The organism is Arthrobacter humicola, from assembly GCF_039531445.1.
GTDB lineage: Bacteria > Actinomycetota > Actinomycetes > Actinomycetales > Micrococcaceae > Arthrobacter > Arthrobacter humicola.
The window spans coordinates 1-57,671 of record NZ_BAAAQB010000030.1 but is presented as its reverse complement, the minus strand read 5'-3'; the positions used below and the strand labels follow the sequence as shown (position 1 = coordinate 57,671).

47 protein-coding genes and 2 tRNA genes are annotated in these 57,671 nt (G+C 65.6%); 22 read left to right on the top strand and 27 right to left on the bottom strand.

Going from position 1 to position 57,671, the window contains the following annotated elements:
• Positions 1-245 precede the first annotated feature (245 nt).
• On the bottom strand, positions 246-1,142 hold the full coding sequence (locus ABD243_RS11110; RefSeq protein WP_344365438.1) for a glycosyltransferase family 2 protein: 897 nt from the start codon (positions 1,140-1,142) through the stop codon (positions 246-248).
• Between the two features lie 113 nt (positions 1,143-1,255).
• A complete protein-coding gene (locus tag ABD243_RS11105) occupies positions 1,256-1,816 on the bottom strand; it encodes an acyltransferase (protein WP_344365435.1) in 561 nt (186 codons plus the stop codon).
• Positions 1,817-2,036: 220 nt separating this feature from the next.
• Between ABD243_RS11105 and ABD243_RS11100 the strand changes: the two genes are divergently transcribed.
• Both ABD243_RS11100 and ABD243_RS11095 read left to right on the top strand, forming a co-directional pair.
• Complete coding sequence (locus tag ABD243_RS11100) at positions 2,037-2,231, top strand: hypothetical protein (protein ID WP_344365433.1); 195 nt, start codon at positions 2,037-2,039, stop codon at positions 2,229-2,231.
• 22 nt (positions 2,232-2,253) lie between these two features.
• Positions 2,254-2,391, top strand: coding sequence for a hypothetical protein (locus ABD243_RS11095; RefSeq protein WP_344365431.1), 138 nt, complete (start codon positions 2,254-2,256; stop codon positions 2,389-2,391).
• Between the two features lie 833 nt (positions 2,392-3,224).
• On the opposite strand, the gene gltX is transcribed toward ABD243_RS11095, so the two are convergent.
• Together gltX and ABD243_RS11085 are read right to left on the bottom strand one after the other, a co-directional pair.
• Positions 3,225-4,763, bottom strand: coding sequence for a glutamate--tRNA ligase (gene gltX, locus ABD243_RS11090; RefSeq protein WP_344365429.1), 1,539 nt, complete (start codon positions 4,761-4,763; stop codon positions 3,225-3,227).
• Between the two features lie 117 nt (positions 4,764-4,880).
• Positions 4,881-5,657, bottom strand: coding sequence for a fumarylacetoacetate hydrolase family protein (locus tag ABD243_RS11085; protein WP_116766554.1), 777 nt, complete (start codon positions 5,655-5,657; stop codon positions 4,881-4,883).
• Between the two features lie 164 nt (positions 5,658-5,821).
• On the opposite strand from ABD243_RS11085, the gene ABD243_RS11080 reads away from it, so the two are divergent.
• Positions 5,822-7,114, top strand: a complete 1,293-nt coding sequence (locus ABD243_RS11080; RefSeq protein ID WP_344365427.1) for a hypothetical protein — start codon at positions 5,822-5,824, stop codon at positions 7,112-7,114.
• 187 nt (positions 7,115-7,301) lie between these two features.
• Positions 7,302-7,829, top strand: a complete 528-nt coding sequence (locus tag ABD243_RS11075) for a class F sortase (protein WP_344365424.1) — start codon at positions 7,302-7,304, stop codon at positions 7,827-7,829.
• On the opposite strand, the gene ABD243_RS11070 is transcribed toward ABD243_RS11075, so the two are convergent.
• From ABD243_RS11070 to ABD243_RS11005, 14 genes are all read right to left on the bottom strand, one after another.
• Positions 7,807-8,628: an MBL fold metallo-hydrolase gene (locus tag ABD243_RS11070; protein WP_344365422.1), complete on the bottom strand. Its 822-nt coding sequence runs from the start codon at positions 8,626-8,628 to the stop codon at positions 7,807-7,809. The genes ABD243_RS11075 and ABD243_RS11070 overlap by 23 nt on opposite strands.
• A gap of 56 nt (positions 8,629-8,684) precedes the next feature.
• A complete protein-coding gene (locus tag ABD243_RS11065; protein WP_344365420.1) occupies positions 8,685-10,043 on the bottom strand; it encodes a polysaccharide deacetylase family protein in 1,359 nt (452 codons plus the stop codon).
• A gap of 73 nt (positions 10,044-10,116) precedes the next feature.
• Positions 10,117-10,491 carry a DUF1304 family protein gene (locus ABD243_RS11060; protein WP_344365417.1) on the bottom strand — a complete coding sequence of 125 codons (375 nt, stop codon included), beginning with the start codon at positions 10,489-10,491 and terminating at the stop codon, positions 10,117-10,119.
• Positions 10,492-10,668: 177 nt separating this feature from the next.
• Positions 10,669-11,781, bottom strand: coding sequence for a branched-chain amino acid aminotransferase (locus tag ABD243_RS11055; RefSeq protein WP_344365414.1), 1,113 nt, complete (start codon positions 11,779-11,781; stop codon positions 10,669-10,671).
• Between the two features lie 143 nt (positions 11,782-11,924).
• A complete protein-coding gene (locus ABD243_RS11050) occupies positions 11,925-12,977 on the bottom strand; it encodes a 3-isopropylmalate dehydrogenase (protein WP_344365412.1) in 1,053 nt (350 codons plus the stop codon).
• 183 nt (positions 12,978-13,160) lie between these two features.
• Positions 13,161-14,720, bottom strand: a complete 1,560-nt coding sequence (gene metG / locus ABD243_RS11045) for a methionine--tRNA ligase (RefSeq protein ID WP_344365410.1) — start codon at positions 14,718-14,720, stop codon at positions 13,161-13,163.
• A 9-nt stretch (positions 14,721-14,729) separates the two neighbouring features.
• Positions 14,730-15,497, bottom strand: coding sequence for an ABC transporter ATP-binding protein (locus ABD243_RS11040; protein ID WP_371129565.1), 768 nt, complete (start codon positions 15,495-15,497; stop codon positions 14,730-14,732).
• The gene (locus ABD243_RS11035; protein WP_344365408.1) at positions 15,494-18,280 is read right to left on the bottom strand and encodes an ABC transporter permease; all 2,787 of its coding nucleotides are present in this window, start codon (positions 18,278-18,280) and stop codon (positions 15,494-15,496) included. Before ABD243_RS11035 ends, ABD243_RS11040 begins: the two co-directional genes overlap by 4 nt.
• Before the next feature lie 205 nt (positions 18,281-18,485).
• The gene (gene serA / locus ABD243_RS11030; protein ID WP_344365405.1) at positions 18,486-20,081 is read right to left on the bottom strand and encodes a phosphoglycerate dehydrogenase; all 1,596 of its coding nucleotides are present in this window, start codon (positions 20,079-20,081) and stop codon (positions 18,486-18,488) included.
• 153 nt (positions 20,082-20,234) lie between these two features.
• A complete protein-coding gene (gene ilvC, locus ABD243_RS11025) occupies positions 20,235-21,260 on the bottom strand; it encodes a ketol-acid reductoisomerase (RefSeq protein ID WP_091253334.1) in 1,026 nt (341 codons plus the stop codon).
• Between the two features lie 97 nt (positions 21,261-21,357).
• Positions 21,358-21,870 carry an acetolactate synthase small subunit gene (ilvN, locus tag ABD243_RS11020; protein WP_018773531.1) on the bottom strand — a complete coding sequence of 171 codons (513 nt, stop codon included), beginning with the start codon at positions 21,868-21,870 and terminating at the stop codon, positions 21,358-21,360.
• A gap of 2 nt (positions 21,871-21,872) precedes the next feature.
• Positions 21,873-23,771, bottom strand: coding sequence for an acetolactate synthase large subunit (locus ABD243_RS11015; protein WP_344365399.1), 1,899 nt, complete (start codon positions 23,769-23,771; stop codon positions 21,873-21,875).
• A gap of 380 nt (positions 23,772-24,151) precedes the next feature.
• Entirely contained in the window at positions 24,152-25,873 is a 1,722-nt protein-coding gene (ilvD, locus tag ABD243_RS11010) for a dihydroxy-acid dehydratase (protein ID WP_116766546.1), read from the bottom strand.
• 99 nt (positions 25,874-25,972) lie between these two features.
• Positions 25,973-26,941, bottom strand: coding sequence for a LysR family transcriptional regulator (locus ABD243_RS11005; protein WP_344365396.1), 969 nt, complete (start codon positions 26,939-26,941; stop codon positions 25,973-25,975).
• A 200-nt stretch (positions 26,942-27,141) separates the two neighbouring features.
• Here ABD243_RS11005 and ABD243_RS11000 point away from each other — a divergent pair, with 200 nt between their 5' ends.
• The 6 genes from ABD243_RS11000 (at position 27,142) to ABD243_RS10975 (ending at position 32,111) form a co-directional block, all read left to right on the top strand.
• The gene (locus ABD243_RS11000) at positions 27,142-28,212 is read left to right on the top strand and encodes a sunset domain-containing protein (RefSeq protein ID WP_344365393.1); all 1,071 of its coding nucleotides are present in this window, start codon (positions 27,142-27,144) and stop codon (positions 28,210-28,212) included.
• Positions 28,213-28,241: 29 nt separating this feature from the next.
• Positions 28,242-29,339 carry a PQQ-dependent sugar dehydrogenase gene (locus ABD243_RS10995; protein WP_344365390.1) on the top strand — a complete coding sequence of 366 codons (1,098 nt, stop codon included), beginning with the start codon at positions 28,242-28,244 and terminating at the stop codon, positions 29,337-29,339.
• 115 nt (positions 29,340-29,454) lie between these two features.
• Positions 29,455-29,530: transfer RNA gene (locus tag ABD243_RS10990), tRNA-Lys, on the top strand.
• Between the two features lie 250 nt (positions 29,531-29,780).
• A complete protein-coding gene (locus tag ABD243_RS10985) occupies positions 29,781-30,266 on the top strand; it encodes a hypothetical protein (protein WP_116766541.1) in 486 nt (161 codons plus the stop codon).
• Positions 30,263-31,228: a hypothetical protein gene (locus ABD243_RS10980; RefSeq protein WP_344365387.1), complete on the top strand. Its 966-nt coding sequence runs from the start codon at positions 30,263-30,265 to the stop codon at positions 31,226-31,228. The genes ABD243_RS10985 and ABD243_RS10980 overlap by 4 nt, the downstream gene beginning before the upstream one ends.
• A gap of 25 nt (positions 31,229-31,253) precedes the next feature.
• Positions 31,254-32,111: an oxygenase MpaB family protein gene (locus tag ABD243_RS10975; protein ID WP_344365384.1), complete on the top strand. Its 858-nt coding sequence runs from the start codon at positions 31,254-31,256 to the stop codon at positions 32,109-32,111.
• Between the two features lie 135 nt (positions 32,112-32,246).
• On the opposite strand, the gene ABD243_RS10970 is transcribed toward ABD243_RS10975, so the two are convergent.
• Together ABD243_RS10970 and ABD243_RS10965 are read right to left on the bottom strand one after the other, a co-directional pair.
• Entirely contained in the window at positions 32,247-33,083 is an 837-nt protein-coding gene (locus tag ABD243_RS10970) for a PKD domain-containing protein (RefSeq protein ID WP_344365382.1), read from the bottom strand.
• A 774-nt stretch (positions 33,084-33,857) separates the two neighbouring features.
• Complete coding sequence (locus ABD243_RS10965; protein ID WP_116766536.1) at positions 33,858-34,046, bottom strand: hypothetical protein; 189 nt, start codon at positions 34,044-34,046, stop codon at positions 33,858-33,860.
• Positions 34,047-34,189: 143 nt separating this feature from the next.
• Here ABD243_RS10965 and ABD243_RS10960 point away from each other — a divergent pair, with 143 nt between their 5' ends.
• Positions 34,190-34,816, top strand: coding sequence for a DUF2510 domain-containing protein (locus ABD243_RS10960; protein WP_344365380.1), 627 nt, complete (start codon positions 34,190-34,192; stop codon positions 34,814-34,816).
• A 50-nt stretch (positions 34,817-34,866) separates the two neighbouring features.
• Here the strand turns inward: ABD243_RS10960 and ABD243_RS10955 are convergent, their stop codons facing one another.
• Positions 34,867-35,304, bottom strand: coding sequence for a universal stress protein (locus tag ABD243_RS10955; RefSeq protein WP_116766534.1), 438 nt, complete (start codon positions 35,302-35,304; stop codon positions 34,867-34,869).
• Positions 35,305-35,675: 371 nt separating this feature from the next.
• Here ABD243_RS10955 and ABD243_RS10950 point away from each other — a divergent pair, with 371 nt between their 5' ends.
• Positions 35,676-36,119, top strand: coding sequence for a hypothetical protein (locus tag ABD243_RS10950; RefSeq protein WP_344365375.1), 444 nt, complete (start codon positions 35,676-35,678; stop codon positions 36,117-36,119).
• 92 nt (positions 36,120-36,211) lie between these two features.
• Here ABD243_RS10950 and ABD243_RS10945 read toward each other — a convergent pair whose 3' ends face one another.
• Positions 36,212-36,721 (bottom strand): MarR family winged helix-turn-helix transcriptional regulator, encoded by a 510-nt coding sequence (locus ABD243_RS10945; protein WP_237563374.1) that lies wholly within the window; start codon positions 36,719-36,721, stop codon positions 36,212-36,214.
• A 100-nt stretch (positions 36,722-36,821) separates the two neighbouring features.
• Here ABD243_RS10945 and bcp point away from each other — a divergent pair, with 100 nt between their 5' ends.
• The 6 genes from bcp to ABD243_RS10915 all read left to right on the top strand — a co-directional run bounded on the left by bcp (position 36,822) and on the right by ABD243_RS10915 (position 45,157).
• Positions 36,822-37,298 carry a thioredoxin-dependent thiol peroxidase gene (gene bcp / locus ABD243_RS10940; RefSeq protein ID WP_344365372.1) on the top strand — a complete coding sequence of 159 codons (477 nt, stop codon included), beginning with the start codon at positions 36,822-36,824 and terminating at the stop codon, positions 37,296-37,298.
• A gap of 59 nt (positions 37,299-37,357) precedes the next feature.
• Positions 37,358-37,439 (top strand) — tRNA-Leu (locus ABD243_RS10935).
• Between the two features lie 229 nt (positions 37,440-37,668).
• Positions 37,669-38,337, top strand: coding sequence for a fasciclin domain-containing protein (locus tag ABD243_RS10930; protein WP_344365370.1), 669 nt, complete (start codon positions 37,669-37,671; stop codon positions 38,335-38,337).
• A gap of 239 nt (positions 38,338-38,576) precedes the next feature.
• Positions 38,577-40,235, top strand: coding sequence for an ABC transporter substrate-binding protein (locus ABD243_RS10925; protein WP_425547182.1), 1,659 nt, complete (start codon positions 38,577-38,579; stop codon positions 40,233-40,235).
• 79 nt (positions 40,236-40,314) lie between these two features.
• Complete coding sequence (locus tag ABD243_RS10920) at positions 40,315-41,817, top strand: malate:quinone oxidoreductase (protein ID WP_116766530.1); 1,503 nt, start codon at positions 40,315-40,317, stop codon at positions 41,815-41,817.
• 169 nt (positions 41,818-41,986) lie between these two features.
• Positions 41,987-45,157: an efflux RND transporter permease subunit gene (locus ABD243_RS10915; protein WP_344365589.1), complete on the top strand. Its 3,171-nt coding sequence runs from the start codon at positions 41,987-41,989 to the stop codon at positions 45,155-45,157.
• Here the strand turns inward: ABD243_RS10915 and ABD243_RS10910 are convergent.
• The 3 genes from ABD243_RS10910 to ectB form a co-directional block, all read right to left on the bottom strand.
• Positions 45,154-49,440 (bottom strand): Pls/PosA family non-ribosomal peptide synthetase, encoded by a 4,287-nt coding sequence (locus ABD243_RS10910; protein WP_344365364.1) that lies wholly within the window; start codon positions 49,438-49,440, stop codon positions 45,154-45,156. The two genes, ABD243_RS10915 and ABD243_RS10910, sit on opposite strands and share 4 nt — an antisense overlap.
• A gap of 15 nt (positions 49,441-49,455) precedes the next feature.
• Positions 49,456-50,826, bottom strand: coding sequence for an aspartate kinase (locus ABD243_RS10905; protein WP_344365361.1), 1,371 nt, complete (start codon positions 50,824-50,826; stop codon positions 49,456-49,458).
• 182 nt (positions 50,827-51,008) lie between these two features.
• Positions 51,009-52,280, bottom strand: a complete 1,272-nt coding sequence (gene ectB, locus ABD243_RS10900) for a diaminobutyrate--2-oxoglutarate transaminase (protein WP_344365343.1) — start codon at positions 52,278-52,280, stop codon at positions 51,009-51,011.
• Between the two features lie 624 nt (positions 52,281-52,904).
• Here ectB and ABD243_RS10895 point away from each other — a divergent pair.
• Positions 52,905-54,041, top strand: a complete 1,137-nt coding sequence (locus tag ABD243_RS10895; RefSeq protein WP_344365586.1) for an LLM class flavin-dependent oxidoreductase — start codon at positions 52,905-52,907, stop codon at positions 54,039-54,041.
• A complete protein-coding gene (locus ABD243_RS10890) occupies positions 54,041-54,502 on the top strand; it encodes a MarR family winged helix-turn-helix transcriptional regulator (protein WP_116766525.1) in 462 nt (153 codons plus the stop codon). The genes ABD243_RS10895 and ABD243_RS10890 overlap by 1 nt, the downstream gene beginning before the upstream one ends.
• Before the next feature lie 81 nt (positions 54,503-54,583).
• On the opposite strand, the gene ABD243_RS10885 is transcribed toward ABD243_RS10890, so the two are convergent.
• Together ABD243_RS10885 and ABD243_RS10880 are read right to left on the bottom strand one after the other, a co-directional pair.
• On the bottom strand, positions 54,584-55,387 hold the full coding sequence (locus ABD243_RS10885) for a transglutaminase-like domain-containing protein (RefSeq protein ID WP_344365339.1): 804 nt from the start codon (positions 55,385-55,387) through the stop codon (positions 54,584-54,586).
• Positions 55,388-55,460: 73 nt separating this feature from the next.
• Entirely contained in the window at positions 55,461-56,270 is an 810-nt protein-coding gene (locus tag ABD243_RS10880) for a hypothetical protein (protein ID WP_344365337.1), read from the bottom strand.
• An 83-nt stretch (positions 56,271-56,353) separates the two neighbouring features.
• Between ABD243_RS10880 and ABD243_RS10875 the strand changes: the two genes are divergently transcribed.
• Both ABD243_RS10875 and ABD243_RS10870 read left to right on the top strand, forming a co-directional pair.
• Positions 56,354-57,028: a DUF1684 domain-containing protein gene (locus ABD243_RS10875; RefSeq protein ID WP_344365334.1), complete on the top strand. Its 675-nt coding sequence runs from the start codon at positions 56,354-56,356 to the stop codon at positions 57,026-57,028.
• Between the two features lie 4 nt (positions 57,029-57,032).
• Entirely contained in the window at positions 57,033-57,518 is a 486-nt protein-coding gene (locus ABD243_RS10870; protein WP_344365332.1) for a GtrA family protein, read from the top strand.
• The last annotated feature ends 153 nt before the right edge of the window (positions 57,519-57,671 follow it).

Here is a 57,671-nt window from a genome sequence, read left to right as displayed (position 1 = left end):
TTCCTCAAACAGTTTGTCGTAGTTCGGGGGTTCCCCTGTAGTGCGGGGAAGGTTCGTCCAGTCGATCTTCCCGGCGGCGTCAGCCTCGGCCAGAAGCCTCCCGTGGATCCGGTTCCAGATCCCGGCGGCGGCGAAATGCCGGTGGCTTCCATACCGTCTGCCAAGGAACAAATTCCGCCGGAAGATCCCGCCACGCATTTATGGCTTCGATCGACCCCCCACAGCCATCACAGGCTGCTGAACGGCTAACGCGGACTTGTCGCCTGAGTCATCGATTCGGCTTCGTCCAACGGGAATAAATGCTCGCACGGGAAGGCCTGCATCAGGACTTCAGCCGGGCCAAGATTAGATTCCCCTTCGAAGGGTTCGAAGGCTTCGATCGGGGTCCTGCACCTGGAGCACAGAGTGTTAATCAAGGTGGTGTCCTTCGTGGAGTACGGAATAGGGAGTCCTTGATCTGGAATCTTGTAGTGGTGCAGCCTTGCAACATCAGGGTCGGAGATCTCGCAGGGGCCTTTGCTGATCGGGTGGACTGACGTGAACGGCAGCAAGGCATCGTTACGGGCGATAGTTTTCACACGGTGCTCCCAGCCTTGGCCATACGCCTCGACGTCTTTCCTGGCCCATCGCATCGTGTGTTGGGCCAGGAAAGGCTTGGTGTCATCGTTCCCGGAGGTGTCGAAGTTGAAGTTCAGAAACCTAACCCGGGGAGAACGGGCAGCCGACGTAATATCTTGGATTCTGCGACCGCCCGGGAGTGCTATGAACTCGTCCACGTCGATTACAGCAACCCACGAGTCGCCGTTGCCTGCATAGACGGCGCTCAGCACCTCGCGAAAGTATTCGAGCTGCCGCAGCGCCAGCGGGTCGACTACCGGCAGCCCCTGTGCGGTGAGACGGGACCCGTTAGCCTTGCGCCACGCCAGCACCCTCGCCCACCGTTCCGCCGGCGTGAGCCCGTCGTAGTACTCACCGGAGGCCGCCCGCACGTCGATGGTGATCTTCGCCGGGACGTCCAAACTCAGTAGCACCTGCTCGCTGTCGTCTACCGGGTTATCCAAGATGACGTAGAAATCGTCGAACCCCAACCTGGAGTGGTATTCCACCCATTCGCGCAGGCGCGGAGAATCTCCTCGGGACATTGTCAGAACGGTGTGCCGCAAGCAGATCCTCCAGCAGATAGAAGTTGTCGAATCACACACTAGTCGAAGCCCTGGTCGTTCAACCATTCCGGGTCAGGCAGCGGTAACGCTGGCTAGGCAGGCAGGGCTCGAATGACCTTCGCGGGGACTCCGCCTACGAGGGTGTTGTCTGGTACGTCACGGTTCACTAAGGATCCAGCCGCGACAATACAACCCCGGCCGATGGTCACTCCTCCGAGAATTGTCGAGCTCCCACCTATCCATGAGCCTTCTCCGATCACTATCGGAGCGGAAGCGTTAGTCCCGGCGCGTCTTTGGGAGTCACCGATCTCGTGCCCGTCCGTGATAATTCGAACAAACGGTCCGATGAACACTCTGTCTTCGATGACCGTGCCTGCCCTTATGTACCCATCCCGGTTGATGAGGCACTTCGCGCCGATAGTCACGGGTCCAAAAATCTCGGCGTTGCGATAAATGTTGGTTCCCGCCCCAACGGTGATGGGCGCGTCTTCCCGGCACTGGAGCGAAGTGTTCGGGGCGAGCTTCACGTCCTCCCCAATTGTGGCGTGCTCAGGTATCCATGCGGATTCGCGTGGGCGCAGATTGCGGAGGGCTGCGGTCAGTGCAGCCACCTGTTCTTTCAGGTCCTTCAACTCTTCTTCGATGTAAGGCATCCGGCCAAAATATCAGGCGCCCCTACCGAACAGTAAATCCAAGACTCCAACCGCCGAGGAGGCGCGCATGCACCAAGAACTGCACAGACTCTGGCTCCGCGTACAGGAGCCAATGGCGCTCTCAGTGATTAACTTCTTGGTCTACCTCTGTGGCTGGCATTGGGCTCGCCCTGGTCCTCGACCGCCCCAGACGGCGCATTGGCGGCGACTCGGCCCCACAATGGTTCTCGAAGCATTCTGGTGGCTTGAGCGGGCAGCTGCAATTCTTTTCATGTTCTCCATGGGCGTCTACGAGGCCGTCATCATCGGCACCACCGTCACCCAGCCCAGCATCCGCATCGAAACAACATACTTTGTCATCTTTGCCATCCTGACCTTCGCAACACGCCGCGTCAAGAGCCGCTGTTATGTCTAAGAGCCGAAAAGTAGGTACGCCGATGGACTCCACCAAGATCGTCGCCGCCGTCTTCGGCTCAGGCCGCGTCAGCGCGTTCCTCGTCGCCGTCGTAAAGGGTACCGCGGCCCGGCAACGCTTCGGCAACGTCAGCCTCAAAGAGCAAAGGAACGAGGCGTAGGTCGACGCGGAACGGGAACGGGAGCGCACCACTGTCGAAACATACAACCGGCGGATCTTTGACGCATCCCACTTCCACCGCGACTGCAGCGAACATGGCTTCAAGTACAAGGGGCTCCGCCCCTGACCGAAGCTCAATAGTCTACGCCACGAACAGGCCCCAACTTCCTTCGGGAAGGGTGCCCTTCCTGCATCCGGCGAGAGTTTGATCATCCGGAAGGGCCCTCGACTACCTGCCTATCGAGCTCGGAGTGGCATTCGGAACCAACTCTGAAATCAGCTGGGACGGTCCAACGGGACGGCGACGTCCCCAAAGGGCCACGTGATTCTCCTTCGACCTTTATACACCCGTCCGCGTCGGTGTTGCGGTTCACCTCTCGCCAGGCCACAGACCGGTCCCGGCCCATCGCCGCAAGGATCCTGGCGTAACTAAGCCTGCTGCGCCAGCCCATCTGAATCATCCCCTGCTCAGCCCGTGTCAACGCCCACCCGCCCTGCCCCTCAGGTGAGGTGCAGGGTAAACAAGGCCTACGACGGCGCCCATCTTCAGGGTCATCATGTGGCCAAGCTGGGCCCACCAGTTCCTCTCCGTCCCATGCGTGGCGCCGACGCGCCGGGCAGCAGTGAGAATCGACATTCCGCCACACACCAGATCAACGAACTCGGTGCGCGCATCCAGGGAAAGCACATTGACCATCAAACGCTCCATCAATCAGAGCGTTACAACCACCATATGATTTTACCGTCGGCCACCCATGTGAAGCTGTTCACAAGAGCGCCTTTCGACCCGTCTTGGCAGTCATGGACATCCGTTGACCGAAGCCTCCGGTGGCGTCAGCCGCGGAAGGCGCGCAGGCGGGCCAGGGAGGAGTCCTTGCCCAGGATGACCATGGATTCAAACAACGGCGGGGAGATCCGGCGGCCGGAGACGGCCGTGCGGACGGGCCCGAAAGCCAGGCGCGGTTTGACGCCGAGGCCTTCCACGAGGGCCTCCTTCAGGGCTGTCTGGATGTTCTCGGCCGACCAGTCGGCAACGGGTTCCAGCGCCGCCAGGGCGGCGTCGAGGACCTCGGTGAGGTTTTCCGGCAGGCCCTTGCGGGCGTCGTCGGCGACGTCGATCGCGTCGTCGGCCTTGAACAGGAACGCGATCATCTCCGGCGCTTCGCCCAGCAGCGAGATGCGTTCCTGGATCAGCGGCGCGGCCTCGGCCAGGACTTCCTCCTCGCGGGCGGTGAGGGTCTCCCCCACGAATCCGGCGGCCTGCAGGTAGGGCACCAGCCGGCCCCGGAAGTCCTCCGGGTCAAGCATGCGGATGTGGGTGCCGTTGATGGCTTCGGCCTTCTTGATGTCGAAGCGGGCCGGGTTGGCCAGGACGTCGTTGACGTCGAAGTTCTCGATCAGCTGGTCCACGGTGAAGATGTCCTCGTCGGCGGAGAGACTCCAGCCGAGCAGGGAGAGGTAGTTCAGCAGGCCCTCGGGGATGAAGCCGCGGTCCCGGAGCAGGAACAGGTTGGACTGCGGGTCGCGCTTGGAGAGCTTCTTGTTGCCCTCGCCCATGACGTACGGCAGGTGGGCGAAGACCGGCATGTAGCTTGCGACGCCGATGTCCATCAGCGCCTTGATCAGCACCACCTGGCGGGGCGTGGAGGAGAGCAGGTCCTCGCCGCGGAGCACGTGGGTGATGCCCATGAGCGCGTCGTCCACGGGGTTGACCAGCGTGTAGAGCGGGGAGCCGTCGGCGCGGACAATGACGTAGTCCGGGATGCTGCCGGCCCTGAACGTGATCTCGCCGCGGACCATGTCGTTGAAGGTGACGTCTTCATCGGGCATGCGGACGCGCAGCACGGGCTGGCGGCCCTCGGCCTTGAACGCGGCGAGCTGCTCGTCGGTGAGTTCGCGGTCAAAGTTGTCGTAGCCGAGCTTGGGGTCGCGGCCGGCGGCACGGTGGCGGGCTTCGACTTCCTCCGGTGAGGAGTAGCACTCGTAGGCGTAGCCGGCGTCGATAAGCTTGGCTACGACGTCCTTGTACAGGTCCAGCCGCTGTGACTGGCGGTAGGGCTCGTGCGGGCCGCCGACTTCCACGCCTTCTTCCCAGGTGATGCCGAGCCATTTGAGGGCCTCCAGCAGCTGCTGGTAGCTCTCCTCCGAGTCGCGCGCCGCGTCCGTGTCCTCGATCCGGAACACGAACGTGCCCTTGGTGTGCCGGGCGTGGGCCCAGTTGAAGAGGGCGGTGCGGATCAGGCCTACGTGCGGGGTGCCCGTGGGTGACGGGCAGAACCGGACACGGACCGGGGTGTCAGTGGTGACTTCACCGGTGGAGGCAGCAAGCGGGGCGGAGCTGGAGACGGCGTCGGACGCGGAAGCAGTAGTCATAGTGGTACCAACATTACCAATCTCTACCACCGCCGCTTGTCCGGAATACCGCTACGAAAACGGACAGCCGCACCGTGGATCCACGGTGCGGCTGTCCGAAATCGGCGCGAAAAACCCTTAGCGGCGCACCACCGGGTTGGAGAGGCGTCCGATGCCCTCGATCTCGACCTCAAAACGGTCCCCGGCCTGCACCGCGCCGACGCCGGCCGGGGTGCCTGTCATGATGACGTCGCCGGGCAGGAGGGTGAAGGCCTGCGAGACGATGGAGACGAGTTCCCGGACGCCGCGGATCATCTGGTTGGTGCTGCCGTCCTGGCGCAGTTCGCCGTTGAGCCGGCCCTGGATCTGCAGGTCCTCGGTGTCGAGTTCGGTCTCGATCCACGGTCCCAGCGGCGCCGAGGTGTCGAAGCCCTTGGCCCTGGCCCACTGCAGGTCCGTCTTCTGGACGTCGCGCGCGGTGAGGTCGTTGCCGCAGGTGTAGCCGAAGATCACATCGTCCACCCGGTCCTCGGGTACGTCCTTGCAGATCCGGCCGATCACGACGCACAGCTCGGCCTCGAAGGACACGTCCTCGGAGAACTCCGGCAGCACAATGGGATCGTTGGGCCCGATCACGGAGGTGTTGGGCTTGAGGAACAGCAGGGGCTGCTGCGGGACCTCGTTGCCCAGCTCACGGGCATGTTCCGCGAAGTTGCGGCCCACGCCGATGACCTTGCTGCGCGGAATGATCGGCGCCAGGAGGCGGACGTCTTCCAGCTTGTGCTTCATGGGGGTTCGTTCCACGCCGTGGAAGAAGGGGTCGCCCTTGATGACAGTGACTTCCTCACTGCCGGGCTCGCCTTCCACGATGCCGTAGAGGGGATCAGAATCAACTACAAACCGGGCGATACGCATGGTTCCAAGCGTACCGTCCCCGGCAGGTGCACCGGACGGCATATGTCGTGCCTCTTGCGGTCCCGGTGTTAGTCTGACGCGACGCACGAGACGTCTACATCTGTTCAATTGGGGGAAACATGTTAAGCATTGATACTTCGACAGCGCGCTCTAAAGGCTTCGGCATGAAAATAGGAGCCACCGCATCAACCGCTCTGATCGCCTCGGGAGGACTTATTCTTCTTTCTCCGCCGGCCTCTGCCGCGGAGCCGGCGACATGCTCGGCAGCGCAGGCAAGCTACCGGACCGCTCTGTCTAAGGCCACTGACGCGGACTCACTTGCCCGCCAAGTCAAGGCGGCAAGTCGGGCAGCTGTCCAAGCACAGCAGGTCCGCGATGCCTTGGCCGCGGCCGCCGTTGCCGACACCGTCCAAGCGCAGGCGGACCTCGACGCCGCCGCAGCGGCCGCGGCCAAGACGGAAGGCGGACTGGAAGCGGCAAAAGGGAACGTGCAACGCGCCCTTACGATTGCCAGGTGGGCGGCCGACGCCGTCGACAGGATCCAGACCGAACTTGATGGGCTGCCTCAGCTGAATGACGCGACCGAGAACCAGGCCCGGACGCAACTTAGCGCGGCGACTGCCGCACGGTCCGATGCGGCTGTCAATGTTACCGCCGCTCAAGCGTCACTGGAGGCCGCCAGAGCGTCTCACGACCAGCCGGACATCAACGCCGCCCAGGCCGCGCTGCTGGCAAAACAAAATCTGCTGGAAGCGGCTGAGGCGCAACTGGGTGAGGCAACACTGGCGCTGGAAGGGGTGAAGGCCCAGGGTGACGCCCAGTTGGCAGACGCCCGCAACAGGCTGAACGACGCACAGCAGCTGTCGTGGGAGATGGACGAGCACCTAATGCAGGCCGATGAGTCGGTCCGCGCTGCCAACGATAACGCCCAGGCCGCAGCTGATGCCGCCGCCCAAGCAAAGAACGCCCTCCTGACGGCCCGCAACCCGGACGGCATTGCTGCAGCGGATGCGGTTCTGGCTGCAGCCCGCACGACTGCCACGGCGCTGCACGCCCAAACGACTACGCGCCCGGACCCCGCGTCCATCGCGCGGCTCTTACATATTTCCCTCGAGGCCTGCGCGGCAACCCCTGGGGCCGCCCCACCGGCACTGGGGGCTGTGGCCAGGCCGGTGGTGGCTCTGGCGCCGGCTACGGTGTCTCGACCGGCGGCAGTTGGGGTTCCGTCCTCGAATCCAGAGCAGAAGCCCGCTGCCGTGACAGCAACCAATCCGGGGCTCAACATCCAGACTGGAGTTGTCACGGTCTCTGCAGCGCAGGTTCCTGCTGGCCCCCGGGATCAGGACGGGATGGCAATAGCCGCATGGTCGTTGGGAGGCCTCATGGTCCTTGCGGTCACGTCTTTTGGAGTGCGAAGGGGCCGCCTCCGTGCACGGATGACCAATGGTGCTGAATGAGCCGGCGGGTTTTGCTCAGAAGGGGCCGTTGCCGGTCAACAGTCAATCGTGGTGCTGGAGGGCAGCCTTTACGCGGGCCCGGTCCGGAGCGACGGCTCTAGCCCTTCTTGCGGCACTCAGCGGACTGTCGGTAGTGATGCTGGGCTGTACTCCCGGCGATCCCCAGGGTCCGCACTCAACTGCCGCCGTGACCTCCTCGACCCCCGGTTCGCCCTCCGTACCGGCCAATCTTGCTCCGGAAGTCGTCGACGGAGGCACCAACTCGGCGCTACCCCCGGCCTCCCCTCCCCAGCGCATCAGCTATCCGGGCGCCGGCATTGATGTCTCCGTGCTGCCGCTGACGCCAAGCGCCGAGGAATTGGCTGCCGGCTCCCTCGTCCCGCCGATGACCATGGACGCCTACTGGCTCACCGCCTACGGACAGCCCGGCTCCGGCTCACTCAACACCACATACATCGTCGGACATAGCTGGCAGACCGCCGAGGCCCCTTTCAACCGGCTCAGCAGCAGGTCCGCCATCGGGGACGAGCTGAGCGTCCGCACGATGACCGGCACCGTCAAATACAAGGTCCAAAGCGTCACCACCCATGACAAGGACACGCTCCGCACCAGCGACGGGTGGAACAAGGTGTCCGGGCGGTTGGTGCTCATCAGCTGCTATACCGAAGACATCCGGGGTAAGAACGTGGTTGTCATGGCCATGCCGGTCCCGTGACCGGCTCTAGCCCGCCGCCGGCGGCACGCAGGTAGTCCAGCTGTGCCGCGACGGAGAGCTCCGCAGCGCGGCGGACGGAAGGATCGACGTCGGCGTACACAGCGTCCGTGACGGCGCCGACGCCGGCGTCGGCGCCCAGTGCCTCGAGGGCCGCCCGGACCTGCGCGAGCCGGCCCTGCCGGTGGTCCCGGTAGGCGCGGGCGACGCCGTCGAGCGCCGGCAGCACCGGGCCGTGGGCCGGCAGCACCGTGGCGGGGCCGAGGCGTTCCAGCTTGTCCAGCGACTCGAGGTAGTCGCGGAGGGTGCCGTCGGGGAAGTCCAGCATGGCGGTTCCGGAACCCAGAATCGTGTCCCCGGTCAGTACAGAGCCGTGCGGGCCGTCCTGCGGCAGGTGGAAGCACAGTGAATCCGAGGTGTGGCCCGGCGTCGCCAGGACCCTGATTTCGACCCCCGCGGCATGGAGGGTTTCGCCGTCCTGCAACGGCGGCGCGCCGTGGCAGTGGGCGGGATCCGCGGCCCGTACCGGCGCCCCCGTCAATGCCGAGAATCTCGCGGCGGCCGCGGTGTGGTCCGCGTGCCGGTGCGTGATCAGGATGAGTTCGATCCTGCCCTCCCCCGCCAGCGCCTGCAGGTGCGGTTCGTCGAGGGGCCCGGGGTCGACGGCGACGCTGGCCGCCGCCGGGGCGCCGATGAGATAGGAGTTGGTTCCGGCCAGGCTCATGGGCCCGGGGTTCGGGGCGAGCCGGAACCGGGTCAGCTCGCTGCTGCGGACAATGCCGGCGGAGGTCTCGGAGGTCACTGTCCCATCCTTGCACTGCAGAGGACAGCATGCGGCAACACGACGAGGCCGTGCAACTATGCGGCCAGCAATCGCGGCTCCTGCAAGTGCAGCTCGCCGCCGGTTAGGGGCGACATGCGGACTCGAACCGTGGGGCTGCCTACAAGTGGCAGCACCACGTACTGATGAACGGGTTTGAATCCGGTCGACGGGACCAAGGTAACGATCTTCTCAACGTTGAATTGTCCCGGGGCCATGGGATCGAGTATTTCGATCTTCGCGCGTATTCCGGTTGTTGAGCGCATCGAAATGAGCAGTTGCCTGGCAGAGCCGGCATAGAGCCCGGTCGAAACATCTTTGTAAAGAGGCGCGGATCCGGCACCCCGGCGGGCGTACGTAGTTCCTGACTCGCTGCGGAGTGCCCACTTTGCGGCTGCTCCGTTCCAGCCGTTCCACCCGGCCTTAAAGCTCGCCGTCCGGGAAAGGAGATTGTGGCGCGAGAAGGAATTGAAACTGGACATCATCAATCCTGACGTTGTCAGTATTTCCATTCGCCGCTGATCGCGTTCGCGGGCACACCAGGCAAAGAGATCCTCAACGGCAAGGAGGTCCGCATCGTCCATGAGGCTGGGGTGGTACATGAAGCACACGCCTCGCCCCTGTTGGGCCGCCGCATGAACAAAGGAAGGCCCGCGCCGGGCATAGTCGGCGTTCTCGATGCCGATGTGGACGTTGCCCATGCTGTCCAATGGGTTCCCCGTCATCGGCCAGTAACCGGGGACATAACCTGTCGACAGGGCATGTTCCTGAATAATCAGCCGTCCGGCCAGATATTTCTGGAACGAGGCCGTACTCCTTCCGCCGGCAAAGCCTTGGTAGCGTGTACCACCCACGCCCGGAGGAATGAAAAGTTCAATCGGCAACTTGGGCAACGCTTTGGCCAGGGCAGTGCGCGAGTAGACAATTTCTTCCCTCAACCTCTGCGCGGTAGGTGCGTCCGTGTGAGTAGAACTATGGTTGGCGACTTCCAGCCCGTTTTCCAGGGCCAGCTTCTGCAGGATTGGGAAGGAGAGGTTTGCACTGCCGTTCGGGCCATGTTCAAGGTCGAACATCTGGGACATGGCGGCGACCGTGACGGGAATACCGTACTGCCGGTGCAGTGGAAGGAGTTTGGACTGAAACCGGTTGAGATGGTGATCACAGCGGAAGGCCACGGCAACCTTGCCTCCGGTGCCGATAGGTCCCCCACGCCGGGCCGCGAACGCGTCCAGAAGCGCGCCATTGGGCGTGAACGGGTATGCCTGGCCTGGAACCGCCGCGGTGATAGCCGCGGTGGATCCGTCCCCGGCACCCACGGCCACGGCCGCGGACGCGGCCGTCATCGCACTGGCCTGAAGAAACCTACGTCGGCTGAAGTTCTTGGATCCGATCAACATTGACATCCCCCATGGCGCCGGCGAGCGAACTGAATGCAGCCATCATAGGCCCCTGCCGGAGCGCGAGAATGATCTAGACGAGCAGCAGGATGGTGATGATGAGCGGCGGACCCGCTTCTGCGAGGGCACTTCCCCAAAGCCGCCGCTCGGAAAGGAGCAGGTCGGTCCCCAGGATCACGTGCGCCACGCAGGTGAAGAGCAAGAGGGTGCGCCCCTCGTCCGAGTCAGCTCCGCCGAGCATGACCGCTCCCACAATGGCGCCTATTCCCCAGATTACGTTGTAGATCCCCAGGTTGAGGGTCCGGAGCCGGACGGTCTCAACGTCGTCCGGGTCGGCGACGAATAGCCGCTCCAGACGCTGGTCGCGGATGAAGAACGACTCGGCTACACCGACGACGATCAGCAGGCCCCCGAAGACCACGCCCAGAACCTGGATAAGCCCGGTCATCTGCTCATTGTGCACCCGCGGCTCCAGCCTCGAACAGGGCCGATTGGACAGGTTACGCCGTACTTCAGCGCATTTTTCACCAAAATCTCAGACGCCGACGGCGGCCCCCACCGCAAGGTGCGGGCCGCCGTCGAGAGTCACAATGTGTGTCCTACATGCTGCGCCTGGATTTTGTACCTAGGCGAGGCGGGTCAGCCAGCCGTGAGTGTCCTCCACGGTGCCGGTCTGGATGCCGAGCAGCTGGGCGCGGATGGCCATGGTGGTCTCCCCCGCCTTTGCGTCTTCGGAGCCGATGAACTCGGTGGCATCCTTGAGCACGCCGATGGGGGTGATGACGGCGGCGGTGCCGCAGGCGAAGACCTCGGCGATCTCGCCGGAGGCAACGCCGTCGCGCCACTCATCCAGGGTGATCTTGCGTTCGGTGACTTCGCGGCCCATGTCCCGGGCCACCTGGATCACGGAGGACCGCGTCACGCCCTCCAGGATGGTGCCGGACAGCGCGGGGGTGACGAGCGAGCCGTCCTTCATGACGAAGAAGACGTTCATGCCGCCGAGTTCCTCGACCGCGTTGTCATTGAACTGGTCCAGGAAGAGGACCTGCTTGCAGCCGTGGGCCTCGGCTTCCTGTTGGGCGATCAGCGAGGCGGCGTAGTTGCCGCCGCACTTGGCGGCGCCCGTTCCGCCGCGGCCGGCGCGGGCGTATTCACGCGAGATCCAGATGGAGACGGGTTTGAGCTCGCCGCCGAAGTAGTTGCCGGCCGGGGAGGCGATCACGCGGAAGGAGACCTCGCGCGCTGCCCGGACGCCCAGGAAGGCCTCCGTGGCGATCATGAACGGCCGCAGGTACAGGGCCTCGCCGTCGCCGGACGGGACCCAGTCCTTGTCCGCCGCGACGAGTTCGCGGATGGCGCCGAGGAAGTACTCCTCCGGCAGCTCCGGGAGCGCCAGGCGCCGGGCGGACTTGTTCAGGCGGGCGGCGTTGGCCTCGGGGCGGAACGTCCAGATCGAGCCGTCAGCGTGCCGGTAGGCCTTGAGTCCCTCGAAGATCTCCTGGCCGTAGTGCAGCACCGCGGCGGAGGGGTCCAGGGAAATGGGACCGTAGGGCTCAATTCGTGCGTCATGCCAGCCGCCGTTGCCCTCGGCGTCAACGCTGTAGTCGACAACCGCGGTGTGGTCGGTGAAATAGTCGCCAAATCCCGGGTTCGCCAGGATGGCTGCACGCTCTTCAGCAGACTTCGGGTTCTCCGACAGGTGCTGGGTGAATTCGACGCCATGGGCAGTCTGAGTCATGGTTCCTCCACGATCGGCTGCCTGGTGTGGGAACGTGGTTCACCGTCGGACCACGGCAGCATTTTGGTGATTCGAAACTAGCTTACGCCCGTTGGCAGTACCGGTTCTGCGCTGCCTGCAGTGCAGCGAGTGCGGCCGGGGGGCTACAGCGCCGCCGCGATGGCGTCGCCCACCTCGCTGGTGGTGCGGACGGCGCCGTCGCGGGCCTCAACGTCGGCGGTGACGGCCGCCTCGATCTTCCGGGCGGCGCCGGCGAACCCGAGGTGGTCGAGCAGAAGCGCGGCGGAGAGGATCGCGGCGGTGGGGTCGGCTTTCTGCTGGCCGGCGATGTCCGGGGCGGAGCCGTGGACCGGTTCGAACATCGACGGCGCGGTGCGGTCCATGTTGATGTTGCCGGAGGCTGCCAGGCCGATCCCGCCGGTCACGGCTGCCGCGAGGTCGGTGATGATGTCTCCGAACAGGTTGTCGGTGACGATCACGTCGAAGCGGGCCGGATCGGTGACCATGAAGATCGTGGCGGCGTCGACATGGAGATAGTCGTGGGTGACCTCGGGGAACTCCTGGGCCACGGCCTCGACCGTGCGCTTCCAGAGCTGGCCGGCGAAGACCAGGACGTTGTGCTTGTGCACCAGGGTGAGCTTCTTGCGGGGACGGTCGTTGGCCCGGCGGAAGGCGTCGCGGACCACGCGCTCCACGCCGTGGGCAGTGTTCAGCGAGACCTCGGTGGCGACCTCGTGCGGCGTGCCGGCGCGCAGCGTGCCGCCGTTGCCCACGTAGGGGCCCTCGGTGCCTTCGCGGACCACGATGAAGTCGATCTCGCCGGGGTTGGCGAGCGGGCTGCCGACGCCGGCGTAGAGGCGGGAGGGCCGCAGGTTGACGAAGTGGTCCAGGCTGAAACGCAGCTTCAGCAGGAGCTCGCGCTCGATGATGCCGGAGGGGATCCGGGTGTCGCCGGGGGCTGCCCCGACGGCACCGAACAGGATGGCGTCGCGGGTGCGGAGGTCCTCGAGGGTGGCTGCGGGCAGGGTCTCCCCCGTCTCCAGCCAGTGCTCCGCGCCCAGCTTGTAGTGGGTCTGCCGGAGCACGATCCCCTCGGCGGCCGCGGCCTTCTCGAGAACCTTCAGGGCTTCGGCGGTGACCTCGGGGCCGATGCCGTCGCCCGGGATGACTGCCAGATCAATCGTGGATGCGCTCATATTTTCAGGGTAGCCAAGGGATCCACATTCTGGTCAAGTTGTCTCACTATTCAAACACCCCCCGCCGACGCACCCTCACGTCCTGCAGGAAAAAGCGAAACGCTCCCGCTCCTCCAAGGCGGAGGGGCGGGAGCGTCACCCGAAACGCCGCAAGTCTGCGGGAGCGTCCGGAGGTGTGCAGGCTCAGGCGTCTGCGGGTTCCTCGTACTTCGGGAACACCGGGGCCGGAGCGGGCAGCTGGGTGCCGGCGGCGATCGGCGTGCCGAGGGCCGCGAACTGGCGCGCCTCGCCCTCGGGCTGGCCGAGCGTGTCCAGGATGGCCGCCGTCGCCGTCGGCATGACCGGCTGGGCCAGGATGGACACGATCCGCAGCACCTCAAGCGTCACGTACAGGACCGTGTTCATGCGCTCGACGTCGGTCTTGCGCAGCACCCACGGCGCCTGTTCGGCGAAGTAGGCGTTCGTGTCGCCCAGGACAGCCCAGATGGCTTCCAGCGCGCGGCTGAACTCCTGCTTCTCGAAGGCGGCCCGGACGGTGTCCAGCAGGGCGTGGGCCTGGTCCAGCAGCGCGGTGTCGTCGGCGGAGAAGGCGCCCGGCACCGGCACGCGGCCCTCGCAGTTCTTGGCCACCATGGACAGCGACCGCTGGGCCAGGTTGCCGAAGTTGTTGGCCAGGTCCGAGTTCATCCGGCCCACGATGGCCTCGTGGTTGTAGTTGCCGTCCGCCCCGAACGGGACCTCGCGCAGGAAGAAGAACCGCACCTGGTCCAGCCCGTACTGCGCGACGAAGTCCGCCGGCGCCACCACGTTGCCGAGGGACTTGGACATCTTGACCCCGTTGTTGTGCAGGAAGCCGTGGATCATGATGCGCTTGGGCAGCTCCAGCCCGGCGCTCATAAGGAAGGCCGGCCAGTAGATGGCGTGGAACCGGGAAATGTCCTTGCCGATCACGTGGACATCGGCCGGCCAGTACTTCTTGAAGGATTCCGATTCGGTGTCGGGGTAGCCGACGCCGGTGAGGTAGTTGGTGAGGGCGTCGACCCACACGTACATGACGTGGTTGTCGTTGCCGGGCACCGGGACGCCCCAGTCGAACGTCGTGCGGCTGATGGACAGGTCCTCCAGGCCGCGCTTGACGAAGCTGATGACCTCGTTGAACCGTGACTGCGGGGCGCCGAATTCCGGGTGCGCCTCGTAGAGCGCCAGCAGCTTATCCTGGTAGGCCGAGAGCCGGAAGAAGTAGCTCTCCTCGGCCGTCCACGTCACAGCGGTATCGGTTTCGCGGGAGTAGCGGAGTCCGTCATCTTTGAGAACGGTCTCGTCCTCGCCGTAGTAGGCCTCGTCGCGGACCGAGTACCAGCCTTCGTACTTGGACAGGTAGATGTCCCCGTTGGCTTCCATCTTCTTCCAGATGGCCTGCGATGCCGCGTAGTGGTCGGCGTCGGTGGTGCGGATGAAGCGGTCGTAGGAGATCCCCAGGGCGGCGTGGGCCGCCTTGTAGATCTCGGCGTTCCGGTCCACCAACTCCTTGGGCGTGACGCCTTCCTTCTCGGCGGCCTGGGCGATCTTCATGCCGTGCTCGTCCGTTCCGGTCAGGAAGAAGACGTCGAACCCGTCCAGTCGCTTGAAGCGGGCCATCGCATCGGTGGCGATGTACTCGTACGCGTGGCCGATATGCGGCACCCCGTTGGGGTACGTGATGGCCGTGGTGATGTAGAACGGGGGTTTTTCAGAAGAAGTCACGGTCTAAATCTAGATCAGTTCGGTCAGGGTATCGCTCTGGCGGACCAGTTCGTGGTCATGTGAAGCCACCAGCACGGCAATGCCGTCCGACGTCGTGTCCTTGAGGATGCTGATGATGCGGTTAGCCGCGGCACGGTCCAGGCTGGCCGTCGGCTCGTCGACCACCAGGACCCGGGTGCCGAGGATGAGGGCGCGGGCGATCGCCACGCGCTGGCGCTCACCGCCGGAGAGCTGCGCCGGGCGGTGGCGCATGCGCCGGCCCAGGCCCACGAGGTCCAGGAGGTCCTTGGCCATGTCACGGCGCTTCTCCACCTCGCCATCCGGCACGGCCGGCAGCAGGACGTTTTCGAGTGCGCTCATCCCGTCGATCAGGGCGCCGCCCTGGTCGACATAGCCGATCAGGGCCCGGCGGCGGTCGGCGATCTCGTCGTCGCCCATGGTCTCGAGCGAGTCGCCTTCCCAGAACACCCGGCCCGACGTCGGCAGGGTCAGGCCCGCGCCGACGGTCAGGATGCTGGTCTTGCCGGAGCCGGAGCGGCCGGCGACGCAGTGCATCTCGCCGGCGTGCAGCGTCATGTTGAAGTCGTCCACGACGTTGACGGGCTCGGCACCGCCCTTGCCGCCGCCGTAGTGGATGGTGATGTTGCTCAGTTCCAGCGGGGTGGCGTGGTCCGTGGCCTTCACGATCGTGTTGGCGCGGGTCTTGTGCGCACCGCGACGGGTGCTGGCGGTCATCCGGTCGTGTGCCTCCCGGTCGAGGTTCAGCTCGTTAGTCATTGGACCACTTTCGTTGCAATCGGAATCCAGCAAAGTACAGCCACGAGGCCGGCGAGAGCGGCCCACAGTGCGGCATAGGGGGCGAGGAGGAGGCCGATGCCGAGGGCGCCCACAATACCCAGCGGCAACGCGACGGTTCCCACCATGGCATTTTCGAAGAAACGGACCTGGCCCAGCATGTCCGGGTTCCAGCCCATGGCCCGCAGAGTGCCGAGGTACTGGCGCTTGGCCTGCAGTTCGAACCGCCCGGTGACCATGGTCAGGACCAGGCCGACGGCCACGCCGGACAAGGCCAGGATGATGCTTGGGAGCGCGATGCTGGCCGCGGCCAGCCCGCCCAGCGCACTGGCGCCGGCGGCCCGGGGAATGTCGATCAGCAGGGCGACCAGTCCGCCTACGGCGGCGGCGAAAACACCGACGGCAACAGCCAGCGCGATGGTGTTGAACTTGTTGGTGCTCAGCTGCCGGTTGGCGAAGGTCAGCGGGGAATCAATCGCCATGAGCCGCTCATCGTGCTGCGGTTCCTGGTCCACTTCCTCGCGGTGGCGCAGCTGCTGCGCGGCGAAGAAGGCTGCGCCCACGTACAACGCCAGGACCGAGGCCGAGACGATCGCGGTGGCCGCACTCCAGGTGATCAGGCTGAGGGCGATCCCGACGACGGCCAGCAGGCCCGCGCCGACGCCGAATTCGGCCAGCACCCAGGAACGGATCCTGCGCTGCGTCCAGCCCATGGCACGCAGGGTACCGGCCTCGCTGCGCCGTTTGCGGACGTAGCTGACGGTGGAGGCACCCGTTAGCAGGGCGGCACCGCACAGGGTCAGGAACAGCAGGGTCAGGTTCGTGGTGGTCAGGGAGCCGGAGACGGCGTCCGCGGCGTTCTGGCGGACCCACGACTGCTGTACGGTGCCCAGCGGCGATTCCTTGCCGGCGTCGTCCTTGGAGTAGCCGGGAACGGCGATGCTGGCGTCTTCGCGGGCGGAACCGGCCACGACGGTGGCTTCCAGGCCCATGTCGCGGATCTCGTTGGCGAGCTTCTCGATGTCGGGCTGCGCCTGCTTCCAGCTGCCGGGGACCTTGGCCCGGACGCGGACGGCGTCGATCACGTTGGCGTTAGTGTCGTATCCGCGGGCGGCGGCGAGGCCGTAGTAGTCGGTGATGGCGCCAGCGGACTGGCTGACCAGGCCTGTGGCGCTCAGGGACGGCTTGAGTTCGGTGCTGGTCTGGTTGCCGGCCGCGTCCTTCGTCAGGGTGAACGGCGCGGGGTCGTAGCCGCCCAGGGGCAGCCGGTTGACGTCGCCGGCAGCTTCCTTGACCGCCGAAGGGTCGAACGTGCCGTAGACCATGGCCAGCGGAGTGGCGAGCTTCTTGCCGGTCTCGAGGTTGTCCCGGTAGGAGCGCTCGTCGACGGGATCGCGCTGGGTCTGGTCGACGGCGGCGCCGTTGGCGGCCTTGTCCGGGAGCCGGTTCACGGTGACCCAGTCGCCGGGCGTGGCGCTCTTGTTCGCCGCGCCGTTGGCGGCGGTTTCACCGTCTTTGTACTTGGGGGCCGCGGCGAAGTTGGTGGTCCAGGTGGCCGGGTCGTAGAGGCCCTGGCTGAAGGCTGCGGTGTCGCCCATGAGCTGGGTGAGGTCCTTGGACCCGGGCCAGGCGAGGGCGAACGGGGACTTGGAGACGAACGGGAGGTAGTCCTTGTCCAGCGAGCGGGTCACGGTGCCGACGTCCTTGGTGACGTTGCCGGAGTCGTCGATTTCCTCGATCTTGACCGAGTACTTCAGGTCCAGGGCGGTGCCGGTGCGCACGATCAGCGGAATCGCCTGCGAATCGGCGGTGAGCTGGCCGTCGCGCTTGGCCTGCTGGTACTGGGTCATCAGCGGGGCCCAGTACTTGAGCTTGACGCCGAGGAAGTCGGGGCCTTCCTTGAGCTCGTCCATGCTGATGCCGTTGGTGAAGAGGCTCTCGAAGTGGCGGCCGATCGCGCCGGCGTTGCGGGCATCCGCGGGCGGGGCCTTCTCCAGCGGAGCCAGGAAGTCACCGGCCGTGCCGAGCAGGGCGCGTTCGGAGACGGGGTCGACGGCGACCACGGACTCGGTCACCTGCGGCGCCATGGGCAGGGAGACGGAGAGGTTGAAGAGGTTGTGCTCGGAGCCGCCGGCGGGGGTGGGGAATTTGATCCCGGTTTCGCCGGCCGGGCCCTGAATGCGGACGTTCTTGCCGCCGGCCACCTGCTCTTCGACCAGCTTGGCCTTGCCGAGGGTTCCTTCGGCCGTGGTCTTGAAGAGGGTCTGGTCGGAGTGGCCGTCGGAGCTGACGGCGCTGGCGGTGAGGCGGTATTTCTTCGGGGTGTCGCTCAGGACAGATTCCGCGGCCGGCCATTTGCTCGGGTCCGTGGCGGTCGGGTCGCCGGCCGTGCCGGCGAGGCCCGCGTTGAAGCCGAGGTAGTCGGTGGCGTCCAGCCTGGGCGCCTCGAGGTTCTGGGTGACGCGGGAGACCAGGCTGATGGGCGCGGCCACCGACGTGCCGGAGAGCTTCCGGATCGCGTCCAGCTGGTCGAAGCTGATGCCGCCCTGCCCGGTGGCGATGTCCGGCTGCATCAGGCCGCCGTTGTCACCGGCCTTGGCCTGGACCAGGACGTCGTAGAGCCCCCGGGAGTTTTGGTCCACGGTCCTGCTCAGCGCCGCCTGGGACTGACCCTGGACGAGGACTGACAGGCACATGGCCACGATCAAAATGGACGCGGTCAGCAGAAGCACTCTGCTTCTGATGAACCTCTGGACGGCGTTCATTGGGCTCCTGAAAGCTGGATTGCGTGCGCACGCCGCAGTTCATTTCCTGCGGAATTGAAGGCGTCCCGTGCCGGGCGTGCAAAAGTAAAGGCCGGTCTGCCGGCCAAGACCCGAAATTCGGTCCTAGCCATTGTACGCAGACCGGCCGCCCGCTCACGGACGCCGGCGGCTCTCAAGCCGCCGCCGGCGCCCTGCGGGGAGGATTTCAGTCCTCGAGGTCGACCTCGCGGACCATGTCAGCGCCGATCCCGGCCTTGATCGCGTCAAGGACCTGCTGGGGAACGGAGCTGTCGATGGTCAGAAGGGCGAGCACCTGGCCGCCTTCTGCCTGGCGTGCCACCTGCATGCCGGCGATGTTGATGTTGTTCATGCCCAGGATGTGGCCGATCGTGCCGATCACGCCGGGGCGGTCCGAGTAGGCCACCACCACGAGGTGCTCGCTGATCGGGATCTCCACCTCGTAGCCGTTGACGCCCACGAGCTTCTGGACCTGCTTCGGGCCGGTGAGGGTTCCCGCGACGGAGATCTGGCTGCCGTCGCTGAGGGCACCGCGCAGGGTCAGCACGTTGCGGTAGGACTCGGTGTCCGGCGTCGTGATGAGCCGGACGTTGATGCCGCGCTGTTCGGCGATCACCGGGGCGTTGACGTAGGAGACCTGCTCGGTCACGACGTCGGCGAAAATCCCCTTGAGGGCCGCGAGTTCCAGGACCTTGACGTCGAGGGAGGAGATCTCGCCGGCCACCTCGATGTCGAACTGCGTGAGGGAGGCGTGGGTCAGCGCGGTGAAGATCCGGCCGAGCTTTTCGATCAGCGGGATGCCCGGGCGGACGTCTTCGGCGATGACGCCGCCGGCGACGTTGACGGCGTCCGGGACCAGTTCGCCGGCCAGCGCGAGGCGCACGGACTTGGCGACGGAGACGCCGGCCTTCTCCTGGGCCTCGTCGGTGGAGGCGCCCAGGTGCGGGGTCACCACGACGTTGTCGAGCTTGAAGAAGGGCAGGTCGGTGCTGGGCTCCTTGTTGAAGACGTCGACGCCGGCACCGGCGATGTCGCCGGCCTGGAGCGCGGTGTAGAGGGCTTCCTCGTCCACCAGGCCGCCGCGGGCGACGTTGATGACGTAGGCCGTGCTCTTCATCTTCTTGAAGGCGTCGGCGCCGAGCATGCCGACGGTCTCCGGAGTCTTGGGCATGTGGATGGTGATGAAGTCCGACTGCGCGAGGAGCTCATCGAGGGTCACCAGCTGGACGCCGAGCTGGGCGGCCCGGGCGGAGGTGATGTAGGGGTCGTACGCGAGGATCTTGGTGTCGAAGCCCTTGAGGCGGGCGGCCACCAGGGCGCCGATCCGGCCGAGGCCGATGATGCCGATCTTCTTTTCGAAGAGTTCGATGCCGGTGTACTTGGAGCGTTTCCACTCCCCGTCCTTGAGCGCGGAGCTGGCCTGCGGAATGTGGCGGGCGAGGCTCAGAATGTGCCCGACCGTCAGTTCGGCGGCGGAGACGATGTTGGAGGTCGGCGCGTTGACCACCATGACGCCGGCCTGCGTGGCGGCCTTGATGTCCACGTTGTCCAGGCCCACGCCGGCACGGGCGATCACCTTGAGGTTCTTGGCGGCGGCGATGGCTTCGGCGTCCACCTGGGTGGCGGAGCGGACCAGGATCGCGTCGACGTCGGCGATCGCGGAGAGCAGCTGGGAACGGTCGGAGCCGTCAGTCTGGCGGATTTCAAAGTCCGGGCCGAGGGCCTCGACTGTGGCGGGTGAAAGTTCCTCAGCGAGGAGTACGACAGGTTTGGTGCTAGTCACCGGTGACCTCTTTAGCTCTCTTGTGTATCTGGTGGGGATTTTGGTGAATCAGGTGGTGCTGGTGAGACGGGTGGTGCTGGACAGCAGGGAAGCCGGACCCCCAGGAAAAAGGTGTCCGGCTCCCCTGCCGGGCAATATTTAGCGGGCCGCGGTTTAGCGGGCTGCGGAACCTTCGACGTAGTCCGCGTCCTGCTGCTGCCAGGCGAACAGGGACCGCAGTTCGCGGCCCACGGCCTCGATCGGGTGCTGCTCGGCCTTGGCACGCAGCGCCTTGAACTCGGGAGCGCCGGCGTCCTGGTCGTCGATGAAGCGCTTGGCGAAGGCGCCGTCTTGGATGTCCTTCAGGACTGCCTTCATGTTCTCCTTCACCTCGGGGGTGATGACGCGCGGGCCGGAGACGTAGTCGCCGTACTCTGCGGTGTCCGAGACGCTCCAACGCTGCTTGGCGATGCCGCCTTCCCACATGAGGTCAACGATGAGCTTGAGCTCGTGAAGCACCTCGAAGTAAGCGATCTGTGGCTGGTAGCCGGCCTCAGTCAGGGTCTCGAAGCCGTACTGGACCAACTGGGACACGCCGCCGCAGAGGACAGCCTGCTCGCCGAAGAGGTCCGTTTCGGTCTCTTCGGTGAAGGTGGTCTTGATGACGCCGGCGCGGGTGCCGCCAATGGCCTTGGCGTAGGACTTGGCCAGCTCCCAGGCGGAACCGGTGGCGTCCTGCTCAACGGCGATGATGTCCGGGATGCCGCGGCCGGCTTCGAACTCGCGGCGCACGGTGTGGCCGGGAGCCTTCGGGGCGATCAGGATGACGTCAACGCCCTCCGGTGCCTTGATGTAGCCGAAGCGGATGTTGAAGCCGTGGGCGAAGGCGAGGGCCTTGCCCGGGGTCAGCTTGTCCTTGATGGAGTCGTTGTAGATCGAGCGCTGGTACTGGTCCGGCGCCAGGATCATGATGACGTCGGCCCATTCGGCAGCGTCTGCGACGTTCTTGACCGTGAAGCCTGCGTCCTCGGCCTTGGCGATGGACTTCGAGCCTTCCTTGAGCGCGATGGCAACCTCGACGCCGGAATCGCGCAGGTTCAGCGCGTGGGCGTGGCCCTGGGAGCCGTAGCCGACAATGGCAACCTTGCGACCCTGGATGATCGACAGGTCTGCGTCGTCGTCGTAGAACATTTCAGTCACTTGCGTAACTCCTCTTGAGTGGTTTTTCGATGTTGTCTGTGGTGCTGCGGTTTGGGACGCAACGCTCGGCCAGGCAGTTGCCTGCGCCGTTACTTGCTTATGCGCTGCGTAAGGCCCTGTCACTCATGGAGCGGGATCCCCGCCCAACGGCCAAAGTGCCGGACTGCACGATTTCGCGGATGCCGAAGGGCTCAAGCACTGACAGGAGTGCCGTGAGCTTCTCGGGGTGGCCCGTTGCTTCAATGACCACCGACTCTGTGGAGACGTCGACCACTGAAGCGCGGAACAGGTCTGCAGCCTGGGTGACCTGCAGGCGTGTTGCGGCATCCGCACGTACCTTGACCAGGATGTGGTCGCGCTGTACGGAAGATTCTGAGGTGAGCTCGACGATCTTGATCACGTTGACCAGCTTGTTCAGCTGCTTAGTGACCTGTTCGATCAGCTCGCCGTCGGCGTCGACCACGACGGTCATCCGGGACATGCCCGGGACCTCGGTGGGGCCGACGGCCAGGGAATTGATGTTGAAGGCCCGGCGGGCGAAGAGGCTGGCGACGCGGGTCAGCACACCGGGCTTGTCTTCGACCAGAACGGACAATGTGTGGCGGGTCATGTTCAGTCCTCCTCTTCCCATTCCGGGGTCATGTTGCGGGCAACCTGGATCTGGTCGTTGCTGACCCCCGAGGGGACCATCGGCCACACCATCGAGTTGGGGCTCACGACGAAGTCGATGACCACGGGGCGGTCATTGATCTCCAGGGCCTTCTGGATGGTGGCGTCGATGTCCTCGTCGCGTTCGCAGCGGAAGGCAGCGCAGCCGTAGGCGTCCGCCAGCTTGACGAAGTCCGGAATGCGGATCGTGTCATGGCCGGTGTTGAGGTCGGTGTTGGAGTAGCGGCCCTCGTAGAAGAGGGTCTGCCACTGCCGGACCATGCCCAGCGAGGAGTTGTTGATGATGGCAACCTTGATCGGGATCTTGTTGATCGCGCAGGTGGCCAGTTCCTGGTTGGTCATCTGGAAGCAGCCGTCGCCGTCGATCGCCCAGACCACGCGGTCGGGTTCACCCACCTTGGCGCCCATGGCCGCCGGTACGGCGTAGCCCATGGTGCCGGCGCCGCCGGAGTTCAGCCAGGCGTGCGGGCGTTCGTACTTAATGAACTGCGAGGCCCACATCTGGTGCTGTCCGACGCCGGCGACGTAGACACCCTCGGGTCCGGTCAGGGCACCGATGCGTTCGATCACGCGTTGCGGGGCGCTGAGGCCGTCCTCGGGTTCGGTCCAGCCGAGCGGGTAGGTTTCCTTGAGGTTGTTCAGGAATGCCCACCAGTTGGTCAGATCCGGGGTGCCGAAGGCTTCGAACTGCGTGCGCAGGGCGTCGCTCAGTTCCGGAATGATCTCCTTGACCGAGCCAACGATCGGGACGTCGGCCGTGCGGTTCTTGGAGATCTCCGCCGGATCGATGTCGGCGTGGATGACCTTGGCGTTCGGGGCGAAGGACTTCAGGACGCCGGTCACCCGGTCATCGAACCGTGCGCCGAGCGTGATGAGGAGGTCGGACTGCTGCAGGGCGGTCACGGCGGAAACGGTGCCGTGCATGCCCGGCATGCCAACGTGCTGCGGGTGCGAGTCCGGGAACACGCCGCGGGCCATCAGGGTGGTCACCACGGGTGCGCCGGTCAGCTCGGCCAGTTCGCGCAGCTCGGCCGAGGCGTGGGCCTTGACCACACCGCCGCCGACATAGAGCACGGGCTTGCTCGCGGCGGTGATGAGCCGGGCGGCCTCGCGGACCTGCTTGCTGTGGCCGCGCAGCACCGGCCGGTAGCCCGGCAGATCGATCTTGGGCGGCCAGGAGAACGTCATCTGGCCCTGCTGGGCGTCCTTGGCGACATCGACGAGGACGGGCCCCGGGCGTCCGGTGGAGGCCAGGTGGAAGGCCTCGGCCATGACGTGCGGGATGTCGTTGGGGTCGGTGACCAGGAAGGAGTGCTTCGTGATCGGCATGGTGATCCCGACGATGTCCGCTTCCTGGAATGCGTCGGTGCCGATCACCCCGCTGGACACCTGGCCGGTGATGGCCACCATCGGCACGGAGTCCATGTGGGCATCCATGATGGCGGTGACGAGGTTGGTGGCGCCCGGGCCAGAGGTGGCGATGCAGACGCCAACCCGTCCGGTGACCATGGCGTAGCCTTGCGCGGCGTGGCCGGCTCCCTGTTCGTGACGGACCAGAACGTGGTTCATTTTGGAGGCCATCAAGGGGTCATAGGTGGGCAGGATCGCGCCACCGGGCAAACCGAAAATGTCCTGGACGCCGAGTTCTTCGAGCGAGCGGACAATTGCTTGCGAACCGGTCATAACGGTCGGGGGTACGACGTTGTTCGGTCCGAGGACAGGAGAGACGGCAGCAGTGTCGACGCCGGCGTCAGCCGGACGTTCGACGCGATCCGGAGCCTTGTGGGCTCCAGCGGACTTTGTGGCCATCAGCGAGGGGCTGATCGGCGATCCTTTGCTCATCGGACTCTTCCTTTGTGGATCTTCGGTGATCGTGGAACTTCTTGGGTCTTGCGTGGTGCTGGTGCTGCGGGAAATAAAAAAACCCCTCAGCCGACTGGCTCTTCGAGGGGTTGCGCGTGACGGTTCGTTACCAGTCGGGCTAGTCAGCCACGCGCTTGGTAAGTACGACGACGGATGCACCGGCGGTAACGATCTCGATCATGCGTTCAGTTTTCCCTCTGAGTGAGACAAGTGTCAACGAGCCGGGCACCTGTCTCACTATTTGGACAACGCTGTCCACTGGATGAACGCCACCCCAACTAGCTCGCAGTTAACGGCCGTTATGCCCGCTCATAACGGCCACAGGTGCGAGCTAGTTGGGTTTAGCTGTTCAGCGTGCGCTACCCGCAGTACGCGCCGGTGGAGGCGCTGTGGACGAGCTTGGCGTACTTCGCGAGGACGCCCTTGGTGAACTTGGCCGGCAGGGGTTCCCAGCCGACCTTGCGGGACTCGAGCTCGGCCTCGTCGACCAGGAGGTCGAACGTGCGGGCCGCGATGTCCACCCGGATCCGGTCGCCGTCCTTGACGAACGCGATCGGGCCGCCGTCGACGGCTTCCGGTGCGACGTGGCCGATGCACAGGCCCGTGGTGCCGCCGGAGAAGCGACCGTCGGTGAGCAGCAGGACGTCCTTGCCCAGGCCCGCGCCCTTGATGGCGCCGGTGATGGCGAGCATCTCGCGCATGCCGGGGCCGCCCTTGGGGCCTTCGTAGCGGATGACGACGACGTCGCCCTTGTGAATCTCGCCCTTGTCCAGCGCGTCCAGGGCGCCCTGTTCGCGTTCGAACACGCGGGCGGTGCCTTCGAAGACGTCCGCGTCGAAGCCGGCGCTCTTGACGACGGCACCCTCGGGGGCCATCGAGCCGTGCAGGATGGTGATGCCGCCGGTCTTGTGGATCGGGTTGTCCATGGCGCGGAGCACTTTGCCGTCCGGGTCCGGCGGGTTGATCGCGGCGAGGTTTTCCGCGACGGTCTTGCCGGTGACGGTGAGGCAGTCACCGTGCAGCAGGCCGGCGTCGAGCAGGGCCCTCATGATGACCGGCACGCCGCCGATCTTGTCGACGTCGGTCATCACGTAACGGCCGAACGGCTTGAGGTCGCCCAGGTGCGGGATCTTGTCGCCGATCCGGTTGAAGTCGTCCAGGGTCAGCTCGACCTCGGCTTCGCGGGCGATGGCGAGCAGGTGCAGCACGGCGTTGGTGGACCCGCCGAAGGCCATGGTGACGGCGATCGCGTTCTCGAAGGCCTTCTTGGTCATGATGTCCCGGGCGGTGATGCCCAGGCGCAGGAGGTTGACCACGGCTTCGCCGGACTTGTGCGCGAAAGCGTCGCGGCGGCGGTCCGCGGAGGGCGGCGCGGCCGAGCCGGGCAGGGACATGCCCAGGGCCTCACCGATGCACGCCATGGTGTTCGCGGTGTACATGCCGCCGCAGGCGCCTTCGCCCGGGCAGATGGCCTTTTCGATGCGGTCCAGGTCCTCGCGGCTCATCTTCCCGGCGGCGCAGGCACCGACAGCCTCGAACGCGTCGATCAGGGTGACTTCCTTCTCGGAGCCGTCCTCGAGCTTGACCCAGCCGGGCATGATCGAGCCGGCGTAGAGGAACACGGCTGCGAGGTCCAGGCGGGCCGCGGCCATCAGCATGCCGGGCAAGGACTTGTCGCACCCGGCCAGCAGGACGGAGCCGTCGATCCGCTCGGCCTGCATGACGGTCTCGACGGAGTCGGCAATGACTTCGCGGGAGACGAGGGAGAAGTGCATGCCCTCATGCCCCATGGAGATGCCGTCAGAGACGGAAATGGTGCCGAACTGCATCGGGAACCCGCCGCCGGCGTGGACGCCTTCCTTGGCGCCCTGGGCGAGCCGGTTCAACGAAAGGTTGCAGGGAGTGATCTCGTTCCACGAACTCGCCACACCGATCTGGGGCTTGGCGAAATCGTCATCGCCCATGCCGACCGCCCGGAACATACCGCGCGCGGGCGCGGCGTGGATTCCATCGGTAACGACCCGGCTGCGGGGCTTGATGTCCGGCTTGGTGTCTGCTGCTGTTTGGGTGTCCTGACTCATGGCTCAAAGTCTAGGGGTCTGCCCCGGACCCCAACGACCCCATGAGGGAGCGTTAAGCGGAAAACCGGGAATATTTCGATCAAATAGTGGACTCTCATCTCACATGATGAAATCCGCGGCCGCTTGGCCGCGGATTCGGTGAGCCGCATCACGCTGTTGCGGAGCTTCGGCGACAGCTTGGGCCTCGGCCTTCAGCATCGCCAGGACCTGCTGGATGGTGGTCCTGGCCGCGACGTCGGGACGGGCGAGGGCAACAATGCTGCGGTTGGCCTTTACGCCTTCGAGCGGGCGCAGCACGAATCCGCGGTCCTGGTTGCTGACAGCCGTGTACCGCGGCAGCAGGCTCAGCCCGTGGCCGGCGCTGACAAGGGCTTCGAGCACACGCAGATCGGGGAACTGCTGGGCGCGGACGGCCTGCGAGCCGGCCCGCAGCTCAATCTGGCGCAGCACGGTATCGAAGGGAAAGCCCTCGGGAACGCCCATCCAGGGGAAGCCGACGACGTCCTCGGCGCACAGCGTGGCCTTTGCGGCCAGCGCGTGCCCCGCGGGCAGGGCCACGTCCAGGGGTTCCTCCAGCAACGGCACCACGGCCAGGCCCTGACCGCCGAAGACTTCGGGACCGTCGACGCTGTGGGCCAGGACGATGTCGTAGTCCGCGGTCAGCCCGGCGAACCCGGCAACGCCGGGATCCTCGAAGTGCGCTTCGAAGCGGAGGCCCTCGATGGCCTTGACCCGGTGCAGGAGGCCCGGGAGGAACATCTCCGCGGCACTGGGAAAAATGGCTGCCACAACCCGCGTCTGCCAGCCCCGCCGGTAGGTGTCGATGGTTGCCTCGGCCCGTGCCATGGCGGTGGACACCTCGGCAGCAGCGCCGGCCATGGCCAGGCCAGCCTCGGTGAGCCGCACTCCCCTGCCGGACTTTTCCACCAGGACCACACCCAGTTCTTCCTGCAGGGTTTTGAGCTGTTGAGACACAGCCGACGGCGTCACGTTCATGGCCTCGGCGGTGGCGCCTACCGTGCCGCGGTCGGCGAGTTCGCGCAGAATCCGCAGTCGCTTGAAATCCATGAGGCGAGGCTACACGGCGGGCCCGGGTCGTTTTCGGTTTCCGGCCAGCTCGCGGGGCCGCCCGCGCCCTCCCGGGAGATGGCCGCGTCGGCCCCGGGAAGGGTGGACAGCCGGCTTGGCCCGGACGTACCGTCAAGCATCGGCAACCGTGCCTCATGGACTGAATCTCATGGACTGAATATGGACTGAAAGGCTCTGCTATGGACTGGATTGTCTGGCTCGTCGTCATCATCGTGGTGGTCGCTGTCGTCTGGGCCGTGCTCAACCGCAATAAGAGCCGCACAGGCACAGGGTCCACCTCCGCCGGAACCACCAGCACCGGCGGCTCTTCCGGCACGTCGGCCGGGACGACGGCGGCCGGTTCGACGGCGGCGGGTGCCGGACCGGCGGGCGGTGCGATGGCGGCGCCAGCGCCAGAAGCGATGCAAACACCTGAGGCGCCCTCGGCGGCGATGCCGCCGGCCGAGATGGCTGCACCGGAGAACCCTGCGCCGCAGGCCACTGCAGAGAAGATGACCCCCGCTCCCGAACCGGCAGCGCTCCCGACGATCGAACCGGCCGCGGGCGCAGCCACGGCAGGCGCGCCGGAAGCCGCCGGCGTTGCGGACAGCACCGAGTGGGAGACCCAGTGGTCCGAGACCGGCGCACCGGCCGATGCGCATGCGGCCACGACCCACCACGAACCGGCCCACGCTGCGCACGTTCCAGGAGTTGCCGCCGAAACTCCGACAGCCGCCGAACCGGCGGCTGCTGCCGGGCCTCCGGTGCACCATCCCGAATACACCGAGCCCCACTCGCCGACACTGCCCGGAGCTGAGACGGCAGCCGCGGAGGCGGCCGACAATGAAGGCGCCAACGTCAGTGCCGGCAGCACTGCCCCTGGTGTTTCGAATGCCACCGGCGCCGCCGCCGCAGCGATGCCCGAGTCGCCCGGCCCCGCGACAGGAGCAGCACCAGCGGCAGCGCCCCTTGCCGACATGGAGACCACGCAGATGGCCGCCTCGTCCGCGGCAACGGAGGCTTCCGCAAGCCACACGACCGAGCCCACGGGCCACCTCGCTACTGATCAGCCCTACGGCGAGGGATCGGCGGCCCCGGCGGCCGACGGCAGCGGACCGGAAGGCTTCACCGTCAAGGGCAACGCATCGTCGATGACCTACTACGAAGACTCCAGCCCGGCCTACGAAGAAGCCCGGGCAGAAGTATGGTTCGTCTCCGCAGCACACGCCGAAGCCGCCGGATTCCGGCCGCCCCGCCGGACGCGCCAGTAGCAGCCGGCCCGGTTCCTACAACTTTCGCCTTGCTGCTCCGCCATGTCGTGGTCAGGGCAACAGCCCTCGCCGTTGCCCTGTTTGTCTCAAGCGCCTGCACCGGCGGCGGTGCCTCCTCTCCCACGCCCCCGCAAGGGGGCGGCCCTGCCACGGGCGCGCCGGGGACGGCGGGTGAGCCCACGGTGGCGGAGCGGATTGACGGCCTGCAGTTGCCGTGGTCCACGGTCTACCTGCCGGACGGCACCACCGTCGTCTCCGAACGCGACTCCGCCCTGCTACGGACCATCAACGGCGGACAGCTGGGCACCCTCGGCAAGGTGCCCGGCGTCGTACCCGGCGGCGAAGGCGGCCTGCTGGGCCTTGCCCTGTCCCCTGACTTCGCGACAGACCACTACCTTTACGCATATTTCACCGCGGCCCAAGACAACAGAATCGTCCGCATGCGGCTCGAGGACCGCGGCGGGCGGTGGGAACTGGGCGCCCCGGAGACTGTTTTCACGGGGATTCCGAAGGCTGGCACGCACAATGGCGGACGGATCCGTTTCGGTCCCGACGGCTTTCTGTATGTGGGAACCGGCGATTCGCAGCGCCGGGAGCAGCCGCAGGACAGCAGGGCCCTCGGCGGGAAGATCCTCCGGCTCACCGCCGATGGCCGGCCGGCGCCCGGGAACCCTTTCGGCGAGAACCCGGTCTACAGCCTGGGCCACCGGAACGTGCAAGGACTCGCCTGGGACAGCGCCGGCAGGCTGTGGGCCAGCGAATTCGGCCCCGATGTCAACGACGAGCTCAACCTGATCGTGCCCGGCGGCAACTACGGCTGGCCGGACCTGACGGGCGCCCCGCACCGCACCGGCTTCCTGGACGCCAAAGTCGTGTGGCCGTCGACGGCGGATTCCTCGCCCAGCGGGCTCGAAATTGTCGGCAACACCGCCTACCTGGGCGCCCTGCGCGGGCAAAGGCTGTGGGCCGTTCCCCTCAAGGGCGAATTCGCCGGCGATCCTGTGAGCTATTTCACAGGAAAGTACGGTCGGATCCGGAACGTTTCACTCGCCCCCGACGGCCGCCTGTGGCTCCTCAGCAACGGCGAAAACCCTGATTTTGCGCTGATTTTGAACCTTCACGCCTAGCTCGACTCCTCCCCCGCGCCTCGATTTCACACCGCGGCCAAACTCGTGTAGAGTTTCATGTCGTTGCGGAGAACAACGGGGAAAGAAAAAGCCCCGATGAACAAGAACAACAGATGCACCTCTAGCTCAACTGGCAGAGCAATTGACTCTTAATCAATGGGTTCCGGGTTCGAGTCCCGGGGGGTGCACCACAGAGAAACCCCGTCTTAGCAGGCTTAGCGGCCTGCAGGGCGGGGTTTCTTTTTGCCGTAATCCCTCCGAGGGGATATTTGTCATTCCTCGGGACATGGGTGACGCTCCAGAGGAACAACTGGCAGAGACGAACGTTACTTCTTCCGACACGCCGGGTGCCGGGAAGGCCCCTGAACAGGGCTGATAGGCTCCTCCTTTGGAGTCAGGGGACTCTGGCCACTTATCGGACTATCCCAAGGATCAGCTCCCATGGACTACAGCGTCGCCCGAGCACGGGCACGGACTGCGGAAGACAGCCTGCGGCTACAGGAGCCAGTCTCCATGCGCTCCATCCAGGCCCACCTGGAGTCCGCCAGGGGGCGCCGGATCGTCATCAAGCCCATCGACAACACACCCACGGACAAGGTCTGCGGCCTGTGGTTCGGACTGGACGACCTGGATCTCATCCTCCACGCCAAGGCGGCGTCGGAGGTGCACCGCCAGCAGATCGTGCTGCACGAGTTCGCCCACATGATCCTCCGCCACGAGCAGGAGGACCTCTCGCACGACTACGCCAAGACCTTCTTCCCGGACCTCGGCCCGGAGCGCGTCGTCTCGGCCCTGAAGCGCACCGATTTCTTCAACGAGCTCGAGGTAACTGCCGAACTCCTTGCCGACCGGCTGGCCTCCCGCATCCGCCGCTCCTACCGGCAGCCGGACGCGGAGCCGGGCAACTTCGGGGCGGTCTTCGGATGATGCAGTTCCTCATGGCCGCGGCACTCTTCCTCTTGGCCGGGGCCCGCATTCCCGCCCTGCTTCGCAACCGCACCGACCTGGTGTTCTCCTGCGCCGTGTACGGAGCCATGGGCTCTTTGCTCATGTCCCCGATTGTCTATGTCCCCGTCGACACAGCCCTGGGCGGGATGAACCTGGTCAAACTGATCCTGAACTCCCTGATGATTATCTCCCTCTGGTATCTGCGCCTCGCCGCATACGCGGCCATCGCCCCGGAAGCCGGCGGTCGCCGGTCCTGGTGGACACGCACCCTGCCTCTGACGCTCACGCTGACCCTGCAAACCGCGTTCTTCCTCCTCACAGGGCCCACCATCACGACCCCCGCCTGGGGCATCTACGAGGACCGCTTCCCGGCCCTCCTGTTCTCACTCATGCTCACCCTCTTCATCTGTTCGATGAGCGCGGAAATTGCCGTGATCTGCTTCCGCTACGTCCCGCGTATGAGCCGCTCGTTCCGAGTCGGCTTCTCCATGCTGGGCGCCGGCTGCATCATGGGTTTCCTGGTGATGGCCGAGATGTGTCTCTCCCTGCTGGCCCGACACCTGACATTCCTGGCCATACTGGTCAGGCCTGATTTCCCTTACCATCAGCTGGAGCTGGCCGCGACCGTCCTGGCCGGCGCCGGACTCACGATCCCGGCGGTTGCCGGCAGGGGCGCCCGCAAAAAACTGCACCGCTGGAACACCGAAACCCTGGCGCGCGTCGAGTCCATCTGGGCCAAAGCGCTGCAGAACACTTCTCTTGACCGGACCCTTGAGGCCGACCCCCAGGCGCCGGTACAGGACCGGCTGCACCGGATGGTTGTCGAAATCCGGGACGCTGAACTCGCTGCGGGCACCTCGGCGACCTTCCTGACCGCGGAGGAACGCAGCTACCTGCTCTCCGTCGAAGCAAAGCTCCATGTCGCCCCTGCCCTGGCATAACCTGCGGCAGCTACAGAAAGCCCCCATGCACCTCCTGACGCACCCGACCCGCCGAACACGCCCGAGCGGTACGGACATGTACGGGATCTACCGGAACATGGTCCTCTTCGATTTCAAGACTGAAATCCATTCGGGCTTCTTCGTCGCGTACTACCGCAACTTCGCCATCCCCTCCACAGCGAGGACCCTGGCGGCGACCGGGGAGATGAAATCCCGGCCGATGAAGCGCTCCTACGACACCGGCATCGTCCTCCACGAGATCATCGCCAACGGGTTCGAGCACGAACGAGGCCAGGCCATGATCGAACTGCTCCGCCGGGTCCACAAAGGGGTGCCCGGCACCCCGGACGACTTCGTCTACGTCCTCATGACCTTGCTCGTCCTGCCGCTGCGCTGGACCGAACGTCACGGCTGGCGCCGGCTGACCGGGCTGGAGAGGCAGGCCGCCACGGACTTCTACGCCGAACTGGGCCGGCAGATGGGGCTCGAAGGCATCCCAGCCACCTTCGCGGAGGCGGAACGGTTCCTGGACGAGTACGAGGACCGGAACATGGGCCCGAGCCCCGAGGGCTCGATGCTGCTCAATGCGACCGTCGCGGCCTTCGCCAGCCGTATCCCCACCCGGCTTCGCCGGTTCACCCCGACCATCTTGGCGCTGATGATGGACAAACCCGAGGTCGCTGTTGCCCTGGGCCTGAAACCCGCCCCGGCAGCGCTGCGCGTACCGTTCAACGCGGTGCTGCGGTTCCGCTCCCTCAAGGCCAGGCGGTGCCCCTTGCCAACCGAGCCCATATTTGTGCCGGGAAGGATGAACGTCGTGGCATACCCGGACGGATACACCCTGGACCAGATCGGCCCCTGGGGGAAATCAGCCAACGTCTGAGGCTCGGGGCAGCCCGGGCCCGAGCCGCATCCGCTGACCGGTTAGCCCTTGCTGCCATCCGGTGCGGGATCACTCGTCTTCGCAGGCTTAGGGGCCCGCGGGGCCGGGTTTTCTTTTTTGTCCGCTAAGCTTCCCTCATTTCGCGGCCGGCAGGGTCGTTCCCGCCCGGTCGCCGACGGCGCCGTCGGCGGTGATGCCGAAGACCTGCAGGAGGACGTCCTTGTCGCGCTGGATGTCGGTGACCGTGACGGACCGGGCCGACCTGTAAACGCGGCCGGCAGGGAACCCGTTCACGGCCACACCCCAGGAGTCAGCCGTCGGGTCATTCGATTCCCACGTGACCTTCACCTGGGTGCCGTCAGCGGAGACGACCTCGGCCTTGACGTTGGTCGGCGGGACCGGGCGCACGCCCCCTGGTCCCGGGCCCGTGCCGACGTGCACCGGGGTCTTCAGGATGTTGGCGCTGCCGAGCGGGTTAGAGACCCGCAGGATCATCACGCCTTCGAACGGCCGGGCGTAAACGTGCTTGAGGATCGGCGACTGGGTGGTCGTGTCGTAGGTGCCGTCCCCGTCCAGGTCCCACTCGTATTTGCCGATGACGCCCTCGGAGGATGAGGCGTCGAAGTTGATCTCCTGGCCGGGCCTGGCCCAGTAGGCGTTGATCGGCAGTCTAGCTACGACGTCGATCCGGCTGCCGCCCAGGGGCATCGTGTTGACCTGCAGGGCCCCGCCGCCAGCCTGGCTGGGTTGGGCCTGGCTGGGTTGGGCTTGCCCCGTTGGTCCCTGGCTCGCAGACGCCTGGCTGGCGGGTGCGGAGCTGCTCGGTGCCGTTGCCGGGACCTTGGACTCCGACGGCGGGCTCACGGCAGGTGTTGCCTGTCCCGGCTCGTGTGCGCAGCCTGTGGCCAGCATCAGTAATGCCACCGCGGTGGTCCAGCAAATTGCCCGGCACAGCCCCATGAAATCCCCCATTGACCGATCCTGCCACGGGTAAACGCCTACGGATAGATCAAGACGCCAGCAGGAAGCGTCGTTCTACCGCGACACTCACCGGGCCGAGGTTCCGTGCCGGCAGGAGGTGGAACCCTACGATGGGGAGGATGAACTCCATCCGGAAGGCCTGTCGCATAGCCGCCGTGGTTCTCGTGCTCGCGGCGTCGCCGCTCCTCCTGACGCGGCCCGCAGTGGCGGCTCCCTGCACGCCTGCCGGCCTCATCCCGGTGAAGATCTGCCCCGCCGCACCGACGCCGGGCCCGCCGTCCGCTCCCCCGGGTTCCGGTTCGACACCGCCGAGCACCCCGGCACCGTCGACGTCGGCCGCCGCGCTGTCCCCAACGCCACCCGCGCCACCGTCACAAGGACAGACGGCCCGGCCCGCACAGGTCCCGGCGCCCCCGACGCCCGGCCCGGTTCCATCCGCCGGTCAGGGCGCCGCCGGTCAATCGGCCACGGGGGCCGTTCCGGCCCCGGTCGCGGCTGACACATCCGGGACTCCGGCATCGGGCGCCGGCCACGGGACAGTGCCCTCCCCAGCCACGCCACCGGGCAGCCCTGCCGGACAGGATGTTCCCGGACCTGACGGGCAGAGCGGCCTCACCGGCGGGGCTCTGTTGGCGCTAGGCGGGCTCCTCCTGGGCTCTTCGGCAGCGATTGGCCTCCGCCGGCCGGGCCGGTCCTAAAGAGGCCGTCGAACCGTCACAGCGAACTGTGGCGGTTCGGCGGCCGCTTGAATGACATCGTGTTGTCTTAGACCTTCTCGCGGGAACGGTCTACGACGTGTTCCGGCTCCTCGACGGTGAATTCCTTGGTGCGGCGGGGGAAGGCCCAGAACTTGAATTCCTTTGCCTCCGGCCGGGGCTCCCGGCGTTCCCCGGATTCCCGTGCGGCATCCTTCCTGGTATCACGCCCGAAATCCTTGTAGTTCGAATAGCACATCACTGGCCTCCTTCATGGTGATTGCCCTTTAATCGTCCTCCCGATCCGTTGGCACGTCGAGACTCTCGCTACCACCGCCGCCCCGATGTACGCTCTGTCTCAGTGACAGAGATCGCCCGCGCACCGGAAAAGGATGAACAGCCATGACCGTCCCGCCCAGCACATCAACCCCCGGTCCTGGCTGGTATCCGGACCCTGCCGGATCGGGCCGGCTTCAATGGTGGAACGGTACGGCGTGGACCGGGCAATTCAGCACACCGCAGTTCCAGGGCCAGACCCCGCGACCGGTGGAACCCCGGAGACGCATCAGTGACCGGACACCTGTCTACAACGCGTACGTCTGGACGATCGTGGCCCTGCCGCTCGTGCCGCTCATTCTGCTGATGTTCTGGAACCCGACGATCCGGTTGCGGACCGTCGGTGCACGGCAGGTCCAGACCGTTGATCCGGCGTCGATCTTTACAACGCCGTACTTCCTGCTGGTGGCCAGCGGCTTCCTGGTGTACGGCGTCTCCGCCCTCCTGGCCTATCTGGACTGGGACAAGCTGCGCAAGGACGGCGTTGTCAGGCCGTTTCACTGGGCGTGGGTATTCCTCAGCAGGGAGGTCTACGTCATCGGCCGTTCCGTGATTGTCCACGAGGTGGCGCCGCGGCGCGGGCTCGCCCCGGTGTGGGCCACGATCGGCGTAACGGTCCTCGCGGTGGTGCTGGTCGGCTTCAAGATGTCCTCGCTTGTGGCCACCCTGGCGAACCAGGCGGCGTCGATCTAGGCAGCGTAGACGTAGGCAGCCTAGACGTAGGCCGCGTCCGGGACAGGTTCCTAGCTTTCGTCTCCTGTCCGGATGATCAGGAGCGGACACCGGGCGTGGTGAGCCAGCTGGGAGGACACGGAGCCCAGCAGCATCCCCGTAAACCCGCCCAAGCCACGGGAACCGACAATCAGCAGATCCGCTTCGCGCGACGCCTCCACAAGAGCGGCCGCCGCATTGCCCTCGACAAGACGCCCGGTGACCGGAACCCCCTGATCGGCCACGCGCTCAAGTTCGTCGTTGAGGATTGTCTGTGCGTCGCGCTCGAAGCCGGCGTAGTCCCAGGCCTGGCCCGCGGCATCCGTGACGTAGGGGTAGTGCCACGAAGCTAGGACAATCACTTGTCCGTTCCTGAGCTTTGCCTCCTGGATCCCCCAATCGAGGGCTGCTTGGGACTCTGTGGAGCCGTCGACCCCTACGACGACCACGAACGGGCTGCTGATAGCCATACCATTTCCTCCGACCCGGTTGAGGCTCCCTGGTTGGCACCATCATCCTCTCGCGGCCCGCGTCCGGACATCCCCCGAATAGCATGGGAAGCAGGGACTTTAGTCCCTGTCGAGAGCCCGAAACCGCGCGTTGACTGGGAAGGTGCTCCGGGCAACGATCCCGGAACGACACCGGTCCCGCAGACCCGGACCGCAGACCCCCGGCCAAGTTCCCGGGCGGAAAACTCCAGTGTTTATCATGTCGACTCCCCGATTCCCTGTCTGGGATCGCGTCCAGAGACGCGGGCTCCCGCCGACGCCAGGCCGGCCTTGCGTGGGCCGTGCGTCGGCGGGAGAAATGGGGACGTCGACCCCCTCTAAGGATCAACGTAATGAACAAGGCTATTCGCATCATCGGAACAACTGCTGTCACGGCGGCATTGGGTTTGGGCGCCAGCGCCCTGCCCGCCAGCGCCGCTGTGACTACTTCCAACATCTCCTGGAATCAATCTTCGTTCGAACACCGGCACCAGATGCGGGACAACCACCAGCACGATACCAATAACGGCTGGTGGGACGGCGAGGACCGGTGGCATGACAACGGCGACGGGTGGGGCTGGCGTGACGACAACGGCAATTGGCGTGACGACAACGATCACAACGGCTCGTGGACCGGCCACGACGGCTGCCGGCATGACAAGGACGGATTCTGGGACCATAACGGAAACCGGCACGACAACAACAAGCACGACAACAACAACAAGCACGACAACAACAACAAGCACAACGACAACAAGCACAATGACAACAAGCACCACCCCCACACAATCTGGTGACCGGGCGCCGCTAAGGGCCTGGGGATAGGACTGAGCAGGACGGCGGGAATTCTCCCGCCGTCCTGCTCATCTTCGTCTTCCGTGCGGGGTGGCTAGTTCAGCGGGGTGGCATTCGCCGCGAGACCAGGCTCCGAGGCGACGGCAGGATCCGCGGCAGTGACAATGGCCTTGACCTCGGCAGACGTGGACTTGGTGGCCAGCACCCGCACCACCGCTTGAAGCTCCTGGCGCAACACGTCCGGGTCAATCGGCGTCGCGGCGAGCACTGAGCGCTCCATGTCCGCGGCGGCGGTAACGGCCTCGCGGCCTTGGTCTGTCAGCGACACCACCTGGCTGCGCCGGTCCGAGGCGCTGCGCTGCCGCGAAATGTGGCCGTGCGCTTCCAACCGGCTCAGCGTCTTGCCCATGGTCTGGGCCTGGACCCGCACCAGCTGGGCTAGTTGGGCTTGCGTCATCGGCCCGTTCGCCGAGAGCACCTCCATGGCGATCACCCCGGCATGGGTCAGGCCAATGGCCCCCAATTTTTCGTTCCAGGAGTGTTCTACGAGACGTGCTGCCGTGGACAATAGGCGGCCCGTGGGCCAGCGATCCATATCAGGCATACCCAAGAGTATAGCGAGCAGCGGATTCGTCGGGGGCCATTCCGCTCACTACGCTGGATAATCACGCCACTTAACCCCGCACTTCGCCAAGGAGACACCCGTGTCTGAACGACTCATCCCCGGTGCTGCAGCACCGGACTTCACCCTCAAGAACGCCGAAGGACAGGAAGTCAGCCTCCGCGACTTCCGGGGCCGGAGCACCGTCATCTACTTCTACCCGGCGGCCTCCACCCCGGGATGCACCAAACAGGCCTGCGACTTCAGGGATTCCCTCGCCTCACTGCAGCAGGCAGGCTATGACGTGGTGGGCATCTCCCCCGACCCGGTCGGAAAGCTCGCCAAATTCGCCGCCGCCGAGGGGCTGACGTTCCCGCTTCTCTCCGACGAAGACCACGCCGTCGCGGAGGCCTATGCGGCCTGGGGCGAGAAGAAGAACTACGGCAAGACCTACCAGGGCCTCATCCGCTCCACAATCGTTGTCGATCCCGACGGCACCGTGACGATCGCGCAGTACAACGTCCGTGCCACCGGGCATGTCGCGAAACTCCGCCGGGACCTGAAGCTCGACGCCGAATAGGTACAATGGAGCCTGACGTCCGCCGCCGGGGTTCTTGCCCCGGACGACGACGGCGCCGCGCGCGAGTGGTGAAATTGGCAGACACGCAGGATTTAGGTTCCTGTGCCTTCGGGCGTGGGGGTTCAAGTCCCCCCTTGCGCACACAAAGAGAACCCCGGTCTTCGGACCGGGGTTCTCATGGTTTACAGCGGATTTTCCGGGGATTCCCCGGGGTTGAAAAAGAATTTCAACCCCTCACCCATCCGCGTCCTCCGAGCAGCCGAATACCCATTGAGACACCAACCAAGGGTCGGTGCCCAACAGTCGGGAAAGGGCCGCAGCGGCAAAGTTCGCCGCCGGCAACCATCGGCACAACAAAGGAGAAACCGAAATGCAGACCATCAAGCGCACCACGTTCGCCGTTGCAGGTATCGCAGCCGCCGCCATGCTCAGCCTCACTGCCTGCGGCGGATCCAGCTCCAGCGCAGCTCCTGCCTCCTCCGCACCGTCGGAAGCCAGCATGGCGCCGTCCCCGTCCATGAGCACCTCGGCCGCAGCGATGGATCCGGCCGCCAACCTCGTCGGACCCGGCTGCGCCGCCTACGCCGCCCAGGTTCCCAGCGGTGCCGGCTCCGTCTCGGGCATGGCCCTTGACCCGGTAGCCACCGCCGCGTCCAACAACCCGGTCCTCACCACCTTGACCGCTGCCGTTTCCGGCAAGCTCAACCCCAAGGTAAACCTGGTGGACACGCTGAACGGCAGCGAATTCACCGTCTTCGCCCCGACCGATGACGCTTTCAAGAAGATCGACCCGGCCACGATCGAAGCACTCAAGACGGACGACGCCACGCTCAGCAAGATCCTGACCTACCACGTCGTTCCCGGCAAGATCACTCCGGACCAGATCGTCGGCACCCACAAGACCGTTGAGGGCGGTTCTGTCACGGTGACCGGCACCAAGGATGCCCTGAAGGTCGACGGCGCCAACGTTGTTTGCGGCGGCGTTCAGACCGCCAACGCCACTGTCTACATGGTCGACTCCGTCCTCATGCCCAAGTAAGCAGCATCCAAGCACTCCTGCCCCGGCTCCAGCCTGACTCCCTGGACCACTAGGAGAAGCGATGGCCCGCACCTCGTGGTGCGGGCCATCGCTTTTGCGGGCCCATGCGGCCCGTGACGGTGCGCCGCAAAAGATCCCGGACTCCGCCGTCAACTAGACTGGGGCTGTTCCGCAGCCGGCGGACCATCCAGCTCCCAGAGGTGATTCCTTCAGTGCCCAGCAGTAGAGTGCCCAGCAGGATAGCGCGGCGTATTGCCGCCAGCATCGGGGCCGTTCTCCTTGTGCTGCCGCTTGCCTCCTGCACCGGCGCCCTCGGCCCGGCACCCGGCTCCGCAACCTCCTCGGCCGCCTCCAGCACCGCTCCCACCGCGCTCTTCACCTTCGGCACCGGCTCCGACCCGCTGGGGCTCGATCCCGCCCTGGTCTCCGACGTCGAGTCCTACCGTGTCACCCGGCAGGTCCTCGAAGGACTGGTCGGCGTGGACCAGACCACCGGTGAGCCCACACCGCTGCTGGCCACCGAGTGGTCCCAGAGCGATGACGGCCGCGCGTACACGTTCAAGCTGCGCGAGAAAGTCACGTTCCAGGACGGGACGCCGTTCAATGCCGCCGCCGCCTGCACCAACTTCAACCGCTGGTTCAACTTCCCCGCGGCCCTCCGCCAGCAGGCCACTGGCACCACGTTCAAGGGCGTCTTCAAGGCCCACGCCGACCAGGCGCCGCTGTCCATCTACAAGAGCTGCACCGCCGTAGCGCCGGACAGCGTACGGATCGACCTCACCCAGCCCTTCACCGGATTTCTCCAGGCCCTCACCCTCCCGGCCTTCGCGATGTCCTCCCCGCAGGCCCTCGCTGCCGGACACGCGGACGTCCTGGACCAGATCCGCGGCGGCCAGCCCGTGTCCGCCTACGGCCTCCACCCGGTGGGCACCGGCCCCTACTCGTTTAGTTCCTGGGACACCGGCAGCGTCACCCTGACCAGCAACAAGAACTACTGGGGGGACAAAGGTCAGATCGGGACCATCAAGTTCGTGACATACGACAACCCGCAGACCCGGATGCAGGCTCTTCTCGACGGCAAGATCGACGCCTACGACGCCGTCACCGTGGGGAACTTCGACCAGCTGGTCAAGAGCGGCAAACAGATCATCCAGCGGGACCCCTTCTCCGTCATGTACCTGGGCATGAACCAGCAGGTTCCGATCCTGCAGAACCTCAAGGTGCGCCAGGCGATTGAAATGGCGCTGGACAAGGACACCCTGATCCGGCGGTTCTTCATCGACAACACCGCGCAGGCATCCCAGTTCGTTCCGCCCAAGCTCAGCGGCTTCAACAACAACGCCCCGTCGCTCGGCTACAACCCGGACAAGGCTAAGGAACTCCTGGCCGAGGCCGGCTACAAGGGCGAGGAACTGAAGTTCTACTACCCGCTCAACGTCACCCGGCCGTACCTGCCGACGCCGGAAAAGGTGTACGCCGAGATCAGCCGGCAACTGACCGCCGTCGGGCTCAACATCAAACCGGTGCCCGTGGACTGGACCGACGGCTACCTGCAGAAGGTCACCTCGCCCGGCGACCACGCCCTGCACCTGCTCGGCTGGAACGGCTCATACTCCGACCCCGACAACTTCGTTGGTCCGCTGTTCGGCGAGGACACCGGCGAATTCGGCTACCAGGATCCCCAGGTCTTCTCCAAGATCGCCCGGGCCCGGGGATTACCGGACGGCAAGGACCGCACGGCCGAGTACCAGACCATCAATGCGCAGATCGCGGCCACGGTGCCCGCGGTTCCGATTGCCTTCCCGATCTCGGCCCTGGCCTTGTCCGATCGGGTCCTGAAGTACCCGGCGTCCCCGGTGTTGAACGAAGTTTTCACAAAGGTCGAGCTAAAGCCTTGACGCCCGGCCCCAATTTCAGTTAGTGGGCCGTGCGGGGATATTCTGTGACAGCCAGAGCCGCTGCTATCGGAGACTGATTGTGACTTTCATTTCCAAGACCCAACATGCCGACGTCGTCCTGATTGGCGGCGGCATCATGAGCGCCACGCTCGGCGCTTTCATCAAGCAGCTTGAGCCGAACTGGACCATCTCGCTGTTCGAACGGCTCGACGAGCCCGGGCTGGAAAGCTCCGGCCCCTGGAACAACGCCGGCACCGGGCACGCCGCCCTGTGTGAGCTTAATTACTCCCCCGCAGCCAAAGACGGCTCGGTGGACCCCGGCAAGGCCCTGAACATCAACGAGCAGTTCCAGCTGTCCCGCCAGTTCTGGTCCCATCTCGTCTCGAATTCCCTGATCGGCTCCCCCAAGGGCTTCATCAACACCGTCCCGCACATGAGCTTCGTGATCGGCGAGGACCACTCCAAGTTCCTCCGCACCCGCTATGAGGCCCTCAAGCCGAACCCGCTGTTCCGTTCCATGGAGTACTCCGAGGACCAGGCCCAGATCGCGAAGTGGGCCCCGCTGATCGTCAAGGGCCGCGACCCCAAGCAGCGCGTCGCGGCAACCCGCGCCGCCGAGGGCACCGACGTCGACTTTGGCGCCCTGACCCGGGAACTGACCACATACCTCGGCAACAACGGCGTCGAGATCAACTACGGCCACAACGTCAGCGACATCAAGCGGGCGTCCGACGGCGGCTGGGACCTCTCGCTGAAGCACCCCCGCAGCGGCGAGCACGGCTCGATCCACGCGAAGTTCGTGTTTGTCGGCGCGGGCGGCGGCGCCCTCCACCTGCTGCAGGCCTCCGGAATCCCCGAAAGCAAGGGTTTCGGCGGCTTCCCGGTCTCCGGACAGTTCTTCCGCTGCACCGACGAGACCATCGCGGCCCAGCACAGCGCGAAGGTCTACGGCCAGGCATCGGTCGGCGCCCCGCCCATGTCCGTACCGCACCTGGACACCCGCTACGTCAACGGCAAGCGCTCCCTGCTGTTCGGCCCGTACGCGGGCTTCTCCACGAACTTCCTCAAGAACGGTTCCTACCTGGACCTGCCGCTGTCCATCCGCCCGTCCAACATCATCCCGATGCTGGCCGTGGCCAAGGACAACATGGACCTCACCGCCTACCTGGTCAAGGAGGTCGCCAAGCGCCACGGCGACAAGGTCGAGGCCCTGCGCGAGTACTACCCCGAGGCCAAGGACGGCGACTGGGAGCTCATCACCGCCGGCCAGCGGGTCCAGATCATCAAGAAGGACCCCAAGAAGGGCGGCGTGCTGCAGTTCGGCACCGAGGTCATCGCCGGACGCGATGGCAGCATCGGAGCCCTGCTCGGCGCTTCCCCCGGCGCGTCCACGGCCGTGCCGATCATGATCGAACTGCTCCAGAAGTCCTTCCCCAAGAACTTCAAGGGCTGGCAGTCCAAGCTCAAGGACATGATGCCCGGCTACGGTATCAAGCTCAACGACAACCCTGAGCTCGCCGCGCAGCTGGAGGCCGAGACGGCCAAGACGCTGCAGCTCGAACAAGTCGCCGCTCACAGCTAAATCGTCCGGGCGCGGGCCGCGGCGGCCCCCTGGTTTGGGAGCCGCCGCAACGCCTATGTTGTTCCCGTCGTGCACCAGGCTGCGCAGTACATCTGGGCACTACGTCTGTGCAGTACGTTTGTGCAGTACATCTGTGCAATACGTCGTCGACCCGCCAGGAGACCATGAGATGTTCCGGCTCGCCAAGCTGTCCCTCGCCAACCGGGCCCTGATCGCACTGGTCACGGTGTTCGCCTCGGTGTTCGGCGTGATCACGATGTCCTCGCTGAAGCAGGAGCTCATCCCGTCCATCGAATTCCCGCAGATCACGGTCATCACCTCGATGCCCGGTGCGTCTCCGGAAGTCGTGGACAAGCAGATCAGCGCTCCGCTGGAAACGGCGCTCAACGGCGTCGAGGGGCTGGAGTCGACGTCGTCCACGTCCCGCAACGGCGTCTCACAGATCACCCTGGCGTTCACGTACGGCACCAACCTGGACCGGGCCCGCAACCAGATCGACCGGGCCATCTCCAACGCCCAGCAGGCCCTGCCGAAGGACGTCCAGCCGCAGGCCATCGCGGGCAGCATCAGCGACTTCCCGATCGTGTTCCTCGCCGTGTCCTCGGACAGGCCGCTCAGCGAACTCAACGCCGATCTCGCCCGGCTCAGTGTCCCCCGGCTGCAGAAGCTCGACGGCGTGAGGGGCGCCGACGTCACCGGCGGCGCCACCCAGCACATCCAGATCCTGCCGCGGCCCCGGGACATGGCGGCGTCCGGCGCGAGCATCCAGTCCATCAGTGATGCGCTGAAGAACAACGGTTCCCTGGTTCCGGCCGGCACCGTCGAAGAGCAGGGCAAGACCCTCTCGCTGCAGATCGGCAGCCCGGTGGACTCCCTCGACGCGATCAAAGCCCTGCCCCTGGGCGCCGCCCGCAACGCGGCAACGATCGGCAGCGTCGCCGATGTCAGCCTCGTCGAGGATGCCCGCACCTCCATCACGCGGACGAACGGCAAAGAAACCCTCGCCCTGTCCGTGACCAAGAAGCCCGAGGGCGACACCGTCGCGATCTCCCATGCGGTCAAGGACGCCATCCCCCAGCTCGAGGCCGAACTCGGCTCCAACGCCAAGTTCACTCCGGTCTTCGACCAGGCGCCGTTCATCGAGAAATCGATCAAGGACCTCACCACCGAGGGTCTGCTGGGCCTGGGCTTCGCCGTGCTGGTGATCCTGGTGTTCCTGATGTCCGTGCGCGCGACCCTGGTGACCGCCGTGTCCATCCCGTTGTCCCTGCTGATCACCTTCATCGGGCTTTCGGCGACCGGCTATTCCCTGAACATCCTTACCCTCGGAGCACTCACCATTGCGATCGGCCGCGTGGTGGACGACTCGATCGTGGTCATCGAGAACATCAAGCGCCACCTGAGCTACGGCGAGGACAAGATCACCGCCATTGTGACGGCGATCCGCGAAGTCGCCGGCGCCATCACGGCGTCGACCCTGACCACCGTGGCCGTCTTCCTGCCGATCGCCTTCGTTGGTGATCTGGCCGGTGAGCTGTTCCGGCCTTTCGCCCTCACGGTGACCATCGCCCTGCTCTCCTCGCTGCTGGTCTCGCTGACCATCGTGCCGGTGCTGGCGTACTGGTTCCTGCGCGCGCCCGCCGTCACGGACTCCCCCGCCGCAGTGGCCGCCAAGGCGCACGAGGCCGAGCGGCGCACGCTGCTGCAGCGCGGCTACCTGCCCGTCCTGTCCGGCACGCAGCGCCATCCGGTCCTCACGCTCGTCGCCGCCGCCCTGGTGCTCGGCGCCACCGTGGCGATGTCCCCGCTTCTCGCCACCGACCTACTGGGCCGTTCCGGCGAGAACAGCATGACCGTCCGGCAGGCCCTGCCGGCCGGCACGAGCCTTGCCGATGCCAGCGCGTCGGCCATCCGGGTCGAGAACGTGCTGCGGGGTATCGACGGGATCCAGGACGTCCAGTCCACCACCGGCAACGCCCAGACCGGTTTCTCGGCCCTCCTATCCACCGGCGCGTCGAATTCGACATTCACGGTGGTAACGGACGAAAAGGCCAACCAGGACAAGCTCCAGGACACAGTCCGCGCCGAGCTCGCCAAGCTCGGCGACGCAGGCAAGATCACCGTCGGTTCCCAGCAAGGCGGCTTCGGCACGTCCTCCACCGTGGATATCACCCTCAAAGCCGCCACGACCGCTGACCTCCGGACCGCCAGTGACGCGATGGTCAAGGCCATGGACGGGGTCCCCGGCAGCAGCGAGGTGGCCACCAACCTGGCCGCCAGCCAGCCGGTAGTCCAGGTCAAGGTGGACCGGGCCAAGGCCGTCGCGGCCGGCCTGAACGAAGAGCGCGTGGCCGGGGTCCTTGCCGCCACGATCAGCCCTATTCCCGCGGGGACGGTGCGGATCGACACCGACGACTTCCCGGTCCGGATCGGCGAGGGCACACGCTTCACGAGCATCGACGCCGTCCGGCAGATCCCGCTCCCGACGGCGGCCGGCGCCGTGCCGCTGGGCAGCATCGCCTCCGTGGAACAGGTCGACGTCCCCGTCTCCATTACCGCCAGCAACGGCCAGCGCACGGCGAAGGTTTCCGTGACGCCGTCGGGCGCGAACCTCGGTGCGGTGAGCACGGAAGTCCAGAACCGGCTCACGTCAGTCCAGCTCCCGCCTGGGGTTACCGCCACGATCGGCGGCGCCACGACGCAGCAGGCCGATTCGTTCCGCCAGCTGGGGCTCGCGCTGCTGGCCGCCGTCGCGATCGTCTACGTGATCATGGTGGCTGCGTTCAAGTCCCTCGTGCAGCCTCTGATTCTGCTGGTCTCCATCCCGTTCGCGGCGACGGGAGCCATCGCCCTGCTCGTCGTGACGGGGGTGCCGCTGGGGCTGCCGTCACTGATCGGCATGCTGATGCTCGTGGGCATCGTGGTGACCAACGCGATTGTGCTGATCGACCTCATCAACCAGTACCGCCAGCCGCGCAACGGCGAACCCGGAATGAACGTGGCGGACGCGATCACGCACGGCGCCCGCCAGCGCCTCCGCCCCATCCTCATGACAGCCCTCGCCACAGTGTTCGCCTTGACGCCGATGGCGCTGGGCCTGACCGGCGGCGGCGGGTTCATCTCCCAGCCCCTGGCGATCGTGGTGATCGGCGGCCTGATCTCCTCGACCGCGCTCACGCTCATTCTGGTTCCAGTGCTGTACCGGCTCGTGGAAGGACGTCGTGAGCGGAAGGCGCTCCAGAAGTCGCTCCCCCGCGGACGCCATTCCGGACCGGCCGTGACCGAGGATGTCCCTGACGATGTCCCTGAGGACGCCCCCGTACCCAGCAGTTCGCGCTAGGAGGGGGATCCCGGTGCCGCAGCCTTGGCCCGCGCTGCCTTGTGGGGCCTGTGGGTCCCCCTCGACAGCCTGAGCAGACCGCCGGCCGGCTCGACGGCGTCCCTGTGCCGGGGGCCGGCGTGGCGGGGTCCGCCGTTGCGGGGTGCGCCGGGGATTCCTGCAGGACGCGGCTCGGGTGTCGCGGGGGTCATGACTTCGCGCGCCGGGTTGCCGGTATATGTTGCATTTTCCGGGACGTCTTCGCCCTTCATCAGCAGAGCGTCGGCCCCCAGCACTGAACCGTCGTGCATTGTCACCCCGTAGTTGACCCACGAATCCACGCCCAGGGTGCAGCGGTTGCCGATCACAATGTGGTCGGACTTGAACGTGCCGTCCTCCATGGAGTGGCCCTGAACGTGCGTTCCCTCGTTGAACGTGCAATCATCACCAATCGTCACGAGGGTCTTTTCCGGCATGTTCAGGCCGGCGTCGTAGAGCCGCTTTCCCACTTTGACGCCCAGCAACCTCCAAATCAGGGGCTTGAACGGGGTCCCGTTGAACTGCGCCACGGACAGCAGCTTCCAGAGACGCTCGTGCCGCCAGAAGTAGCGGTCGTAGATGGAGCAATACTGCGGCTTCAGACGGCGGAAGCCCATGACCGAACGCTCCACCAAGGCGGTAAACAGCACCCGGAACACGAGCAGGCCGAGCATCGCGCCCGCGACGGCCAGCACACCGAGGACGCCGTGCGCCGCAACGGCAACGGCGCCGAAGAGTGCGGCGGCAAACAGCAGGAACCAGCGCACGGCCAGGAACAGCACCATGCTCAGGATGTTGTGCCGGTTCTTGGCCGGCAGGCGCCTGTTCATGGCGTCCGCAATCTTGAGTTCGTCAAACTCCGCGTCACGCTGAACGGACCGGGGAATCTCGAAGGCGGGTGACCCCAGCAGCCCCACATCCCGGCGGACCGGGCCGTCAATCGGGATCATCACCTTCGTGGCCAACAGACAGTTCTCCCCGACCTGCGCTCCCATCGGAAACGTGATGCTGTTCCCCAGGAAGTTACGGCCGGCGATGTGGACCTTAGAGAGCCGGAAGGAGGTGCTGGTGAAATCGGCGTTCATCATGTTCAGGCCGTCCGACACCATGGTGCCTGTTCCTACGGAACTGAGGAATGGCGACTCGTGGGACAGCGTAGGGCCGAAGTTCGATCCTGTTTGTTGCACCTTGCCCAGGTCCCAGCCCAGGAGCCGCAGGTAGTGCACGATGTAGGAACTGTCGCCGAAGATGTCTTTGTACAACCTGACGTTCGAGAGCCGGGCAATCAACCGATGGATCGAAAAATGCCAGCCGTAGAGCGGATACACCACGTCCGGTTTGAGGAAGTGGTTCAGCAAGCGCGGAACGCAGATGACCGTCACCAGTCCGGTGATCAGCCCGACAATGAACAGAACCAGCGTTGCAGCCAGTACATCGGTAAAGAAGGTGAAGGCTCCCAGTTGCAGGTGGCCGGTATTCAGATAGGGCGGAAGGAGCGCGGCCAGTACGAGAACCCCTGACGGAACAACCAGGACCAGCCGGTTGAGCAACTGAAGCAGGCTGTAGATGACTCTCCGGCGGGTGCTGCACCGGGCAGCCGGGACCCGCAGGTAATTGGCGCTTGTCCGGGCGGCGGGGGAACCGTGCCAAACCTGTCCTTCGGGCACGGCCTGCGAAGTCTGCAGCGATGAAGCGTGCCCGAGCTGGGAGTCGTTGCCCATCGACGTTCCGATGTCGAGTGTGGTTCTCTCTGAGACAACAACGTTGCTTCCCAGCGTGACGCTGCCCTTTTCGATCATGCCTGACCGTGCCCGGTAACACAGGAACGAGGAGTCTTTGTGGATCACCGTATTGTCACCGATAGTGAGCAGGTCCGGGCACGCCGGCACCTTCCGGGAGAAGATCACCACCCCCTTGCCAATCTTTGCGCCCAGGAGCCGCAGGTACAGCACAAAGAGCGGAGAACCGGCGAACAGGACGAGGGGGTTCGCGCGCGTCAGGGTCTTTACGGTCCAGAACCGGAGATAGCCCGGGCTCCAGATCCGGATGATGCCCGGCTTCCACCGCCCGACGAGAACCCATTTGGCGATGATCGGGGTGACGGATAGGACCACGAACATGGCGGCACCAAACCCGATGGAGCGCATCCACATGTCAAAGAGAGTGGTTGCTCCCGTCGTCCATTCGTAGCCGACAACCAGCAGCCAAGCGGCATACATCATGTAACCGAGGAAAACCAGTAACTGGACTGCGCCGCACAGTGCGTACTGGAACGAGCTCACCGGGGGCATCGGTGCCGGGAGCGCAGTGCCGGTGTTTGGCACGGCCGCGCTGAGAACCGATGCGCTGTGTCTGGCTTCCAGACATGTGGCGAGCTGCCGGACCGTCGGGTTTTCGTAGATATCCTGCATTGCTGCCGGCGGCAGGGCGGTTTCTTTTCTGATGCGGGCGCAATAGCGCGCCATCAGCAAGGAGTCCGCCCCCAGGTCGTTGAAGAAGTGGGCGTCTGTGGACACCTTGTCAAGGTTCAGCACGGCGCCAAGCTGCTTCGCCAGGGCTTCCTCGGCAGGAGTCGTCGGGGCGGTGTAGGAACCGGCGGCCGCCTGGCTGATCCTGTGCTCCGGGCGGGGCAGCCGCTTCCTGTCCACCTTGTCACTGGCCATCATGGGCAGGGCATCCAATTGTTCAAAATAGGCCGGAACCATGTACCCGGGGAGCCTGGTGCGCAGCATCCGGTGAAGGTCATGGGCATCAACGACGGTGGCGTCATGGCGGAGGGTGTAGTAGGCGGCCAGTTCCACCGTTCCGGGTTCCGGCTCATAGGTTTGAACGACTGTCTGCGCAATTCCGGGCAGTTGCAGGAGGACGGATTCTATTTCGCTCAGTTCGATGCGGTAGCCGCGTATTTTGACCTGCGTGTCGATCCGTCCGAAGTACTCGAGCTCTCCGTCGTCGTTGATCCGTCCGAGATCCCCGGTGCGGTAGATCCGGCCGGAGGGGTTGTTCTTGATGCCCAGGAAATCCGGGATGAAGGCCCGTTCCGTCAGGTCCGGCCGGTTGACGTAGCCCCGGGCCAGCCCCACTCCTGCCAAGCCGATTTCCCCGGTTTCGCCCGCAGGCAGGGCCCGGGGCTCCACGGGATCAACAATGACGGCCGTGTAGGTGGGCAGGGGCACGCCGAGGGACACGGGCGTGTCCGGGTCAAGGAGGGACCAGGTGGCAGTCACCGTCGCTTCGGTCGGGCCGTAGACATTCAGGAATCGACGACCCGGGCGGTGCCAGCGCTGGACAAGGTCCCGCGGGCAGGCCTCCCCGGAGACCAGGAGAAACCGGAGACCGGGCAGATCATCCTCAAGGGTGGCCAGCAGGGTCGGAACACAGCAAAGGGCTGTGATCCGCTTCTCACGCAGGTACTCCGCGAGCTCGGCCCCCAGCATGCTGGAGCGTCCGGGCTTAGGTACCAGGGTCGCTCCCACCATCCAGGCAACCCAGATTTCCTCCACCGAGAAATCAAAGGCGATCGTCATGCCCTGATACACCCGGTCCGTGGGCTCCATGCCGTAGACACCAGCGGCCACCCGGACAAAGTTGCAGATGCTGGCCTGGTCCACCGCCACACCCTTCGGCCTGCCCGTCGAACCGGACGTGTAGATGATGTACGCCAGTTCATCCTTGGTTCCGCCCTTGGCCGCACCGTTCAGGCGCGAGGGGTCTTTGGCGTCGACCTGGGCCTGCACAGCGTCGAGACACACCGTCACAGCGGCTACCTCGGGCACCAAATCCTTCAGGTGTGACAGTGACAGGATCATCGCCACGTTGGCGTCCTCCACAATGTACTGGAGACGGTCGGGGGGAAACCCCGCGTCCAGGGGAACATAGGCCGCGTGGATCTTCAGGACGGCGAGCATCGCGACGTAGGCACGCCACGGCTGGTCGAACAGCAACGCAATGCGGTCACCCGGGCGGGCACCGCACACCAGGAGATGCCGCGCCAGCTGGTTCGCCCGTTCATCCAGTTGCAGATACGTCAGGACGATGTCCCCTGAATCCACGGCGACCTGGTCTTCCAGCCCCTGGTCCCGCAGGCGGTCACAGCGATCCTCAAACAGCTGGTCCAGCCGCTCCCCCCGCTGCCAGCGGGCGGTTTGATCCGGTGCGGCCGATGTGAGGATCGTTCCCCCCTCAGAACCGCCGTTCACCGACATCTTTCCGCGCAACTCCGGGGGTCGGGTGAGGCCGTTGCCGATCCTCGCGGTCTTGCCCATCCTTTAGCTCCTTCGCTAGAAGTGACGTGCCACGGCTCTGTCGCCTCGCGCGACAGGCCTCCTGTCGTTGCCGGATATCGCAATCCAGGTGCCGACCGGGCGGCCGCCGGCGGGCACGAGGGTGCCCATGCGGCCCGTCACCGCCGCCCCGTCCGCGGTCGCCATGCCAAACGCCAGGCGGACGGCCCGTTCGGCATCCGCGAGCCGGTCGGTGGGCGTCACGGCCCCCAGACAGGTCTCCGAGATATCGACCAGATCGAGGCCGACATCCGCGTCGGAAAGGGCCTTCAGGAATGTGCAGAAGATTTCCGGCGAGGACCTCATGCCCAGACCGGTGACGGACACTCTGCCCATCTCGCTGTCGTGCTGCAGACCCTGAAATCCGATGGCTCCCTTGGCCGCGTTCAACACGGAAAGGGCTTGGGCCGCCTGGGCTGCCGGAAGGATCAGGGCGACGTCCGAGCGCCGCGAACCCGTGCCGGCCGGTGTCTGGACGACCGTCTGGACGTTGGCCCCGGACCGCGAGAGCACTTGGAAGATGCGCGAAATGCTGTCCGGTTCGTCCGGAATGCCAACGACGATAATTTTCGACGCCGAGTTGACTCCGGCTACTGCGGTCACCACGGGTTGCTCGCCCGCGGGCTGGCGCAGCGCACCGCGGTCAAGGCCAGGCAGAATCAAGGTTCCTGCTTCCGGCACGAAAGAGGACCTGACATGGATCGGAATACCGAACCGACGGGCATATTCAACGCACCGCAGGTGAAGTACCTTGCACCCGGAGGCCGCGAACTCAAGCATCTCTTCGCTTGAGAGGACGTCCAGCTTGCGCGCTGTCGGGACAACACGCGGGTCCGCGGTATAGACACCGTCAACATCCGTGTAGATCTCGCAAATACCGGCGCCCAGTGCCGCGGCAAGCGCCACCGCGGTGAGATCCGAACCACCGCGCCCGAGAGTGGTGATCTTCCGCCGCTTCTTGGTTCTGCCCTGGAATCCAGCAACGATCGGCACTTCGCCGCGGGCCAGACTCGTGCGGACACGGCCCGGCCTAACATCAGTGATGTGGGCCTTGCCGTGAATGTTGTCGGTGATGAAGCCGGCCGCGCTGCCGGTGAACGTCCGCGGCACCTGGCCCAGATCTGCCAGTGCGATCGCCAGGAGTGCCGAGGACACGAGTTCGCCGATGCTCAAGAGGGCATCGAGGTCGCCGGGAAGCGGCCGGGTGGAAACCTCGGCCGCCAGGTCACAGAGATCATCCGTGGTGTCGCCCATGGCGGACACCACCGCCACCACCCGGAACCCCTCCTCACGCGTCTTGGCGATCCGCTCGGCGGCCCGGATGACGCCAGCGGCATCGGCCAGCGACGAACCACCGAACTTTTGCACAATGACACTTCCCGGGGGGACACTTCCCGGGGGGACATTTCCCGGGGGGATGCCCCGTGCTGTTTCCGCTGGATCGCCATCGTTAGCCGCTGTGGCTTTGCGGGTACCCATTTCTCCCCCGAAATCTACTTCGATTCTTGCGAGCGGTCCTTGCCCCACTGCCGGGGCGTCCGTGCGGATGATCAAACAGTGGATGCCAAGGCGACAGGAACGCCGGTGACGGCCTCTGCGGCCCCGGCGAGAATATCGAGTCCCTTCCGCAGGTTCTCGTGGCTCATGGTCAGCGCGGGCATCGCCTTGATGACCTCACCCTGCGGACCCGACGTTTCCACGAGCAGCCCACGGGCGAACGACTCAGCCGCGATCTTTTCCGCAGTCCCGGGGTGGGGGTAGTAGACACCGGCGAGCAGGCCCCGGCCACGGACGGCGGCGCCGTCGATGCCGGCCGCGATCTGCGAAAGCCCGTCGTGCAGTTGCGTAATGAGCCCCGCGACATGCGACTCAAACCTGCCGTCCTGCCAGTAGTGCTCCAAGGCAGCGGCTCCGGTGACGAAGGCGGGGTTGTGGCCCCGGAATGTTCCGTTATGCTCGCCGGGTTTCCAGATGTCCAGCTCGGGCTTGAACAGCGTCAGTGCCATGGGCAGCCCGAAGCCGGAAATGGATTTTGACAGGCAGACGATATCCGGGGTTATGGCCGCCTCCTCGAAACTGAAGAATGTTCCGGTGCGTCCGCATCCGGCCTGTACATCGTCAACAATGAGCAAGATGTCATGCTGGTGGCATAGCTCCGCGAGGCCCTGCAGCCACGACGCCCGGGCGGCCCTGAGCCCGCCCTCGCCCTGGACGGTTTCCACGATCACGGCGGCGGGTTTGTCGAGTCCGGATCCGCTGTCCTCCAGCGCGTGGCGTAGCCACAGGAAGTCCGGCGTTTGACCGTCGAAAAATCCGTCATAGGGCATGCTCGATGCATTCGTCAGCGGCACACCGGCACCCTGCCGTTTCATGGAATTGCCGGTCACCGACAATGAGCCCAGAGTCATCCCGTGGAATGCGTTGGTGAAGCTGAGGATATGTTGCCGGCCTGTGACTTTACGCGCCAGCTTCAGGGCCGCTTCCACGGAGTTTGTTCCGGTGGGACCGGGGAACATGACCTTGTAATCCAAATGCCGGGGCTTGAGGATGAACTCCTGGAATGATTCCAGGAAGCGCCGCTTGGCAGGTGTTTTCATGTCGAGCGAATGAACGATGGCACCGGAAAGTAGATAGTCGACGAGCGGCCGGAGCAGTACCGGGTTGTTGTGGCCGTAGTTCAGTGCTCCGGCCCCGGAAAAGAAGTCCAGATATTCCCTGCCATCCTCACCGTAGAGGGTGCTGCCGGCGGCCCGCTCAAACACGGTGTCCCAGCTGCGGCAATAGCAGCGGACTTCAGATTCCAAAGTTTCAAAGATATCCATCTTTCGATGTCCCCCGTACTTCTGCAACTAGCGAAGTGTCCCGAGCGTGGATTCAGCTCAGGCTCCCGGATGACGGGCAACGGAAGGATGCAGCACGACATCTGCGGCGTGCTGATCACTGCTCCCACGGAGCCCGTATTTTTTTCACCAATGGAGGATTTCCATACGTGAACGTGGCAGATAATGTCTGCCCGAATGTATTGCTATGCCTAGGCTAGTCTCAGGCAGCTCACAGCACCTGAGTATTAGGTACTTGTTTTTTCCACCTATGCGGCCGGCGGACTACCCGATTCGGTGGAGATCCAATAATTCTGCCAGCGCCTGGCAATGTCGAATAAGGACGTCCGGCCCTTGCGCTGTTGCATCAACCCTGCCGGGCCGCGGCCTCTGAGACGGTCCCGGAAGTCAGGCCTCCGGACATTTCCTTGAGCAGGTCCGGGTTGGTGTTCGCGAGGGTGTCGGAGACTTCGTGGCAGCAGGGTGTCAGCAACCAGGATGGCCGCAGCCGCAAGGTAAGGGAATATCCGGCCGCTCCGGGCGTTATACCGACCGATACATGCAAATGCATGTAAATCGGCTATAGTGGAAACAGTCCCCGGATCACCGGCCATGGAAAGGCACATCATGCAGATCGGCGTCTTCAGCGTCAGCGACATCACCACCGACCCCACCACGGGCCGCACCCCCACTGAGCACGAGCGCATCAAGGCGTCCGTGGCGATCGCCAAGAAGGTCGAAGAGATCGGCATGGATGTCTATGCCATCGGCGAGCACCACAACCGCCCGTTCTTCTCCTCCTCCCCCACCACCACGCTGGCCTACATCGCTGCCCAGACAGAGCGCATCATCTTGTCCACGGCCACCACGCTGATCACCACCAATGACCCGGTCAAGATCGCGGAAGACTTCGCGATGCTCCAGCACCTCGCGGACGGCCGCGTGGACCTGGTGCTGGGCCGCGGCAACACGGCACCCGTCTACCCCTGGTTCGGCAAGAACATCCAGGACGGGATCGAACTTGCGATCGAGAACTACAGCCTGCTGCGCCGCCTCTGGGATGAGGACACCGTCAACTGGTCCGGCAAACACCGCACCCCGCTGCAGAACTTCACGTCCACGCCCCGCCCGCTCGACGGCGTCGCCCCCTTCGTGTGGCACGGCTCCATCCGCACGCCGCAGATCGCCGAAGTGGCCGCCTACTACGGTGACGGCTTCTTCGCCAACAACATCTTCTGGCCCAAGGAGCACTACCAGCAGCTGATCGGTCTCTACCGCGAGCGCTACGAGCACTACGGCCACGGCAAGGCGGACCAGGCCATCGTGGGCCTCGGCGGCCAGTTCTTCATGCGGAAGAACTCCCAGGACGCCGTCAAGGAGTTCCGCCCCTACTTCGACAACGCCCCGGTCTACGGCCACGGCCCGTCGCTGGAAGACTTCACCTCCCAGACCCCGCTGACGGTCGGCAGCCCGCAGGAAGTCATCGAGAAGACCCTGACGTTCCGGGAATACTTTGGCGACTACCAGCGCCAGCTCTTCCTGATCGACCACGCCGGCCTGCCGCTGAAGACGGTCCTGGAGCAGCTGGACCTGTTCGGCGAAGAGGTCCTGCCGGTGCTCCGCCGGGAATACGCCGCACTCAAGCCGGCGCATGTCCCCGAGCCTCCCACGCACGCCGGCCGGGTAGCCGCCGCGCTGGCCGCGGGCACCGGCGACGCCGCCGCGGCAGAGACAGCTACAGAGACCACCAGCCAGGACGCGTGATGCACGCCAAGACCACAGAATCGCCTGTGCGCCTGGCCGCGGAAACCTGGGAATCACTGTTCCGCGCCCAGGTGGCGGTGATGCGCAAGCTGCAGGCGGCGCCGGCGTTCAAGGCCCTGGCGCTCAATGAGTACGACGTCCTGTTCACGCTCTCCCGCTGCCCGTCCGGCTGGCTGCGCCTGAACGAGCTCAACGACAACGTCCTGCTGAGCCAGTCGAGCCTGAGCCGGCTGGTCGAGCGGCTCGAAAAGCGCGGCCTGGTGGAACGGACGCCGGCCCCCGACGACGGCCGGGGCATCCTGATCCGGCTCACCGATGCCGGAAGGGACCTGCAGAAGCAGATCGGCCGGGAGCACGTCCGGGACATCGCCGCGCTGGTGGGGCCGGCTCTCTCGGCCGCCGAACAGCAGGAACTGCTGCGGCTGACCGAGAAGCTCCGCGCCTCGGTCGCCGCACGCTGACGGTCGGTGGCCGGCCGGCTGCCGGCTCGCAAAGGTGCCCCTTCCGGATACGTCCGGAAGGGGCGCCTTTGCATATGGTGCCTACCGGATGGCGACGAGCTTCGCCGGGTCTTCCACCGGCAGCACATCCACGATCGCTGTGACTTTGATGTCCTGCAGCGACAGGCTTCCGCCCACCGTCGAGAGGAAAGCTGTGTCCGAAGAATCGCGCCCGGCCGTGATTCGCAGCATGCTTTCCCGCGGTGCCAGGCCGGTGGGGTCGATGATGTGCCAGGCTCCGTTGATGTGTGCTTCGGCCACAGCGTGGAAGTCCATCGGGGTCAGGCCCGGCGCATACACGGCCGCCAGCCGGGCCGGGACGTTCTTGGACCGCAGCAGGGCAATGGCGAGGTGGGCGAAGTCCCGGCAGACTCCGCGACGGTGCAGGAGCGTTTCGACGGCGCCGTCGGTCCCCCGTGAGGAACCGCTGACATAGCGCAGTTCGCTGAAGACCCAGTTGCGGACAGCGTGGAGCAGCTCTTCGCCCTGAAGGCCGCCGAATTCGGCATACGCTGTTGGCAGCAGCCGGTCAGACTCCGCGTAGCGGCTGGGCCGGACATACCGGATCAGTTCCATGAGCCCCGGTTCTTCGGGCAGGGCGACACCGGTGACCGTGGCCGTGTACTCCACCAGGACTTCTGTGGGTTCTGCGAATTCCATGTAGTGGAACCGCCCGCCATGGTGGTCCGAGAGCTCGGTCAGCGGCACCTGCCCGCCGCCCGCGGTCACCGACAGCGACTCATCCAGGGAGTCGTACCCGGCGTTCCGGGCCACGGCCACGGCGAGCGCCACTTTGGTCTCGGCGACGGTTTTGAAGGCCAGGCGGGCGGCTACAGTGCGTTCCATGTATCTCCGGGATGTGAGGTGAGGGCAGGGTGAAGTCGCCGTCGACGGCCCGGGGATGTGCGGGTGTGCGGGACTAGTTTTTGATCTTCAGAGACATTAGCATCCGCTGGACGTTGGCAAATTCGGACCCGTCGTTGACGTACTTGGCGGCCTGGTCAAGGGTGTCGAACGCCTTTGCCGGAGCGACCTTCTGGTCCGGAGCCAACGGCTTGAGCACCGTCAGGTCGGCAAAGGAATAGTCGCCCTTGCCGTCCGGGCCGCGGACCACGTTCGGCAGCGCGCAGCTCTTGCCGCCGGCGCCGCCCACCACGTTCGTGATGCCGTAGGAGCCGAAGTACTTGTAGCCCTGGATGACCCGGAACACCACGTGCGGATCGATGGTCCCCTCGCCACCCTGGTGTGGCAGGTCGACGGGCACGCTGCTGACCACAACGTAGTTCCGCGCGTCGCCGTCCGGGCAGGCCGGGACAGGCTGCGGCGCGAGCCCCGTCTGCAGGGTGGCCAGATAGGCGCCCTTGGCGTCTTTGACCTCGATTTTCAGTGCGCCCGGGAGCGTGCCGGCGTCGGGGGCAACGGACTGGACAATCCAGTCCTGCGGCACCTCAAAACCGACGGTCTTTGCCGGATCGGTGAAGACTTTCCAGGCCGACGCCGTGGAGCCCGGGGTGGCGGAAACGCTGGCAGACGGCGTCGGGCTCTGGGCGGGAGCCGACGTCGTACTTTCCGTTGCGCTGCTACCGGCCGTCCAGACCGGTGCCCCCTTGCCGTCGCTGCTGCAGCCCGAGAGTGCCACCGCCGCGACCGCGAGCGCGACGCCGGCGCGCAGCGCGGCGTTCCGAGTCCCGGCGGTGCCTGATCCTTGAGCGAGGTCCCTCCCAGTCATGGAGTCAGCGTAGCTTGGGTCCTGGTCCAGCACCGGGATCCGGGGCAGAAATACGGCACAGGGAAAGCGGATACGCTGGGGGCATGGCCGAACAGCACTTTGACGGAACGCATTTTGGGGAGCACGGCGATGCGGCAGGCATGTCAGCGCTCGATATCGCGGACTGGCGGCTGCGCACCTTTGCCCTGTACGCCACCACGCGCAAGATCGCGGCCGACAGCCCGGCGGAGGCCCATTCCTACTGGCGCCAGGAGCGGGACCGCATGTTCGGCACGCACCCTGCGTCGGCGCTGACCGCCGAGGCCAAAGCGAGCTTCGGCGGATTGAGGACGGCGGACTACGATCCGATCTACCGGTTCTATGTTCCCCTGACCCTGGAAGGCGCAGGCCGGGAAATGAACGTGGAGACCGGGACCGACGGCCTGGTGCGGTTTGTCCGGCTGGGCACGTTCGATCTTCCCGAGATGGGACAGCTCGCGGTCTGGAAACTCCGGGGCTACGGGGGCGGCATCTTCGTGCCGTTCCGTGATGCCACGGCCGGCCAGCCGGGCGGCAGCTACGGGGCCGGACGCTACCTGCTGGATACCATCAAGGGCGCTTTCCACGGTGTGCGGGGCTCCGGGCCCGACGCCGAATTCATCCTGGACTTCAATTTCGCCTACAACCCCTCGTGCGCCTACAACGAAGCGTGGGCCTGTCCCCTTGCGGGTCCGGCCAACCGGCTGGCCGTGGACATCCCCGTGGGCGAACTGTACTGAGCGGATGGAGTCCCAGCTCGAACAGCAGTCCCCCGCACCCGGCGTCGTCCGCGGGCCGAAAACCCGGCGCCACCGCGGAATCCTGCGTTACCCCGTGGTCCGGCAGCTCCTCCGGTTCACGGGCGTCGGCATTGTCTGCACGCTGACGTCCCTTGCCTTGTACGCCCTGTCCCGGCCCTGGCTCGGTGCCCAGCCGGCCAACGCGACGGCCCTGGTCCTGACCTCCTTCATGAACACCGCACTCAACCGGCGCCTGACATTCAAGATCACCGAACGCCGCCGGATGAAGCGCGACCACCTCAACGGCCTCATCGTAATCCTCGTGGCGCTGCTGATCACCGGCGGCAGCCTGGCCGTCCTGCACTGGGTCCGTCCCGAGGCCACGGTGGCCGAAGAGCTCTGGACCACTACCCTCTCCGGCTTCGCCGCCACCGCGGTGCGGTTCACGATGCTGCGGCACTGGATCTTCCGCCGCGCCCGCCACCGCTAGCATCACCCCCGCTGAATACCTCCGTTGCGCTATCACTTATGGCTGCTCCGGGCGCGGCAAAGTCAACTGGTTGGAGCAACGCCGGGGTTTAGGCTGCGTGCAGCAGCTGGTTCAGCCGGTTGGCTGGGGTCTCCAGGTTCAGGGTGGGTCGGG

Bases quoted from the DNA above. Each gene is read 5' to 3' on its own strand.
- ABD243_RS11110 (WP_344365438.1), bottom strand. From the start codon at position 1,142: ATGTCCCGAGGAGATTCTCCGCGCCTGCGCGAATGGGTGGAATACCAC.
- ABD243_RS11105 (WP_344365435.1), bottom strand. From the start codon at position 1,816: ATGCCTTACATCGAAGAAGAGTTGAAGGACCTGAAAGAACAGGTGGCT.
- ABD243_RS11100 (WP_344365433.1), top strand. From the start codon at position 2,037: ATGGTTCTCGAAGCATTCTGGTGGCTTGAGCGGGCAGCTGCAATTCTT.
- ABD243_RS11095 (WP_344365431.1), top strand. From the start codon at position 2,254: ATGGACTCCACCAAGATCGTCGCCGCCGTCTTCGGCTCAGGCCGCGTC.
- gltX (WP_344365429.1), bottom strand. From the start codon at position 4,763: ATGACTACTGCTTCCGCGTCCGACGCCGTCTCCAGCTCCGCCCCGCTT.
- ABD243_RS11085 (WP_116766554.1), bottom strand. From the start codon at position 5,657: ATGCGTATCGCCCGGTTTGTAGTTGATTCTGATCCCCTCTACGGCATC.
- ABD243_RS11080 (WP_344365427.1), top strand. From the start codon at position 5,822: ATGAAAATAGGAGCCACCGCATCAACCGCTCTGATCGCCTCGGGAGGA.
- ABD243_RS11065 (WP_344365420.1), bottom strand. From the start codon at position 10,043: ATGTTGATCGGATCCAAGAACTTCAGCCGACGTAGGTTTCTTCAGGCC.
- ABD243_RS11060 (WP_344365417.1), bottom strand. From the start codon at position 10,491: ATGACCGGGCTTATCCAGGTTCTGGGCGTGGTCTTCGGGGGCCTGCTG.
- ABD243_RS11055 (WP_344365414.1), bottom strand. From the start codon at position 11,781: ATGACTCAGACTGCCCATGGCGTCGAATTCACCCAGCACCTGTCGGAG.
- ABD243_RS11050 (WP_344365412.1), bottom strand. From the start codon at position 12,977: ATGAGCGCATCCACGATTGATCTGGCAGTCATCCCGGGCGACGGCATC.
- ABD243_RS11040 (WP_371129565.1), bottom strand. From the start codon at position 15,497: ATGACTAACGAGCTGAACCTCGACCGGGAGGCACACGACCGGATGACC.
- ABD243_RS11035 (WP_344365408.1), bottom strand. From the start codon at position 18,280: ATGAACGCCGTCCAGAGGTTCATCAGAAGCAGAGTGCTTCTGCTGACC.
- ilvN (WP_018773531.1), bottom strand. From the start codon at position 21,870: ATGACCCGCCACACATTGTCCGTTCTGGTCGAAGACAAGCCCGGTGTG.
- ABD243_RS11015 (WP_344365399.1), bottom strand. From the start codon at position 23,771: ATGAGCAAAGGATCGCCGATCAGCCCCTCGCTGATGGCCACAAAGTCC.
- ilvD (WP_116766546.1), bottom strand. From the start codon at position 25,873: ATGAGTCAGGACACCCAAACAGCAGCAGACACCAAGCCGGACATCAAG.
- ABD243_RS11005 (WP_344365396.1), bottom strand. From the start codon at position 26,941: ATGGATTTCAAGCGACTGCGGATTCTGCGCGAACTCGCCGACCGCGGC.
- ABD243_RS11000 (WP_344365393.1), top strand. From the start codon at position 27,142: ATGGACTGGATTGTCTGGCTCGTCGTCATCATCGTGGTGGTCGCTGTC.
- ABD243_RS10985 (WP_116766541.1), top strand. From the start codon at position 29,781: ATGGACTACAGCGTCGCCCGAGCACGGGCACGGACTGCGGAAGACAGC.
- ABD243_RS10980 (WP_344365387.1), top strand. From the start codon at position 30,263: ATGATGCAGTTCCTCATGGCCGCGGCACTCTTCCTCTTGGCCGGGGCC.
- ABD243_RS10975 (WP_344365384.1), top strand. From the start codon at position 31,254: ATGCACCTCCTGACGCACCCGACCCGCCGAACACGCCCGAGCGGTACG.
- ABD243_RS10970 (WP_344365382.1), bottom strand. From the start codon at position 33,083: ATGGGGGATTTCATGGGGCTGTGCCGGGCAATTTGCTGGACCACCGCG.
- ABD243_RS10965 (WP_116766536.1), bottom strand. From the start codon at position 34,046: ATGTGCTATTCGAACTACAAGGATTTCGGGCGTGATACCAGGAAGGAT.
- ABD243_RS10960 (WP_344365380.1), top strand. From the start codon at position 34,190: ATGACCGTCCCGCCCAGCACATCAACCCCCGGTCCTGGCTGGTATCCG.
- ABD243_RS10955 (WP_116766534.1), bottom strand. From the start codon at position 35,304: ATGGCTATCAGCAGCCCGTTCGTGGTCGTCGTAGGGGTCGACGGCTCC.
- ABD243_RS10950 (WP_344365375.1), top strand. From the start codon at position 35,676: ATGAACAAGGCTATTCGCATCATCGGAACAACTGCTGTCACGGCGGCA.
- ABD243_RS10945 (WP_237563374.1), bottom strand. From the start codon at position 36,721: ATGCCTGATATGGATCGCTGGCCCACGGGCCGCCTATTGTCCACGGCA.
- ABD243_RS10930 (WP_344365370.1), top strand. From the start codon at position 37,669: ATGCAGACCATCAAGCGCACCACGTTCGCCGTTGCAGGTATCGCAGCC.
- ABD243_RS10915 (WP_344365589.1), top strand. From the start codon at position 41,987: ATGTTCCGGCTCGCCAAGCTGTCCCTCGCCAACCGGGCCCTGATCGCA.
- ABD243_RS10910 (WP_344365364.1), bottom strand. From the start codon at position 49,440: ATGGGCAAGACCGCGAGGATCGGCAACGGCCTCACCCGACCCCCGGAG.
- ectB (WP_344365343.1), bottom strand. From the start codon at position 52,280: ATGGATATCTTTGAAACTTTGGAATCTGAAGTCCGCTGCTATTGCCGC.
- ABD243_RS10895 (WP_344365586.1), top strand. From the start codon at position 52,905: ATGCAGATCGGCGTCTTCAGCGTCAGCGACATCACCACCGACCCCACC.
- ABD243_RS10890 (WP_116766525.1), top strand. From the start codon at position 54,041: ATGCACGCCAAGACCACAGAATCGCCTGTGCGCCTGGCCGCGGAAACC.
- ABD243_RS10885 (WP_344365339.1), bottom strand. From the start codon at position 55,387: ATGGAACGCACTGTAGCCGCCCGCCTGGCCTTCAAAACCGTCGCCGAG.
- ABD243_RS10880 (WP_344365337.1), bottom strand. From the start codon at position 56,270: ATGACTGGGAGGGACCTCGCTCAAGGATCAGGCACCGCCGGGACTCGG.
- ABD243_RS10875 (WP_344365334.1), top strand. From the start codon at position 56,354: ATGGCCGAACAGCACTTTGACGGAACGCATTTTGGGGAGCACGGCGAT.
- ABD243_RS10870 (WP_344365332.1), top strand. From the start codon at position 57,033: ATGGAGTCCCAGCTCGAACAGCAGTCCCCCGCACCCGGCGTCGTCCGC.